The sequence below is a fragment of the Paractinoplanes bogorensis genome (genome assembly GCF_018829635.1).
GTDB classification, from domain to species: Bacteria; Actinomycetota; Actinomycetes; order Mycobacteriales; family Micromonosporaceae; genus Actinoplanes; species Actinoplanes bogorensis.
On the sequence record NZ_JAHKKG010000007.1, the window covers coordinates 1 to 55,587 of the forward strand.

56 protein-coding genes, 1 tRNA gene and 1 pseudogene are annotated in these 55,587 nt (G+C 70.0%); 30 read left to right on the forward strand and 28 right to left on the reverse strand.

Going from position 1 to position 55,587, the window contains the following annotated elements; genetic code table 11:
* The first annotated feature begins 337 nt into the window (after window positions 1–337).
* Window positions 338–1,489, forward strand: a complete 1,152-nt coding sequence (locus KOI35_RS22455) for a sensor histidine kinase (protein ID WP_215789636.1) — start codon at window positions 338–340, stop codon at window positions 1,487–1,489.
* Window positions 1,486–2,112 (forward strand): response regulator transcription factor, encoded by a 627-nt coding sequence (locus KOI35_RS22460; RefSeq protein WP_215789638.1) that lies wholly within the window; start codon window positions 1,486–1,488, stop codon window positions 2,110–2,112. The genes KOI35_RS22455 and KOI35_RS22460 overlap by 4 nt, the downstream gene beginning before the upstream one ends.
* A gap of 94 nt (window positions 2,113–2,206) precedes the next feature.
* On the opposite strand, the gene KOI35_RS22465 is transcribed toward KOI35_RS22460, so the two are convergent.
* Complete coding sequence (locus KOI35_RS22465; RefSeq protein WP_015624451.1) at window positions 2,207–2,329, reverse strand: ribosomal protein bL36; 123 nt, start codon at window positions 2,327–2,329, stop codon at window positions 2,207–2,209.
* A 100-nt stretch (window positions 2,330–2,429) separates the two neighbouring features.
* Between KOI35_RS22465 and KOI35_RS22470 the strand changes: the two genes are divergently transcribed.
* Window positions 2,430–4,073: a S8 family serine peptidase gene (locus tag KOI35_RS22470; protein ID WP_246613625.1), complete on the forward strand. Its 1,644-nt coding sequence runs from the start codon at window positions 2,430–2,432 to the stop codon at window positions 4,071–4,073.
* Between the two features lie 259 nt (window positions 4,074–4,332).
* On the opposite strand, the gene KOI35_RS22475 is transcribed toward KOI35_RS22470, so the two are convergent.
* Window positions 4,333–4,815: an NADPH-dependent FMN reductase gene (locus tag KOI35_RS22475; RefSeq protein WP_215789643.1), complete on the reverse strand. Its 483-nt coding sequence runs from the start codon at window positions 4,813–4,815 to the stop codon at window positions 4,333–4,335.
* A 134-nt stretch (window positions 4,816–4,949) separates the two neighbouring features.
* Between KOI35_RS22475 and KOI35_RS22480 the strand changes: the two genes are divergently transcribed.
* The 7 genes and pseudogenes from KOI35_RS22480 (at window position 4,950) to KOI35_RS22505 (ending at window position 11,135) form a co-directional block, all read left to right on the forward strand.
* Complete coding sequence (locus tag KOI35_RS22480; protein ID WP_215789646.1) at window positions 4,950–5,456, forward strand: winged helix-turn-helix domain-containing protein; 507 nt, start codon at window positions 4,950–4,952, stop codon at window positions 5,454–5,456.
* Entirely contained in the window at window positions 5,453–6,712 is a 1,260-nt protein-coding gene (locus KOI35_RS22485; protein ID WP_215789648.1) for an FAD/NAD(P)-binding protein, read from the forward strand. The genes KOI35_RS22480 and KOI35_RS22485 overlap by 4 nt, the downstream gene beginning before the upstream one ends.
* A gap of 158 nt (window positions 6,713–6,870) precedes the next feature.
* Window positions 6,871–7,902 (forward strand): S1 family peptidase, encoded by a 1,032-nt coding sequence (locus tag KOI35_RS22490; protein ID WP_308121123.1) that lies wholly within the window; start codon window positions 6,871–6,873, stop codon window positions 7,900–7,902.
* 438 nt (window positions 7,903–8,340) lie between these two features.
* Window positions 8,341–9,288, forward strand: a pseudogene (locus KOI35_RS49330) (GAF domain-containing protein); the annotation flags it as partial.
* 105 nt (window positions 9,289–9,393) lie between these two features.
* Window positions 9,394–9,795, forward strand: coding sequence for a methyl-accepting chemotaxis protein (locus KOI35_RS49335; protein WP_438870623.1), 402 nt, complete (start codon window positions 9,394–9,396; stop codon window positions 9,793–9,795).
* A 19-nt stretch (window positions 9,796–9,814) separates the two neighbouring features.
* Window positions 9,815–10,420, forward strand: coding sequence for a carbonic anhydrase (locus tag KOI35_RS22500; protein WP_215789651.1), 606 nt, complete (start codon window positions 9,815–9,817; stop codon window positions 10,418–10,420).
* A gap of 379 nt (window positions 10,421–10,799) precedes the next feature.
* Window positions 10,800–11,135, forward strand: coding sequence for a VOC family protein (locus KOI35_RS22505; RefSeq protein WP_215789652.1), 336 nt, complete (start codon window positions 10,800–10,802; stop codon window positions 11,133–11,135).
* Between the two features lie 148 nt (window positions 11,136–11,283).
* Here KOI35_RS22505 and KOI35_RS22510 read toward each other — a convergent pair whose 3' ends face one another.
* Entirely contained in the window at window positions 11,284–12,138 is an 855-nt protein-coding gene (locus KOI35_RS22510; protein ID WP_215789653.1) for a peptidoglycan-binding domain-containing protein, read from the reverse strand.
* A 272-nt stretch (window positions 12,139–12,410) separates the two neighbouring features.
* Here KOI35_RS22510 and KOI35_RS22515 point away from each other — a divergent pair, with 272 nt between their 5' ends.
* Together KOI35_RS22515 and KOI35_RS22520 are read left to right on the forward strand one after the other, a co-directional pair.
* Window positions 12,411–13,127 (forward strand): hypothetical protein, encoded by a 717-nt coding sequence (locus KOI35_RS22515; RefSeq protein ID WP_215789654.1) that lies wholly within the window; start codon window positions 12,411–12,413, stop codon window positions 13,125–13,127.
* Window positions 13,120–13,638, forward strand: coding sequence for a DinB family protein (locus KOI35_RS22520; protein ID WP_215789655.1), 519 nt, complete (start codon window positions 13,120–13,122; stop codon window positions 13,636–13,638). The genes KOI35_RS22515 and KOI35_RS22520 overlap by 8 nt, the downstream gene beginning before the upstream one ends.
* A 299-nt stretch (window positions 13,639–13,937) precedes the next feature.
* Here KOI35_RS22520 and KOI35_RS22525 read toward each other — a convergent pair whose 3' ends face one another.
* Window positions 13,938–14,999, reverse strand: a complete 1,062-nt coding sequence (locus KOI35_RS22525; RefSeq protein WP_215789657.1) for a methyl-accepting chemotaxis protein — start codon at window positions 14,997–14,999, stop codon at window positions 13,938–13,940.
* Between the two features lie 139 nt (window positions 15,000–15,138).
* Here KOI35_RS22525 and KOI35_RS22530 point away from each other — a divergent pair, with 139 nt between their 5' ends.
* Window positions 15,139–16,098, forward strand: coding sequence for a serine hydrolase (locus KOI35_RS22530; protein WP_246613626.1), 960 nt, complete (start codon window positions 15,139–15,141; stop codon window positions 16,096–16,098).
* A gap of 260 nt (window positions 16,099–16,358) precedes the next feature.
* Here KOI35_RS22530 and KOI35_RS22535 read toward each other — a convergent pair whose 3' ends face one another.
* Together KOI35_RS22535 and KOI35_RS22540 are read right to left on the reverse strand one after the other, a co-directional pair.
* On the reverse strand, window positions 16,359–16,952 hold the full coding sequence (locus KOI35_RS22535) for a DedA family protein (protein WP_246613627.1): 594 nt from the start codon (window positions 16,950–16,952) through the stop codon (window positions 16,359–16,361).
* A gap of 17 nt (window positions 16,953–16,969) precedes the next feature.
* Window positions 16,970–17,746 carry an MBL fold metallo-hydrolase gene (locus KOI35_RS22540; protein WP_215789660.1) on the reverse strand — a complete coding sequence of 259 codons (777 nt, stop codon included), beginning with the start codon at window positions 17,744–17,746 and terminating at the stop codon, window positions 16,970–16,972.
* Between the two features lie 64 nt (window positions 17,747–17,810).
* Between KOI35_RS22540 and KOI35_RS22545 the strand changes: the two genes are divergently transcribed.
* The 6 genes from KOI35_RS22545 (at window position 17,811) to KOI35_RS22570 (ending at window position 24,748) form a co-directional block, all read left to right on the forward strand.
* On the forward strand, window positions 17,811–18,776 hold the full coding sequence (locus KOI35_RS22545; RefSeq protein ID WP_215789661.1) for a diacylglycerol/lipid kinase family protein: 966 nt from the start codon (window positions 17,811–17,813) through the stop codon (window positions 18,774–18,776).
* On the forward strand, window positions 18,769–19,824 hold the full coding sequence (locus KOI35_RS22550) for a YihY/virulence factor BrkB family protein (protein WP_215789662.1): 1,056 nt from the start codon (window positions 18,769–18,771) through the stop codon (window positions 19,822–19,824). The genes KOI35_RS22545 and KOI35_RS22550 overlap by 8 nt, the downstream gene beginning before the upstream one ends.
* A gap of 9 nt (window positions 19,825–19,833) precedes the next feature.
* Window positions 19,834–21,303: a phosphatase PAP2 family protein gene (locus KOI35_RS22555; protein ID WP_215789663.1), complete on the forward strand. Its 1,470-nt coding sequence runs from the start codon at window positions 19,834–19,836 to the stop codon at window positions 21,301–21,303.
* Between the two features lie 5 nt (window positions 21,304–21,308).
* Window positions 21,309–22,097, forward strand: a complete 789-nt coding sequence (locus tag KOI35_RS22560) for an endonuclease/exonuclease/phosphatase family protein (RefSeq protein WP_215790799.1) — start codon at window positions 21,309–21,311, stop codon at window positions 22,095–22,097.
* A 61-nt stretch (window positions 22,098–22,158) separates the two neighbouring features.
* Complete coding sequence (locus KOI35_RS22565; protein ID WP_246613629.1) at window positions 22,159–24,261, forward strand: EAL domain-containing protein; 2,103 nt, start codon at window positions 22,159–22,161, stop codon at window positions 24,259–24,261.
* A gap of 16 nt (window positions 24,262–24,277) precedes the next feature.
* Complete coding sequence (locus tag KOI35_RS22570; RefSeq protein ID WP_215789664.1) at window positions 24,278–24,748, forward strand: hypothetical protein; 471 nt, start codon at window positions 24,278–24,280, stop codon at window positions 24,746–24,748.
* 196 nt (window positions 24,749–24,944) lie between these two features.
* Here KOI35_RS22570 and KOI35_RS22575 read toward each other — a convergent pair whose 3' ends face one another.
* Window positions 24,945–26,351: a glycoside hydrolase family protein gene (locus KOI35_RS22575; RefSeq protein ID WP_215789665.1), complete on the reverse strand. Its 1,407-nt coding sequence runs from the start codon at window positions 26,349–26,351 to the stop codon at window positions 24,945–24,947.
* Window positions 26,352–26,907: 556 nt separating this feature from the next.
* Here KOI35_RS22575 and KOI35_RS22580 point away from each other — a divergent pair.
* Window positions 26,908–28,566 carry a glycosyltransferase family 2 protein gene (locus KOI35_RS22580; RefSeq protein ID WP_215789666.1) on the forward strand — a complete coding sequence of 553 codons (1,659 nt, stop codon included), beginning with the start codon at window positions 26,908–26,910 and terminating at the stop codon, window positions 28,564–28,566.
* 130 nt (window positions 28,567–28,696) lie between these two features.
* The gene (locus tag KOI35_RS22585) at window positions 28,697–30,190 is read left to right on the forward strand and encodes a glycosyltransferase family 39 protein (RefSeq protein ID WP_215789669.1); all 1,494 of its coding nucleotides are present in this window, start codon (window positions 28,697–28,699) and stop codon (window positions 30,188–30,190) included.
* A 62-nt stretch (window positions 30,191–30,252) separates the two neighbouring features.
* On the opposite strand, the gene KOI35_RS22590 is transcribed toward KOI35_RS22585, so the two are convergent.
* Genes KOI35_RS22590 through KOI35_RS22605 form a run of 4 tightly spaced genes read right to left on the reverse strand, consistent with a single transcriptional unit; the run spans window position 30,253 to window position 33,730 of the window.
* Window positions 30,253–31,203, reverse strand: a complete 951-nt coding sequence (locus KOI35_RS22590) for a glycine betaine ABC transporter substrate-binding protein (RefSeq protein ID WP_215789671.1) — start codon at window positions 31,201–31,203, stop codon at window positions 30,253–30,255.
* A 9-nt stretch (window positions 31,204–31,212) separates the two neighbouring features.
* The gene (locus KOI35_RS22595; protein WP_215789674.1) at window positions 31,213–31,974 is read right to left on the reverse strand and encodes an ABC transporter permease; all 762 of its coding nucleotides are present in this window, start codon (window positions 31,972–31,974) and stop codon (window positions 31,213–31,215) included.
* Window positions 31,974–33,128: an ABC transporter ATP-binding protein gene (locus KOI35_RS22600; protein WP_438870619.1), complete on the reverse strand. Its 1,155-nt coding sequence runs from the start codon at window positions 33,126–33,128 to the stop codon at window positions 31,974–31,976. The genes KOI35_RS22595 and KOI35_RS22600 overlap by 1 nt, the downstream gene beginning before the upstream one ends.
* Window positions 33,125–33,730, reverse strand: coding sequence for an ABC transporter permease (locus KOI35_RS22605; protein WP_215789676.1), 606 nt, complete (start codon window positions 33,728–33,730; stop codon window positions 33,125–33,127). Before KOI35_RS22605 ends, KOI35_RS22600 begins: the two co-directional genes overlap by 4 nt.
* Window positions 33,731–34,278: 548 nt before the next feature.
* Here KOI35_RS22605 and KOI35_RS22610 point away from each other — a divergent pair.
* A complete protein-coding gene (locus KOI35_RS22610; protein WP_215789678.1) occupies window positions 34,279–34,950 on the forward strand; it encodes a DivIVA domain-containing protein in 672 nt (223 codons plus the stop codon).
* Here the strand turns inward: KOI35_RS22610 and msrA are convergent, their stop codons facing one another.
* The 4 genes from msrA to KOI35_RS22630 are packed head-to-tail and all read right to left on the reverse strand — an operon-like array spanning window position 34,951 to window position 39,184.
* Window positions 34,951–35,457: a peptide-methionine (S)-S-oxide reductase MsrA gene (msrA, locus tag KOI35_RS22615; RefSeq protein ID WP_215789681.1), complete on the reverse strand. Its 507-nt coding sequence runs from the start codon at window positions 35,455–35,457 to the stop codon at window positions 34,951–34,953.
* Between the two features lie 28 nt (window positions 35,458–35,485).
* Window positions 35,486–37,024: a PH domain-containing protein gene (locus tag KOI35_RS22620; RefSeq protein ID WP_215789692.1), complete on the reverse strand. Its 1,539-nt coding sequence runs from the start codon at window positions 37,022–37,024 to the stop codon at window positions 35,486–35,488.
* The gene (locus KOI35_RS22625; RefSeq protein ID WP_215789695.1) at window positions 37,021–37,554 is read right to left on the reverse strand and encodes a PH domain-containing protein; all 534 of its coding nucleotides are present in this window, start codon (window positions 37,552–37,554) and stop codon (window positions 37,021–37,023) included. The genes KOI35_RS22620 and KOI35_RS22625 overlap by 4 nt, the downstream gene beginning before the upstream one ends.
* A gap of 46 nt (window positions 37,555–37,600) precedes the next feature.
* A complete protein-coding gene (locus tag KOI35_RS22630) occupies window positions 37,601–39,184 on the reverse strand; it encodes a fibronectin type III domain-containing protein (protein WP_246613630.1) in 1,584 nt (527 codons plus the stop codon).
* A gap of 67 nt (window positions 39,185–39,251) precedes the next feature.
* Between KOI35_RS22630 and KOI35_RS22635 the strand changes: the two genes are divergently transcribed.
* Window positions 39,252–40,148, forward strand: coding sequence for a hypothetical protein (locus tag KOI35_RS22635; RefSeq protein ID WP_215789698.1), 897 nt, complete (start codon window positions 39,252–39,254; stop codon window positions 40,146–40,148).
* Here KOI35_RS22635 and KOI35_RS22640 read toward each other — a convergent pair.
* The 4 genes from KOI35_RS22640 to KOI35_RS22655 all read right to left on the reverse strand — a co-directional run bounded on the left by KOI35_RS22640 (window position 40,143) and on the right by KOI35_RS22655 (window position 42,438).
* Complete coding sequence (locus tag KOI35_RS22640) at window positions 40,143–40,322, reverse strand: DUF4236 domain-containing protein (protein WP_215789700.1); 180 nt, start codon at window positions 40,320–40,322, stop codon at window positions 40,143–40,145. The genes KOI35_RS22635 and KOI35_RS22640 overlap by 6 nt on opposite strands.
* 111 nt (window positions 40,323–40,433) lie before the next feature.
* Complete coding sequence (locus KOI35_RS22645) at window positions 40,434–40,889, reverse strand: RrF2 family transcriptional regulator (RefSeq protein ID WP_184956002.1); 456 nt, start codon at window positions 40,887–40,889, stop codon at window positions 40,434–40,436.
* A gap of 65 nt (window positions 40,890–40,954) precedes the next feature.
* Complete coding sequence (locus KOI35_RS22650; RefSeq protein ID WP_215789702.1) at window positions 40,955–41,809, reverse strand: helix-turn-helix domain-containing protein; 855 nt, start codon at window positions 41,807–41,809, stop codon at window positions 40,955–40,957.
* 197 nt (window positions 41,810–42,006) lie between these two features.
* Window positions 42,007–42,438 carry an SsgA family sporulation/cell division regulator gene (locus tag KOI35_RS22655; protein WP_020514863.1) on the reverse strand — a complete coding sequence of 144 codons (432 nt, stop codon included), beginning with the start codon at window positions 42,436–42,438 and terminating at the stop codon, window positions 42,007–42,009.
* 277 nt (window positions 42,439–42,715) lie between these two features.
* Between KOI35_RS22655 and KOI35_RS22660 the strand changes: the two genes are divergently transcribed.
* The 4 genes from KOI35_RS22660 to KOI35_RS22675 all read left to right on the forward strand — a co-directional run bounded on the left by KOI35_RS22660 (window position 42,716) and on the right by KOI35_RS22675 (window position 44,890).
* Window positions 42,716–43,117, forward strand: coding sequence for a TIGR02611 family protein (locus KOI35_RS22660; protein WP_215789704.1), 402 nt, complete (start codon window positions 42,716–42,718; stop codon window positions 43,115–43,117).
* A 50-nt stretch (window positions 43,118–43,167) separates the two neighbouring features.
* Window positions 43,168–43,239 (forward strand) — tRNA-Val (locus KOI35_RS22665).
* 610 nt (window positions 43,240–43,849) lie between these two features.
* Window positions 43,850–44,185 (forward strand): hypothetical protein, encoded by a 336-nt coding sequence (locus KOI35_RS22670; protein WP_215789706.1) that lies wholly within the window; start codon window positions 43,850–43,852, stop codon window positions 44,183–44,185.
* A gap of 174 nt (window positions 44,186–44,359) precedes the next feature.
* A complete protein-coding gene (locus KOI35_RS22675; protein ID WP_215789708.1) occupies window positions 44,360–44,890 on the forward strand; it encodes a GNAT family N-acetyltransferase in 531 nt (176 codons plus the stop codon).
* Here the strand turns inward: KOI35_RS22675 and KOI35_RS22680 are convergent.
* Complete coding sequence (locus KOI35_RS22680) at window positions 44,887–45,723, reverse strand: NERD domain-containing protein (RefSeq protein WP_215789711.1); 837 nt, start codon at window positions 45,721–45,723, stop codon at window positions 44,887–44,889. The two genes, KOI35_RS22675 and KOI35_RS22680, sit on opposite strands and share 4 nt — an antisense overlap.
* Before the next feature lie 151 nt (window positions 45,724–45,874).
* Between KOI35_RS22680 and KOI35_RS22685 the strand changes: the two genes are divergently transcribed.
* Window positions 45,875–46,843, forward strand: coding sequence for an NAD(P)-dependent oxidoreductase (locus tag KOI35_RS22685; protein WP_215789713.1), 969 nt, complete (start codon window positions 45,875–45,877; stop codon window positions 46,841–46,843).
* On the opposite strand, the gene KOI35_RS22690 is transcribed toward KOI35_RS22685, so the two are convergent.
* The gene (locus KOI35_RS22690) at window positions 46,763–47,113 is read right to left on the reverse strand and encodes a hypothetical protein (RefSeq protein WP_215789715.1); all 351 of its coding nucleotides are present in this window, start codon (window positions 47,111–47,113) and stop codon (window positions 46,763–46,765) included. The two genes, KOI35_RS22685 and KOI35_RS22690, sit on opposite strands and share 81 nt — an antisense overlap.
* A gap of 7 nt (window positions 47,114–47,120) precedes the next feature.
* Window positions 47,121–47,735, reverse strand: a complete 615-nt coding sequence (locus KOI35_RS22695) for a TetR/AcrR family transcriptional regulator (protein WP_215789717.1) — start codon at window positions 47,733–47,735, stop codon at window positions 47,121–47,123.
* A 90-nt stretch (window positions 47,736–47,825) separates the two neighbouring features.
* Here KOI35_RS22695 and KOI35_RS22700 point away from each other — a divergent pair, with 90 nt between their 5' ends.
* A complete protein-coding gene (locus KOI35_RS22700) occupies window positions 47,826–48,866 on the forward strand; it encodes a lysylphosphatidylglycerol synthase transmembrane domain-containing protein (protein ID WP_215789720.1) in 1,041 nt (346 codons plus the stop codon).
* Between the two features lie 57 nt (window positions 48,867–48,923).
* Complete coding sequence (locus KOI35_RS22705) at window positions 48,924–50,084, forward strand: Cmx/CmrA family chloramphenicol efflux MFS transporter (RefSeq protein WP_215789722.1); 1,161 nt, start codon at window positions 48,924–48,926, stop codon at window positions 50,082–50,084.
* On the opposite strand, the gene KOI35_RS22710 is transcribed toward KOI35_RS22705, so the two are convergent.
* From KOI35_RS22710 to KOI35_RS22735, 6 genes are all read right to left on the reverse strand, one after another.
* A complete protein-coding gene (locus KOI35_RS22710) occupies window positions 50,048–51,772 on the reverse strand; it encodes an ABC transporter ATP-binding protein (RefSeq protein ID WP_215789725.1) in 1,725 nt (574 codons plus the stop codon). The two genes, KOI35_RS22705 and KOI35_RS22710, sit on opposite strands and share 37 nt — an antisense overlap.
* The gene (locus KOI35_RS22715; protein WP_215789727.1) at window positions 51,772–52,530 is read right to left on the reverse strand and encodes a class I SAM-dependent methyltransferase; all 759 of its coding nucleotides are present in this window, start codon (window positions 52,528–52,530) and stop codon (window positions 51,772–51,774) included. Before KOI35_RS22715 ends, KOI35_RS22710 begins: the two co-directional genes overlap by 1 nt.
* A complete protein-coding gene (locus KOI35_RS22720; protein ID WP_215789730.1) occupies window positions 52,523–53,089 on the reverse strand; it encodes a hypothetical protein in 567 nt (188 codons plus the stop codon). Before KOI35_RS22720 ends, KOI35_RS22715 begins: the two co-directional genes overlap by 8 nt.
* Window positions 53,086–54,897 (reverse strand): alpha/beta fold hydrolase, encoded by a 1,812-nt coding sequence (locus KOI35_RS22725; protein WP_215789732.1) that lies wholly within the window; start codon window positions 54,895–54,897, stop codon window positions 53,086–53,088. The genes KOI35_RS22720 and KOI35_RS22725 overlap by 4 nt, the downstream gene beginning before the upstream one ends.
* Window positions 54,898–54,969: 72 nt before the next feature.
* Window positions 54,970–55,209, reverse strand: coding sequence for a hypothetical protein (locus tag KOI35_RS22730; RefSeq protein ID WP_215789734.1), 240 nt, complete (start codon window positions 55,207–55,209; stop codon window positions 54,970–54,972).
* Between the two features lie 20 nt (window positions 55,210–55,229).
* Window positions 55,230–55,454, reverse strand: a complete 225-nt coding sequence (locus KOI35_RS22735; RefSeq protein ID WP_215789736.1) for a hypothetical protein — start codon at window positions 55,452–55,454, stop codon at window positions 55,230–55,232.
* Window positions 55,455–55,587 lie beyond the last annotated feature (133 nt).

The window sequence follows — 55,587 nt, forward strand, 5'->3', positions numbered from 1 at the left end:
GGCCGCGCCCACGATCGCCCACGGGTCGCTGGCGGCTGCGCCCACGACGGTCGACGGCCGCGCCCACGATCGCCCACGGGTCGCTGGCGGCTGCGCCCACGACGGTCGACGGCCGCGCCCACGATCGTCGGCGAACTCGTCGCGGCAGTAGCACATTCGGCGCGCCGCAGCCCGGTTGTCCACAGCGCGGGCTTGTCCACAGCGAGACGCTCGGTGCCCCGCGCGCGGCCGCTGATCTTGGCAGAATCGACGGTGGCGGGGGCCCCCTTGGGAGGGTGGGAACTGTGTGGTGTCCACGTGTACAAGGGCTGACCTGGGAAGGCCTAGGCTGAGCGCCATGGGTTGGCTGGGACGGCTCTTCGACAAGCGGGACACCTGGGCCCGCCTGTTCCTGCTCGATCTCACCGGGCTCAGCTATCTGCTCTTCACCCCGGACGGGCACGCCGTCAGCTCTCCGACTCAATGGGTGCTGGCCGTCATCGCCTTTGTCGCGCTTCCTCTGCTCGGGCAGCGGCCGGCCGTCAACTTCGTGGTGCAGACCGGCCTGCTCGTCGCCGCCTGTCTGCTTGTCGACGACCCGACGATCAACCAGGTGGGCAGCAGCTGGGCCTTGGGCGAGCTCGTCGTGTGGGCGGCCCTGCCCCGCACCTACGTGGCCGGCGCCGCGCTGCTCACCGCGGTCTACGTGGCTCTGAAGGTCGTCCCGGACCAGTCCGGGTTCAAGGACGGGATCTTCAGCCTGATCTTCCCGGTCGGGCTTCCGTTGCTGTTCGGGCTGGTCGTGCGCACCTCGCGGGAGCTCAGCCGCCAGGCCGAGCAGCGGGTCGAGATGGAAAACCGGGCGGCCCGGGCCGATGAGCGCAGCGCCATCGCGCGGGAGTTGCACGACGTGGTCGCGCACCACGTGGCTTCCATGGTGTTGCGGGTCGGGGTGGCCCGGCACGTGCTCCCCGACCTGGATCCGCGGGTGGCCGAGGTGCTCGACGACGTGCACGGCACCGGCACGGCCGCGCTCGGCGATCTGCGGCGGCTGGTGGCCGTGCTGCGTGACGACGGCGAGGTGCGGGACGCGGCGCTCACCGCGATCGAGCCGGGCGCGCTGCCCGCCGCGTTGGGGGCGGCCGTCGACATCGCGCGGCGTGCCGGGCTGACCGTGGAGGCGGACATCGACGAGGCGGTCACGACCCTTGATTCCGTACGCGGTCTGGCCGTGCTCCGGCTCACCCAGGAGGCACTGACCAATGTGGCCAAGCACGCCGGCCCGTCCGCGCACGCCCGGCTGCGCGTCGCCGTCGAGGGCGGCAACGTGATCTGGGAGGTGTCGGACGACGGCGGCCCGGACACCACGGCCAAGCCGCCACCCGGCGGCGGGCACGGGCTGACCGGCATGCGGGAGCGGGTCGAGGTGCTCGGCGGCGAGCTGACCGCGGGACCGGCGGGCCGGGGCTGGCGGGTCGGCACGGTGCTGCCGGTGGGGGCCACCGCGTGATCCGGGTGCTTCTCGTCGACGACCAGCAGCTGATCCGGGCCGGGCTGCGCATGCTGTGTGACGCCGAACCCGACCTCGAGGTGGTGGGCGAGGCCGGCAACGGCAGGGAGGCGATCGACCAGGCGGCCCGGCTCGCACCTGACGTCATCGTGATGGATCTGCGGATGCCCGGCGTCGACGGGATCAGTGCCACCAGCCGGGTGCTGGCCGAGCGGCCGGCCACCCGGGTGCTGGTGCTGACCACGTTCGGCGACGACGACCACCTCTACCCGGCGCTGAACGCGGGGGCGTGCGGGTTCCTGCTCAAAGATGCGCCACCCGAGGAGTTGCTCGACGGCATCCGGCGGGCCGCCGCGGGGGACAGCCCGTTCAGCCGGGACGTGCTGCGCCGCCTGGTGACACGCGCCACAAACGCGGGCGTGCAGCGTTCGCGGCCGGTCGAGGGGCTCACGGCGCGCGAGCAGAGCGTGCTCGAGTTGGTGGGGGAGGGGCTGTCCAACACCGAGATCGCCGAGCGGCTGCACATCGGCGTCACCACGGTGAAAACGCACATCACGGCACTGATGACCAAGACCAACAGCCCCAACCGCGTACGGCTGGCCCTGCTCGCGCATCAACGATGACAGTGAAAAGCCGGAGCCCCGTGGCGGCGGGACTCCGGCTTTGTCTCTTCCACGTTATCGCGGTTCGCCCCCGGCGTCCCGTGATCGTGCTGTATCAGCCCTGACGGCCGTTCCAGCGCGGGTTCTTCCGGTTGATCACAACCATGCGGCCGCGACGACGGGTGACCACGCTGCCCGGCTTGCTCTTCAACGATCGAAGCGAGTTTCTCACCTTCATACCCAGCGGAACGCCGGGGGCAGGGCCGGTATTTCCGTGGTGCGAGCGGGGTCTTTTCCTCACCTGGACCAGGCCCGGCGCCGATCAGGCGGCCATGCGAATGCGCTCACTTGCCACCGCGGCGGCCGCCGCGGCCGTCGTCGTCATCTCGGGTACCGCCGCCCCGGCCCAGGCTGCCCTGCCCGAAGGCTCGGTCTTCGGCGTGGGCGCTCCCGGCGCGATCCCGGGCCGCTACATCGTGACGCTCAACCAGCCGCTGGCCGGCCAGGCGTCGGCGATGTCGGTCGACGGCGGATCGACCTATGTCGCCGACATGAGCGCCCAGCAGGCCCGCCGCCTGGCCGCCGACCCGGACGTGCGCTTCGTCGAGCAGGACCGCATCCTCACCATCCAGGGCACCCAGAAGAACCCGCCGTGGGGTCTCGACCGGATCGACCAGCGGCCGGTCAAGGCCTCGAAGTCGTTCACGCCGACCGACGACGGCAGCGCCGTGCACGCGTACGTGCTCGACACCGGCATCCGGATCAGCCACGTCGACTTCGGCGGGCGGGCCAGCTACGGCTACGACGCCATCTCGGGCAGCACCAACGCCAACGACTGCAACGGGCACGGCACGCACGTCGCCGGCACGATCGGCGGGACGATCTTCGGTGTGGCCAAGAAGGTGCAGTTGGTTGCCGTACGCGTCCTCGACTGCAAGGGCGAAGGCAGCCTGTCCCAGGTGATCAGCGGCGTGAACTGGGTGACCGCGCACGCCGTGAAGCCGGCCGTGGCCAACATGAGCATGGGCGGCTCGTTCAGCGCCTCGCTCAACGCCGCCGTCCAGCGCTCGATCAACTCCGGGGTCACCTACGTGGTGGCGGCCGGAAACGAGAACGTCAGCGCGGGCCGGATGAGCCCGGCCGGTCTGGCCGCCGCGATCACCGTGGGCGCCAGCGACTCGGCCGACAAGCGCGCGTCGTTCTCCAACTACGGCCCGGCCCTCGACCTGTTCGCGCCGGGCGTGAACATCCGCTCGGACTACTACGCGGGCGACTACACCACGGCCGTGGCCAGCGGCACCTCGATGGCCTCGCCGCACGTCGCCGGTGCGGCCGCCCTGGCCCTGGACGCGTCACCGTCCATGACCCCGGCCCAGGTGCGCAACTACCTGGTCAAGAACGCCACCGCCAGCAAGATCAAGGACCTCAAAGGCTCGCCCAACCGTCTGCTGTTCGTGCCCGCGCCGCCGGCCAAGCCGGTGATCGCGAGCTCCTCGCTGACCGTCACCGCCGGGACCGCGTACAGCGGGAAACTCACTTTGAAGACCTCGCGTCGCGGGAGCTGGAGTGTGGCGTCGGGCCGTCTGCCGTCGGGTCTGACCCTGTGGCCGAGCGGATCGATCACCGGCACGCCGGTCGGACCGGGCTCGGCCACGGTCACCGTGCGCTTCACCGACTACGTGCCGAACACGGTCAGCCGCGCCATCACCGTCACGGTCCGCAAGACCATGCCGGTGATCACGACCAGCTCGCTGCCGGACGCGCAGACCGGTGAGTACTACGAGCAGAGCCTGGCCGTCGCGGGTGGCCGCACCGGCACCTGGTCGCTGGACTCGGGTGCGCTGCCCGACGGGCTGTCGCTGAGCACGGACGGTCAGATCCAGGGCTGGCCGACCACCGCCGGTAGTGCGGGCTTCGCGGTCGCGTTCACCGACGGCTGGGGCACCCGCGCCGTCAAGAACCTGTGGATCAACGTCAACTGAGTCTTCCCGTACGGAATGAGTCGTCCCGCCCGGTCCAACCGGGCGGGACGACTCTGTTGCCAGGCAAGGACAGCAGCCGGCCCGGAAACGAGCCCGAACACGAGTCGAGCCGAGCGAGAAAGGCACCCCCGCCGGACAGGACTCGTCCCGTCCGGCGACCGGGGGCACGGCATCACCGAACGGGACGAGTCCCATCTCGGCGGGGCGGTGCCAAGATCGAACACGCGGAAACGTACGGGGAAGCCCTATCAGTGCCCTGTCACGAACCTGTGGATGAGCTGAACGAGGCCGCGTACTTCTCGGCAATCGCCGCCGAATCGGGCAGGTCGGCCTCGACCACCGGCAGCCCCTCGGCCACGTCGGCGCCCAACTCGGTCAGCAACTGTCGGAGCAGAAGCGAAGCCGCGGCCGCCTGGGGCGCGACCCCCGCCGTCACCACCGGCACCGCCCGCTTGCCGGCCAGGGCCTGCGCGGGCAACTGGTCGAGCAGCACCTTGAGCACCCCGGTATAGCTGCCCTTGTAGGTCGGCGTGGCCACCACCAGCACGTCCGCCTCCTTCAGGGCGGTCACGGCGGCCGCGGTGGCCTCGTCGCCCGGCGTGAGCAGGCCCGGGCCGAGCTCGCCGACCTCGATGAACCGCGGGTTCTCCAGGCCGGCCAGGGCTTTGCCGACGGCGGCGGCGAGGGTGGACGTGCGCGAACCGGGACGCGGGTTGCCGGACACGACGACGAATTGAGTCATGGCCAAAATCCTAGTTCGCCGGTGGGATATGGGCAATGTCGGCGAGATTCCCGCCACGACCCGCCGGTCGGGTCTTAACCTATCTCGCAGATAGGAGATATATTGATCGGGCCGTCACCGGAGGGAGAACCCCCATGTCCGCGCTCGCCGTAGCCCACCCGGCCGTCCCGCGCCGCCGCCTGCACCCCGTCCCCGATGTCTACGAATCGCCGGTCACCCTGACGATCAGCGTCTCGGGGGAGGGGGCCGGCCGGGACCGGGTCGTGGCCGCCCTGCGTGACCTGATGCGTGCGGCCGGACCGGCGGTCGAGGTCAACCTCACCGAGCCGGCCGCCGCGACGGGCGACGGGCTGCGCCTCGACCCGGGCGCGCGTACCGCCGTCCGGGACGGCCGGCCGCTCGACCTGAGCCGCCTCGAGTACGACCTGCTGCTGTTCCTGGCCCGGCACCCGCGCCAGGTGTTCAGCCGCAGTCAGCTGCTGGCCCAGGTGTGGGGTCACACGCACACCACCAACCGCACGGTCGACGTGCACATCAGCCGCCTGCGCACCAAGCTGGCCGACCCCGAGGTCGTGACCACCGTCTACGGGCTCGGCTACCGGCTGTCCGACGACGCCTGCGTCACGGTGGCCGAGCGGTGACGACGGTCGCCGTCGTGGGCGGGGGCTGTGCCGGCGTGCTGGCCACCCGCGAGCTGCTGCAGCACACCGACGACCGGGTCGTGCTGATCGAGCCGGACGAGCCGGGCGGTGGCCTGGCCTACGGGTCGGCCCGCCCGTGGCACCTGCTCAACTCGCGGGCCGGGGCGATGAGTGCCGTGGCCGACGATCCGGGTCACTTCGCGCGGTGGGCCGGCTGCTCACCCGATGACTTCCGCCCCCGTACGGAGTACGGCCACTACCTGCGCTCGGTCTTCGCGGCCCTGCCCGGCGACCGGCTGACCGTACGGCAGTCGCGGGCGGCCGGCCTGTCCGCGACCGGCGTGCTGCTCGCCGACGGCGGGGAGGTCCGGGCTGACCGGGTCGTGGTGGCCACCGGCAACCCGGCTCCGGCCCAGCCGGCGGCCCGGCCCGACCACCCCGACTACATCGCCGATCCGTGGACCAAGGGCGCGCTCGAGGCGATCCCGTCCGACGTGCCGGTGCTGCTGGTCGGGGCCGGCCTGACCGCGATCGACGTGGCGCTGACGCTCACCGCCGAGCGCGACCGGGACGCACCGATCACCGCGGTCAGCCGCCGGGGTCAGTTGCCGCTGACCCACACGGCGGTGGCCGCACCCCCGATCGGGCTCGCGCTCGACGACTGCACGACCCTGCGCGACATCGTGCGGGCGGTGCGGGCCGAGGCGGCACGGGCCGGGGACTGGCGGGCGGTGGTCGACGGGCTGCGGCCGTACCTGGACGAACTCTGGACCGCCTTCACCCCGGACGAGCAGGAGGCGTTCCTGCGTCACCTGGCCCGCCCCTGGGAGTGTCACCGGCACCGGATGGCGCCCTCGGTCGGCGCGCGGGTGGCCACCCTGCGCGAGGAGGGTCGCCTCGAGGTCCGCGCGGGCGGCGTCCGCTCGATCAGCGCCCCGCCCGCCGGTGGCCTGCTGGTCGAGCTCGAGGCCGGGGTGCAGTGGTTCGGGGCGGTGGTGAACTGCGCCGGCCCCGGTCGGCTGCCGGGCGCGGCCGGGTCGTTCGTCCGCAGCCTGCTCGACCGCGGCCAGGCCCGGGTCGGGCCGCACGGACTGGGACTCGACATCGACGCCGACGGGAGCCTGATCGGCGCCGACGGGCAGGTCCAGCACGGTCGCCGGCTGATCGGCCCGCTGCGCCGGGGCGCCCGCTGGGAGACCACGGCGGTGCCCGAGATCCGGGCCCAGGCGCATAACCTCGCCATCCCGGTTTGGTAATACGATTCGCGCTATGTGGGGTGTTTGAGCAGCTCAAGTCGGTTGTGAACGACTTGTGGCAACAATATCCGACTCTTGAACACGAATAGAGAAGTCTCAATACTTCCAGGGCAGGAGGTCCGCCGGTTCCGGCGTACCCCTCACCCCCTGGAGGAACCGTGCTCAACCGGAAGCTGCGCCGGCCGATCGTCGGCCTGGCCGCCTGCATGCTCGTCGGCACCGGACTCGCCGCGTCACCCGCGTCGGCCGCGCCGAGCGGCGACGCCTTCGCCCCCTCTGCCCTGGCCAGCAAGCTCGACGCCCAGTTCGGCGTCAACACCGCCGGGTCCTACATCGACTCGGCCGGCAAGGTCGTGGTCAACGTGACCGACGCCGCCACCGCCAAGTCGGTCAAGGCCTCCGGCGCCACCCCGCGCTTCGTCAGCCGCAGCGGAGCCGAGCTGGCCTCCGCCGACAACGCGCTCAAGTCCTCGCTGAAGACCCCCGGCACCGCCTTCGCCATCGACCCGGTCAGCAACCAGGTTGTGGTCTCGGTCGACAGCACGGTCACCGGTGCTTCGCTGGCCGCCGTCGAGGCCACCGTGGCCAAGCTCGGCGAGAACGCCCGCATCGAGAAGACCGCGGGCGAGCTCAGCGTCAAGATCAGCGGCGGCGACGCCATCTACGCCGGCGGCGGCCGCTGCTCGCTCGGCTTCAACGTGCGCAACAGCGCCGGCACCACCTACTTCCTCACCGCCGGCCACTGCACCAACATCGGCTCGACCTGGACCAACGGTTCGGCCACGCTGGGCACCCGCGCGGGCACCAGCTTCCCCGGCAACGACTACGGCATCGTCCGCTACACCAACACGACGATCACCAAGACCGGTGGCGTCGGCTCGGTGGACATCACCTCGGCCGGCACCCCGGCCGTCGGCGCCACGGTCTACCGCCGCGGTTCGACCACGGGTCTGCGCTCGGGCCGGGTGACCGCCCTGAACAGCACCGTGAACTACTCCGAGGGCTCGGTCTCCGGCCTCATCCGCACCACGGTCTGCGCCGAGCCCGGTGACAGCGGCGGCTCGCTCTACGCCGGTTCGACGGCCCTCGGCCTGACCTCGGGCGGCAGCGGCAACTGCTCCTCCGGCGGCACGACCTACTTCCAGCCGGTCGTCGAGCCGCTGAGCGTCTACGGCGTCAGCGTCTACTGATCGACGTTCCCCCGAGAGACCCCGCCGGCTTCGTTGCCCGGCGGGGTCTTTCTTTTCCGTACGACCTCACTTTCTTCCCCGTACGACCCACTTTCTTTCCCGTACGACCCCACGCCGTCTTCTTCTCGCACGACCTCACTTTCTTTTCCGTGCGGCCCACGCCCTTTCCGTACGACCTCACTTCCTTTTCCGTACGGCCGAACGCCCGCCCGCCTCTCCTCCTGCTCCGGTTTGCTCACCGTTTGGCAATCAGGCCTCCTCAACTGGGTCCGTCCGCGACCGAACTTCTCGGCACTCCGGGTGGCGAGGCGCCACTCTTCCCGACGAGAGGGAGTTGTGGTGCTTCGAAGCAGCAAGCGCGCGGCGGCCGAAAAGGTCGAGGCCGAACTGGCGGAGGCTCGCGCCGACGTCCAGGCGGTCACCGCCATCATGCGGGCGATGGAGAGCGCCGGCTCTCCCCAGCAGGCCATCGGCGACGCGCTCGAGATGGTGCGCAACCTGCTCGGCTGGGCCTACGGCTCGTACTGGCAGCTCGACCCTACGGCCAAGGTTCTGCGGTTCGCCCAGGAGAGCGGCAGCGTCAACGAGGACTTCCGGCGGGTTACCCTCGAGGCCTCGTTCGCCGAGGGCGTCGGCCTGTCCGGGCGCGCCTGGCGCAGCCGCGATCTGGTCTTCGTCACCAACATCGCGGACGTCAAGGACTGCGTACGGGCGCCGATCGCCGCCCGCTCCGGGGTGCACAGCGGCGTCTGCTTCCCGCTGATCGAGGACGACAAGGTCGTCGGCACCATGGACTTCTTCGCCACCGAGGAGCTGAGCCTCTCGGAGGAGCGCCTCTCGGTGCTGCGCGCGGTCGGCCAGCTGGTCTCGAACGCGCTGGCCCGCCTGCACGAGGCCGTCCGGCAGGAGAAGGCGGCCCAGGACGTCGACGCGGTGTCCACAGTGATCCGCGAACTGACCCAGTCGACCAGCCGCGACGCCGCCCTGCGGTCCGCGCTCGAGATCATCCGGTCCGACTTCGACTGGCAGTACGGCTCGTTCTGGCAGCTCGACGAGAGCGAGGGCGTGCTCCGGTTCGCCCTCGAGTCGGGCGACGCCGGAGCCGAGTTCCGCCGGGTCACCATGTCGGCCTCGTTCGCCAAGGGCGTCGGCCTCTCCGGCCGGGCCTGGGCCCGCGACGACCTGGTCTTCGTCGAAGACCTGGGCGAGCTGACCGACTGCGTCCGCCGCCCGGCCGCGCAGGCCGCCGGCGTCAAGTCCGGCGTGTGCCTGCCGATCAAGGTCGGCGGCAAGATCATCGGCACGATGGACTTCTTCGCCACCCGTACGCTGATCATGTACCCGGGCCGGGAGAGCGCGCTGCGCAACACGGCGTTCCTGGTCGGACAGGCCCTGGAGCGCTTCGCCTCGACCGAGCAGCTGCACAGCGCCGGCCGCGAACTGCTCGACTCGATCGGCGAGGTGCAGCGCAACGTCGACGCCGCGGCCGGCGTGGCCGCCCAGGGCGAGCAGCTCACCGTCGAGGCCAACCAGCAGGTCGCCGCGCTCGGCCAGGCCAGCGCCGAGATCAACCACGTGGTGCAGAGCATTCAGTCCATCGCGGCCCAGACCAAGCTGCTCGCGCTCAACGCGACCATCGAGGCGGCACGCGCGGGCGAGTCCGGCAAGGGCTTCGCGGTCGTCGCGGGCGAGGTCAAGGAACTGTCCAGCGAGACCGAGCGGGCCACCACCGAGGTCAGCGCCAAGGTCAACGCGATCCAGGCCCGGGTCGACGCCGTCACCGCGTCGCTCGCCGAGATCCACACCGCGGTCGAGGAGATCAACAACACCCAGCGCCTGATCAGCGGCGTCCTCACCGAGCAGGTCGCCACCACCGGCGCCATCCTCAACTGACGAAATCTGGAGCCCCCACATGACCTCCCCTTGGAATCGTCTCCTCGACGGCAACCGCCGCTGGACCGAGGACCGCAGCACGGCGGCCGGCGACCGCGGCGCCGCCCGGCGCGCCGAACTGAGCGAGTCGCAGGCACCGTTCGCGCTGGTGGTCGGTTGCGCCGACTCCCGCGTACCGGCCGAGATCCTGTTCGACCAGGGCCTCGGTGACCTCTTCGTGGTGCGCACGGCGGGCCACGTGGTCGACGCGGCCGCTCTCGGCTCGATCGAGTACGCGGTCGGCCACCTCGGCGTCTCCCTGATCGTGGTCCTCGGCCACGAGGGTTGCGGCGCGGTGGCCGCGGCGGCCGGCGTGGTCGACAACGCGGCGGTGCCGGCCGGCTACGTCCGCGACATCGCCGAGCGCATCGCCCCCGACGTGCTGCGCGCACGGGCCATGGGCGCCACCACCGCGAAGGAGCTCAGCGCGCAACACTCGCTCTACACGCTCGAGCTGCTGCGCGAACGCTCGGCCCTGGTCGACAACGCCCTGCGCACCGGCACCATCGACGCCGTAGCCGCCCAGTACTGCCTCACCACCGGCGCCGTGACCGAGATCCAGACCCCGGCCCTCGCCGCCGCCTGACCCCCACGACGGACGCCGGTTCCCCCACCGGCGTCCGTCGGTTCCACCCCTGCGGCGTGTGCTGGTTCCCCTACCGGCGTTCGTCGGTTTCACCCCTGCGGCGTGTGCTGGTTCCCCTACCGGCGTTCGTCGGTTTCACCCCTGCGGCGTGTGCTGGTTCCCCTGCCGGCGTTCGTCGGTTTCACCCCTGCGGCGTGTGCTGGTTCCCCTGCTGGTGCTCGTCGGTGCTACCCCGCGGCGTTCGTCGGTTCCCCGCCGGCGTTCGTTGGTTCTCCCCTCTGCGACGTTCGTCGGTGCCCCCTCCGACGTTTGTCGCCGTTCGACCCCCACCGTGTTGGGGAGGCCCACTGTCGATGGTGGGCCTCCCTACCATGGGGTCATGGACCTGTTCGCCGGAATCTCCGTCAGCGACTATTCCGCCTCGCTGGCCTGGTACACCCGGCTGCTCGGCTCGCCGCCGTCATTCGTGGCACACGAGACCGAGTGCGTGTGGGAACTGGCCGAACACCGTTTCGTCTTCATCGAGGAACAGCCCGACCACGCCGGCCACTCCCAGGTCACGATCTTCGTCGACGACCTGGACGGCTTCGTCGAGGCCGCCGCGTCCCGGGGCATCGAGCCGGCCAAGCGCGAGACCTACGACAACGGCGTACGCAAAGCCGACTACCGAGACCCCGACGGCAACGAGGTCAACTTCGGCGGCGCGCCCCTCTGACCGCGCCCGGCCGACACCTTTGCCGCACTCACCCCGCCCGTGCCCAGCGGCGCGCCGCCCTGACGCCGGCGCGAACTCGCTCGGCTCTGCGCTCCGCCGCTCTCACCCCGCCCGTGCCCAGCGGTGCGCCGCTCTGACTCCGCCTGGCTCAGCGGGTCATGACCAACTCGGCCTGACGCTGTGACTCGGTGAAGTAGCCCTCGCGCCGCCGCAGCGCCGCGCACTCGGAGGCCGGCGCCGGCGGCTCGACGCCCATGTAGAGGGCCACCGACGAGTCCTCGCTCAGCTTCGCGACGTCATAGTTGTAGTCGCGCAGCGTGCAGGCCAACTTGTCGTCAACCGCGTACTGCAGGAAGAGCTCGCGCCGATCGGTGGCACCACAGTTCCGTCCGCCGACCGTTCGCGTCGTCATCCAGTCGAGGTAGCCGGCCGCCACATAGATCGAGAACCCGGTGTCGTAGATCAGATGCTCGATGATCTGGTGGTCGCTGAGATCGGTCCGCCCGAACTTCTCCCGGAGCACCATGCGCGCCGTACCGGTCTGGATCTGCGCGATGCCGACCGAGGCGCCCCGGGTCTTGGCCAGCGCCTCCTCGGCCGCCGCGGTCGGCGCGCGCCGCACCGGGTCGAGGTAGTTCCCGCCCTCGTGGTGCAGGATCGCCGCCAGCAGCACCGGGTCGACCCCGACGTCGGCGGCCGCTTTCTCGATCGTGCCGCGCAACTCGAGCAGTTCTTTCTCCCGGCCGCCGAGCTCAGGTGCCTCGGCCGCGGGCGGCGACGAGCCGGCGGGCGGCGACGAGGCAGCGGCGGACAGCGCGTCCGCGGTCACCGCGCCGACCACGCCGTCCGCCCTGATCTGCTTGGCCTGCTGGAAGGCGATGACCGCGTTCAGGGTGTCCTGTCCGAAGATGCCGTCCACGTCGAGAACGAGACTCGTGTCGACCGCCTTGAGACGCTCCTGCAGGGTCACCACGCAGGGCCCGGCGAGCTTCACACCGAGCATGGGGCATCCGGGAAAGCTCCGCTCCTCGCCGGGAGCGGCCCACGCCGGAGCCGGCACGACAGCGGCCGAAACCAGGGCCGTGACGAGGACGGCGGTACGAATTCCGGAGAGCTTCACTGTGGCCTCCCAAGGATCGGCATTGTCAGCGACGTCTACTCCACGGGCCGCCGCTCCACCAGGTTCACCGACCGTCGCGAGCGTGTCGCGAAAGCTTGCGCCGTCCCGTGCGACGGCCGGTGCCTGCTTGCCGGCGCCGCCTAGGCTCGCCACCCATGCACAGGGACCGGTTCGACCAGCTCTTCGACAACGGCCGCACCGCGGTCCTCAGCGGACAGCACCAGCGCGACATTCCGCCGTACGACGGAAGTGAGCGCTGGGGGATCTCGGTGATCTTCCGCCCGGACGACGACGCAGTGGCCCGACTCGACGCGGTCACCCGGCAGGCGATGGCCGTCGCGGGCCCCGGACACTGGCCCACCGGCAATGAGCGGGCACTGCACATCACCGTACGGGCGCTGGAATCTCATCGGACCGGCGTCGCCCCCGATGATCCGGCTGTTGCCCGCTATGGCCGTGCTCTGCGGCGGGCCGCTCGGGAGGCCCGGCCCGCGCGCTTCGGGATCACCGGGCTGACGCTGACGCCTGGGGGAGTGATGGCCTGCCTGCGCCCGGACGACGATGCCGCCGACTCGTTCGCCGCCCGGATCGCCGACGAGCTCGGGGCCGACGCCGCCTATGAAGCGGGCTTCCACCGCGACATCTGGTATTCCACGCTGGTGCATTTCGCCGGTCCTCTCGCCGATCCGCCGGCGCTCGTCGACTTCGTGGCGGCCGCGCGGAGCCACCATCTTGGACCTGTCCGGTCCGACGCGGCCGAAGTTATCCACTGGCGCTACGACGGGCGGCAAACGGTCCCCGAAGTTATCCACAGGTCCACGATGGAGGGCGCGGGAAGGGTCGGGGAGCGGGCAGAATCGCGGCATGGCTGACCATCCGCAGCTGCATCCGTCCGAGCGGGCGCTGCTCGAGCAGTTCCTCGAGGAGCATCGCGCGTCGACGCTGTCCGCGCTCGACGGCTTGAGCGACGAGACGGCGGCCGCGCGCTTGCTGCCGGCGACCGGGATGACCATCGGCGGCATCGTGAAGCACCTCGCGCACATGGAGGACCTGTGGTTCACGCACAAGCTGCTCGGTGCCGCCTGGCCACCGCCGTGGGAGTCCACGGGCGGCGACGAGACGTGGGCCTGGGAGTCGGCGCGCCACGACCCGGTGCAGTCGCTGCGGGAGCTCTATCGATCGGCGTGCGAGCGCAGCCGGATCGCCGCAGCCCGCTTCGACGACCTCGACCATCGGGCGGCCCGGCCCTCGTTCGGCAAGGCACCGGTCAGCCTGCGCTGGATGCTCATGCAGATGATCCGCGAGACCGCCCAGCATCGCGGCCATCTCGACCTGATTCTCGACGTCGTGCGCGCGGGTCAGACCGAGCGCCGACCGACGTGAGGCCACGTCCCGCCGCGGCCCGGCGGCAAGCGGTGGGACCTCATAGTGGGCTGCCTGCTGCGGCAAGACAGAGCGACGGTGGGCTGCTGGACGCGGCAAGTCAGAGCGATGGTGGGCTGGTGGCCGTGGCAAGTCAGAGTGACACTGGGCTGCCGCCCGCGGCAGTGCAGAGCGACGGTGGGCTGTCGGCTGCGGCAGTGCAGAGCAATGGTGGGCTGCGGGCCGCGGCAAGTCAGAGCGATCGTGGGCTGGTGGCCGCGGCCGCGCACAGCTGCGCGGTGGACCCGGTGGCTCGGAGGTCAGCGGTGCGATTCCTCGGTGCGCTCCTCGCCCCGGCGGCGCAGGAGTTTGAGGCCGGGCAGGCCGGCGATGGCGAGGTGCAGGTCTTCGGTGACCTCGAGCAGTTTGTGCAGGTCGGGGCCGACCTGGTCGAGCTTGCCGAGCAGCGGCATCACGTCGTCGACCAGGTGCGACCGCAGCGCCGGGAGCTGGTCGATCATCCGGATCGCGGCCGTCACCTCTTCGGCCGACAGCTCGTCGACGAAGCGCTGGGCCAGCGGGGCACCCTTCAAGAGCGTTCCCGCGTACGCCTCCAACAACCGACTCGCCTCCCGAGCAGCCGCGTCGGCGCGTTCGACCACGCCCTCCGCCCGCGTGCTGACCTGGGTGGCCCGCTCGACGACGCCCTCGGCCGCGTCCGAGATGCCGACGGCCCGCAGCACCACCCCGTCCGCCTTGCCGCTGATCGTGTCGGCCCGCTCCACGATCTTCCCGGCGCGCCCACTGATCTCCTCACCGCTGCCCACGACGGCCCCGGCCCGCCCACTGATCTCTTCGGCCGTGCCCACCACAGCCCCGGCGCGCCCGCTGATGTCTTCGGCCGTGCTGACTACGGCTCCGGCGCGGCCGCTGATGTCTTCGGCGGTGACTACCACGGCGGCGGCTCGGGCGCTGATCTCCTCGGCGGTGACGACGACGCCGGTGGCGCTGGTGGTGATCTCTTCGGCCGAGGTGACGACCCCGGTGGCGCGGCCGGTGATGTCTTCCGCGCTCGCCACGATCGTCTCGGCTCGGGCGCTGATCGCGGCGGCCTGGTCGACCACGCCGGCGGCCGCGGCGGTGATCGTGCGGGCCTCGCCCACCGTTTCCTCGGCCGCGTCGACGATCACGCCCACCCGGCGGATCAGGCCCTCGGCCTCGTCGGCGAGCATCGTCACCCGGCTGACCAGCAACTCTGTCTGGCCGAGGACCCCGATCACCCGCACTGGCAGGGTGGCCACCGCGGCCGCTGTCTCGACCACCTGGCCGACGGTGGAACGGGCAAGTTCGGCGATCGCGGACGGGGACACCAGGAAACGCATGCCACCATCATGCGCCACCACGTCACGTCCGGCTGGCAGTCACCCGCGGTGAGTGGATGTAACCCGTACGTCGATATTCTTTGTCAATCTCATATGTGAACCAGGCTAGGACGCACATGAACCGGCGTGACACGGCACAATGCCAGGCGTGCGACGTACGCGGAATCTGGTCTTGGCCATCGCCACGGTGGGGGTCCTCGGGGGTGCGGGGTTGGTCGGCGTGAGCATGATGCGCGACTCCGGGGGCGCTCCGACCTTTCACGAGGCGGCCCAGGCGGCCCCCGTGCAAAACCAGGCACCGGCGCAGACCCAGGCACCGGTCCAGGGGCGGGTGAACGCCGCGCCGGTGCAGGCGAGCCCGAAGCCCAGCGCACCGACAAGAGCTCAGCAGGTCAAGGCGCTCGACGCCGCGCTGAAGAAGTACGCGGCGACGGCCCCCGAGTTCTCGGTCGCCGTGCTCGACCGGCGCACCGGGCAGCGCTATTCGTTCCGCGGCACTGAGAAGTACGAGACCGCCAGCGTGGTCAAGGTGCAGGTGCTCGCGTGTCTGCTGCTCAAGGCCCAGGATGCCCGCCGCGACCTCACCTCGACCGAGTTGTCGCTGGCCAAGCGCATGATCCGGCTCAGTGACAACGACGCCACGACGTCGCTGTTCGGCAAGCTCGGGCGGGCGGGCGGGGTCGGCGCCTGCAACAAGCGGCTCGGGCTCACCCAGACCAAGGTCAACAGCGCCTGGGGTTTGACCCGGACGACCGTGAACGACCAGGTCAAGCTGCTGTCCGAGCTGGTCGACACGTCGGGGCCGCTGGACGCCGACTCGCGCAAGCTGGCCTACACGCTGATGAGCACGGTCGACGACAGCCAGGACTGGGGCGTTCCGGCCGTGGCCAAGAAGGGCGAGAAGTTCACGGTCAAGAACGGGTGGCTGGCCCGCTCGACCGAGAACAACCGCTGGATCATCAACTCGGTCGGCCGCATCACCGGGCCGGGCACCGACGTCTCGATCGCCGTCCTCACGCACGACAACGCCACCATGTCCGGCGGCATCACCTCGGTGCAGAAGGTCGCCAAGCTGACCCGCCAGCACCTGAAGTACTAGAGGCGCCGCCAAAGAAGTACCAAGGCGCCGCCAAACCAGCCAGCACCTGAAGTACCAGAGGCGCCGCCAAAGAAGTGCCAAGGCGCCGGCAAGGACGGAAGCGCCGACCCCGCACGGGAGATCGACCCAGCCCGCCAGCACCTGAAGCACTAGACGCGCCGCCAAAGAAGTGCCAAGGCGCCGGCAAGGACGGAAGCGCCGACCCGCACGGGAGATCGACCCGGCACGGGGAGACAGCCCGCGCACGGGAACGGCCGGCCTCAGGCCTCCGACGGAGACTCGGTCGCGGTGCCGGAGGCGGTGCCCGCACCCGCTCGGGCCTCGCGCCGCTTGGTGACGAACGAGTAGATCTGGTTGACGACCAGGATGAGCAGGACGGCGGCGACCACGCCCTCCCACGGCTCGGGGAAGATCGAGCCCCCGGCCACGCCGATGCCCGCGTAGACGCTCGACCACAGTGCGCACGCGGGCGCGTTGGCGACCACGAAGGTGCGCCACGGCATGCCCAGGAAAGCGGCCGCCAGCAGCACCGGCACCCGGCCGCCGGGGATCAGGCGGGACACCAGCAGCACCGGGATCTGGCTCTTGGTCAGGCGTTCCTTGACCGAGACCAGGTGTTCCTCGTCGCGTAGCCAGCGCAGCCGCCGGGCCAGTTTCTCGCCGCCGAACCGGCACATCGCGTACATGGCCAGGTCGCCCACGTAAGCCCCGGCGGCCCCGGACGCGATCACGAACACGATGGTCACCGGATGGTGCTCGTGGAAGGCGAGGGCGGCCGACCCGCTCACCGCGGCGCCGGTGGGCACGATGGGGATGATGGCGCCGAACGCCACGACCCCGAACAGCCAGGCCATTACCCCGAGGGTGTACGTCACGCGGGCGGGCCGATCGTCAGCGTCTCGCCCGGCGCCAGCACCCTCACCTCGGAGTCGGGGGCGGCCCGCTCGGCCAGGCGCGCGAAGTTGACGCCGGGCTCGCGGAACATGTGCGAGCGCACGCGGCCCATGCCGAGCGGCCACAGCGTGCCGTAGTGCACCGGCACCGCCCACGACGCCTTCGCGCGGCGCAGTGCTTCCGCACCCGCCGAAGCGTCGAGGTGGCCGTGCGAGCCCAGCGTGGGACCCCAGCCGCCGACCGGGATCAGGGCCAGGTCGAGCGGGGCCAGGTCGCTCATCTCGTCGAACAGGCCGGTGTCGCCCGCATACCAGGTGCGGGCGGCGCCTTCGACGACGAAACCGATGGCCAGGGCGCGATCACGGGACCACGGGCCGCGTCCGCCGTCGTGCGCCGCGGGGACGGCTTTCACCCGTACGGAGGAAACGGTTGTCTCTTCGCCCGGAGCCAGCTCGATCGTGCGGGAGGCAGCCTCGTTGCCCAGGCAGCGCGCCACGAACGGGCCGGCGCCGCGCGGCACGATGAGCTGCGGGGTGCCGCCGAGCTTGCGCAGCGAGGCCACGTGGAAGTGGTCGGCGTGCAGGTGCGAGAGCAGCACCGCGTCGGGCACCCCGGGCAGGGTCGGCGTCGGGCCCGCCATGCGCTTGAGGTGGGCGATGCGGTCGGTCAGCACCGGGTCGGTGAGCAGGGTCGTGCCCGAGTCAGCCAGCCAGACCGTGCTGTGACCCCACCAGGTGACCGATGTCGCGCTCACGAGCTAACGGTACAGAGCCTCGGGGACGTTTCAGCTGTTACCTCGTCAGGGCAAACTGTGCCGCGTGACGGGACCCCGCAGCGCAGTCGTCGTGAACCCCACCAAAGTGGCCGATATGGATCTTCTCCGGCGCACCATCGCCGAGGGACTGGACAGTGTCGGCTGGCCTGAACCCTCCTGGTACGAGACCACCCCCGACGACCCCGGCGAGGGTCAGGCCAAGCAGGCGATGGAGGAGGGCGCCGAGCTCGTCTTCGCGTGCGGCGGCGACGGCACCGTCCGGGCCGTGGTGACCGCCCTGGCCGGCACCGACGTGACCATGGCCGTGCTGCCCGCCGGCACCGGCAACCTGCTGGCGGCCAACCTGGGCCTCGGCGCCGACGCCGCGACCGGGGTGCAGGTCGCGATCGACGGCGGCCGGCGCCGCATCGACGTGGGTGTCGTCGACGGCCAGTGCTTCGTGGTGATGGCCGGCATGGGCTTCGACGCCCAGATGCTCGAGGGCACCTCCGAGGTGGCCAAGAAGCGGATCGGCTGGATCGCCTATATCGGCGGGGCGGTCAAGGCGCTGCGCAACCGGCCGATGCACGCCCGGGTCATCCTGGACGGACGGCCGCCGATGCCGCGCCGCCCGCGCACGGTGATCGTCGGCAACGTCGGCCGCCTGCAGGGCGGGGTACGCCTGCTGACCGAGGCCGACCCGGCCGACGGGCAGCTCGACGTGGCCGTCCTCAGCCCCAACAACCTGGCCCACTGGGCCTCGCTGGCCTGGGGTGTGGTCCGCCGCCGCGAGCGGGTGCCGCTGATGGAGACGTACACCGCCTCCGACATCGAGATCCAGTCGCTGAGCTACCAGCCGCGGCAGCTCGACGGCGACCTCATCGACCCCGGCCGCCAGCTCAAGATCACCGTGAAGCCCAAGGCGCTGTTGCTCAGCGTCCCGCGGCCCGAGGGCGACCCCGATCTCGCCTACGATGTCAGCGTCGCCGCCGAGGCGGCCGAGGAGATCCGAGAGGCGGCCCGTGAGTAGTACCGAGCCGGTCCCCGAGACCACCGACATGCGCGGTGACGACCTCTCGGCGGACGACGCGGTACACGCGCTCTGGCACTACGGCCGGTGGCCGCTGCTGCGCGACGCGTTCATCCGGTTCCGCTACGGCGACGGGTTCAGTCACGCCCGCGCCTTCGCGTTTCAGCTGTGCCTGGCCATCGTCCCGTTCCTCATCGCGCTCGCCGGGCTGGCGGCCGACCTGGGGGCCGAGGACGGTGGCCGGGTGGTGGCCGACACGGTGCTGGCGCTCACCCCGGGGGCCAGCGATCCGCTGGTGCGTGACCTGCTGGAAGACAGCGAGAAGGCCGACGAGGCGGGCGAGCTCGCGCTGACCCTCGGTCTGATCACCGGCCTGATCGCCCTGACCAGTGCGATGGCCCAGATCGAACGCGGCGCCAACCGCATCTACGGCGTCGAGCGCGACCGGCCCGCGGTGTTCAAATACATCCGGGCCTCGCTGCTGGCCGTGTTCGCCGGCCTGCCCGCGCTGTTCGGCTTCCTGCTGCTGGTGGCCGGGCGACCGTTCGGCGATGCGGCCGCACGACATTGGCCGTGGTTCGCCGACGTCCGGGTGGCCTGGGACTTCGTCCGCTGGCCGCTCAGCCTGGTGCTGATCGTGTTCGCGGTCGGCGTGCTGTTCAAGTACTCGCCGCGCCGGCACCAGCCGGGCCTGTCGTGGCTGCTCTTCGGTGCCGTGATCTCGACCGTGCTGTGGTGGGTGGCCAGCCTGCTGCTGGCCGGTTACGTGCGGTTCGGCAGCAACTTCGGGGCCACGTACGGGCCGCTCACCGCGATCATGGCGCTGCTGCTCTGGGCCAACCTGACCGGCATCGCGCTCTTCCTCGGCATCGCGTTCGCGGCCCAGCTGGAGGCGGCCCGGGTCGGCGTGGCGCGTCCGGCCAAACGCGACACCTGGGACCCGAGCCGCAGCGTCCCCAAACCGGTCAGTGAGAGCCCCGGCCCACCCCGGCAGGGTGGAAAGACGCGGAAAAGTCGCGGGGGTGTACGCGCGAAGGGCTCCGGGTAAGCCCGTTATGTGACGGACGACAACCATGTGATCGAGCGCGCCGGATGGGCGCCGGTGCGGCATTTCGCCGAGCGCAGCCTTCTCGGCCTGCTGGCGGTGGTCGCCGCCGGGCTCGGGTTCGGCGCGCTGCTGCTGCTCGTACGCACCAACTGGAGCCCGCTGCGCCGCCTCGACCAGTCGATCGCCGAGGGCATGAACGGCCTGGTCGCGCCGCACGAGGGCGTGGTCAAGGTGATCACCACGATCACGTCGCTGGGCGGCCGGAACGTGCTGATCTCGGTGGTCGTCATGGCCGCGGCCTGGCTGCTGATCCGCCGCCGCCCCCGCCTGGCGATCTATCTGGCCGTGACCGGTCTGGGCGCCCTGGTGCTCGACCCGTCGCTCAAGGCCTTGGTCGGCCGGGTGCGCCCGGTGGTCGACGATCCGGTCGCGTTCGGCGGCGGCAACAGCTTCCCGAGCGGGCACACACTGGGCACGACCATCGTCTACGGCGCGCTGGCGCTGGTGCTGCTCTCGGCCACCCGCGGCCGGTGGAAGGGCTGGATCCTGACGGCCGCCGCGCTGATCATCGTGCTGGTCGGGCTGACCCGCATCGCGCTGAGCGTGCATTTCCTGTCCGACGTGCTGGCCGGCTGGCTGCTCGGGCTGGCCTGGATCAGCATCACCGCGTACGCCTTCCGGGTGTGGCGCCGCGAGACCGGGCACGTGACGCCCCCGGTCACCGACGGGCTCGAGCCGGAAGCAGCGGACGACCTCAAGCCTGCCCCCGCCGAAGGCCCGGTGCTGCCCCACCCGTGGGCCAAGGGTGCCGAGATCCTGGTCAGCTGGGTGTTCACGTTCGGGGTCCTCTATTTCCTCGGGTACGCGGTCACGAGGTGGAACCCGCCCTTCGACGATGCGGTGCCCCGTTGGCTCCAGACGTTCCGCACCGAGCGGCTCGATCACCTGAGCTGGCTCGCGTCGAAGGCCGGCGACACCCACGCCATCCTGTTGATCTGCCTGGTCGTCGGTCCGCTGGCGCTGGCCCTGTGGCGGCAGTGGCGGCCGATCGTGTTCCTCGTGCTGACCATGGCCGGCGAGATCACCCTGTTCCTGACCAGCGCCGCCGCCGTGGGCCGCCCGCGTCCGGCGGCCGAACAGCTGGACGGGCAGATGCCGACCTCGTCGTTCCCGTCCGGCCACATCGCCGCGACGATGTGCGTGTGGGTCGCCATTGCGGTTGTGGCGATGCCCCGCGTACGGCAATGGTGGCGGTGGATCTTCCCTGCGCTCGCCGTCGTCATGCCGTTGCTGGTGGCGACGTCCCGGATGTACCGCGGCATGCACCACCCGACCGACGTGCTCGGTGCGCTGCTGCTGACGGCCTGTTGGGTGGGTGCGCTCTATGTGATCGTGCGACCCGACGCCCACGCCGAGACGGTCTCCGAGGCGGCCCACGAAGCTCAGGAAGTAGCGCAGCGCAGGCCGGTGGCCGCGTGAGGTTCATGACCTGGAACATCAAGACCGGTGGGCGCGGGCGGCTCGAGGCGATCATCGCGGTGATCAACCGGGAGCGGCCCGACCTGCTCGCCCTGCAGGAGCTGCGCGGCTGGGAAAGCGGCGACGCCCGGATCCTCCGCCAGATCGCCGACGCCGTCGACATGGTGCCGCACCTGGCCCGCTCGTTCCTGGGCCAGCCGGTCGCCGTGTTCGTCCGGGCGCCGCTCGAGGTCACCGACCGCTCGGCCGTACGTTTCCGCCTGCACCACGCCGCCGCCGTCGTCACTGTCAGCACACCGATGGGTCCACTGCGTGTAGTGAGTACTCACTTAAATCCGTTCTCGCCTCCGCGTCGCCGGCGGGAGGCGGTCTGGCTGGCCCACCGCTACCAGCCCGGCGCCGTGCCCACGGTGATCGCCGGCGACCTGAACGGCCTCGACCCGGGCACCGACCACACCGAGACGCTGGCCCCGCAGCCCGGCTTCCTGCGGGCCCGGCACCTCGCCGCCGACGGCACGGCCGATACCCGGGCGGTCGGCGCCTTCCTCGACGCCGGCTACACCGACCTGTGGAAAGTGGCCGGTTCGGGCTCGCCGCTGACCGTGCCGACCACGCGCGGAGGCGGGCGCGAGTTCTCCCGGATGCGCCTCGACTACGTGCTGGCCGGCCCCTCGATCGCCGCGGGGGCCAAGGACATGGTCGTCGTGCGGGGAGAGGAGACGGAATTCGCGTCCGATCATTATCCCGTACGGGTGGAATTGCCGCCAATGATCGATTTGATGAAACGGTTCTGATCGCTATCATCAGCCACGCCGTACTCGGAGCATGCCCGTGCTCTACAACCGGAGGCGTTCGATGGCACATCAGCGCTTCGCGGTGATCGTGGGTGTCAACGACGCCCACTCCCGCCTGCGCTTCGCCGAACGGGACGCCGAGGCCATGTGCGAGCTGCTGCAGCTCGAAGGCTTCGACGCGCGGCTGTTCACGGGCTCCCGGGTCACGGCGAGTGACGTCAAGGCTGCGCTCCGCCAATTCGCGATGCGCGCCGACCGCACCGATCTGTTTGTTGTCTATTTCGCCGGGCGCGCTCTGACACCATCGTGGAGCCACGGTTCGGAGACCTATCTGGTCACCTCCGAACTGGACGAAACGATTCTCGGCGACAATCCCGACTCCGGGCTGCGGATGGCTTTCCTGGAAAGGGACGTGCTCGACTTCTTCCCCGGCTCGGCGGTGCTGATCGCCGACACGGTGGGCGGTGTCCGTCCGCAGGGGCGTCGTTACAGCGCGCTCGTCTCCGGGGCCGACGACGCGGCGGAACGCGAGACCGCGGTGATCGGGCACGGCGTGCTGACCGCGCACGTGCTGGCCACCCTCGCACGGCGGCCCGACCTCAGCTTTTCGGGACTGGCTTCGGCCGTACGGGAACATGGGTTGTCTCCGCAGGTGACCGGCCCGGATTCGGTGCTCCTGGGCGCCCTCGGCGAGCCCGGACCGGCCATCGTGCCGCTGGCCAACCCGCTCGACGTCGCGACCGATGACGTCCTCGACCTCATCCAGCGGCTCTCCTACCACGCCCGCATGCCTCGGCACGCCGCCCCGCGCTCGTCCGGCACACGCGCCGATGCGGGCAGTGCGGCGCCGTCCCGGGTCGAATACGTGCGCGCGGCGACCAAGGCCCACTCGACGGCCCTGCTCGAATACACCGCGGGCGGGTTCCAGCCGATCGACTCGAGCAAGCGGTTCGACCTCGAGGCGGTCCACCCGCTGCTGCGCTTCCCGCCCGGCGCCGACTGGTTCGGTCACGCCGTCCACGACGACCACCGCGCGGTGCTGTGTGTGCCGCTGCGCCACGCCGAGGGCCGGTCGCTGCTGCTGGCCGTGGTCGACCCGGCGCCCGGCCTGGCCACGCTCGGTCAGCCGCTGGCCAAGATCCTCGAGACGATTTGGCGTACGGACTTCGCCGCGTCCCCCGACGAGGCCGAGATCGAGGTGCTGACCGCCCTGCGTGACGCCTTCGGCCGGCTGCCGGTGCCCCTGTTCGAACACTGCTTCGAACTCTATCGGCGCGTGCTCGAGTCGTACTGCGTCGTCTTCCAGCCGGTCGTCACCCTCGGCAAGACCGCCCGGCGGGTCGAGGTGCACAGCTACGAGGCACTGGCCCGGCGCTCGGCCTCCGACTCGCGGGCCCCGGTGGCGATGCTGCGGCTGGCCGAGGTGTGGGGCGACCGGTTCGTGGTCGAACGCGACAAGGTGATCCTGCGGATGGCCCTGTACGCGTACGCCCGCGCCCACGCCGACGGCCCGTGGGACGAGCCCAAGCCGCTGTCGATCAACGTGGCGGTCCGCTCCCTGCTCAGCGACGACTACGTCGAGGTGCTGCGCACGGCCATCGCCGAACTCGGCATCGAGCCCGCGGCGATCACCCTGGAGATCTCGGAACAGGACCCGATCGAACCCCGCCGCGGCGAGCAGTGGTCGGAGGCCCCGCACGCCTACTTCCACAACCGTCTGGCCGCGATCGCCCGCGACGTCGGGGTGGCGTTCGCGGTGGACGACTTCGGTGAGGGCTACGCGTCGCTGTCCCGGATGGCCGAGCTGCCGCTGACCCAGATCAAGGTGGACCGGGCGATCCTGCACCACCCGCTCGCGGCGAAAGAGCTGTCCCTGGTGATGGACACGGCCCGCCACGCCAGCCACGCCCCGCGGGTGGTCATCGTCGAGGGCGTCGACGACGAGTCGCCGCTGACCCTGCGCGAGATCTACGAACAGCGGATCCGGCACGTCCAGGGCTACATCACCCAGCAGCCGGCCCGCCCCGACCTGGCCGAACTGTCACCCGAGATCTGCGAGTACATCGCCGCCCTGGTCCGCGGCGACCACGAGGGCCGGGGCACGCTGATCAGCCGTTCCGAAGAGATCCCGCTGCAACGGGACTCCCTGTCTCGCGGCGCCTGACCGCTACTGTCGACCCATGAGCACCGGCGGCACCGACGCGAGCCTGCTGCAGCTGGTGGTGGGCTTCTTCATCGTGGCCGCGGTCATCTCGCTGCTCACGGTCGTGCTCCGCCGTCGCCGCAACGCCCGCCAAGACCTGATGGGCACGCAGCTCCGAGAGATGGAGGCGCGGGCGGCGGCCACGCGCACCCGCCTGAACGACGTGGTCACTCAGATCGCCGAGACCCGCCCGGCCACGCCGGCTTTCGTCCCGCCGCCTCCCGTCGTGGCCTCCGAGCCCCAGTTTCCGGATGCCACGGCACCGTCGGGCGGCGAACACGACGCGATGGCCGACGCGTACGCCTGGCTCCGGATCGCCGCCATGGTGGAGGCCGGCCAACGCGAGCAGGCGGTCGAGCTGCTGAGCACCACGATGTCCATCTCACCCGACGAGGCCGAGCTCCTGGTCGACGGCCTGACCGACGCGGGCGGCGAACGCCGCGTGTAGTTGCTTGACCGCATTCTGTTACATGGGAGTCGCATCGTCCTCGAGAGAATGCGACGCAAGGCCGGTACACCTTCTATATGTAAGACGCGTCGAAAGAATGCGCCTCTGCCCCAGCTCTCACTCGGCAGAGTTGCACGCGATGCGTCTACGCAGGCTGTTCGGTCGGGACGCCGAGGGAGGAGGGGACGGTCCGGCACTAATCGGTGGCCGAGAGTGGTGTATAGACGACCAGCGAGACGGAATTCGGCCGGGCCGGGAAGCTCCGTCTCAAGTCGGCCCCGGCGGCGAAGACGAAGTCCTCGACCTTCTCCAAGCCGGCCCGATCGGGGTTCGCGTTGTAGTTGCTGTGCGTCGCGTCGATCAGGTAGCGCTCGAAACGAATGCGGCGGCCGGCCCAAGGCAGCACGCCCGGATCGAAGGTCACCGAATGCTCATCCGTTCGATCGAACGCTTGATAGTTGGTGACCATGGCGGCCAAGCCGCTTTCGTCGGCCGTGGCGAGTACGTTGATTCCGCGACCGTTGTACGGTGCGCTGTCCACTGCGGTATCCGTCAGCAGATTTCGCTTGAGCATCGTCTGCATGCGGACCATGCTGAAGTAGGGCAACACTGCCCCGTCGACGTCGTCCACGAACATCGACTTACGATCCCAGGTGTCGTGGTTGAATCCCCAGTGGAATTGCGCATCCATCCCGCCGAGCGTGTAGTACATGTCGATGGTCGCCATTCCGGCCGCTTGGATCTGCTGATCCAGGGCCGGCGGGTTGGGCCGGTTGTCGACGGTGGTGCCAGTTTTCGGGCCGGCGAACAGGCCGCTCTCTGTGACGTAGACGGGAATGTCGGTGGGCAGCCCGAGCCGACCCAGGAGGTCGCTGAGCATCGTCTTCTCCAGCGCGGCGTGCGGTGGGAAGACTGGCTGGCGGCAGGCATCGAGTTCTTTCTGCGCAAGGTTGTAGCTGTGGTAAGAGATGAAGTCGAGTCTCTTGCCGGGGGCCGGGTCCTCCGCGTACGCCTGCAGGAAGTCCTTGATCCATCCGCTGTCGCTGGTCTCGCAGTATCGAAAGCCGGATGCGGACGGGCCACCCACTTCGACCGGTATGCTCGGCGCCAACTCGGCGTTCACGCGATTGACCATTTCGTAGCCACGCCGGTACCAATGATAATAGTCCGTGGCCGTCATTTCCGTGTCGAGCTCGTTGTAGAATTCCACGTATCCGATCGACGGGTAACGCTCCTTGAAATGCTTCAGGCCTTCCTCGGTGCGCGTGAGACATTCGCCGGGATCGGCTTTTTCGAACAACTTGTCGCACGGCAGAATTACCAGCATGATGCGGTGAGAGTAGGCGGCGGCCTGATCCAGGAGGCGGTATTTGGATGCCCATCCGTCTTTGGTCAGGATCGCGTCCGGTGACAACCAGACACGTGTGATCTGCACACTCAGCGATGCGACGGATCGAAAATCTCCCGGCGGCAGGGCCGATTGCTGGTTCTGATACCACGCCGGATTGTTCAACAGTCGGCTCGGGCCGGTCGGGTCGATTGTCACCGTGGTGGTGGCCGGCGCCGGCGGGGTGGACCCGGGCGCGGTCGCGGCGATGACCACCAACGCGAGGATCAACGACGCCCGTATTAAATACTTCGCTTTGGATGGACGTCGGAGTCCGTTGGGGCGATGCATCGGGGTCCGCTGGTCCAAGGGATTCGAAGTCGTTGTCGCGCGCGGCCGCACGAGACGGGCCGGAGACTCGCGTGCCCATCTTCCCATCGATCTCCCCCCTATGGCGGCCGAAGCCGGTGATCCGGGCCCGCTCGTGACGCTCGACGACGACGGACAGGCATGGGCCGGCACTCCGGCCGGCATCACCGGCCGCATTACTTCATTCGAGCGAAAATCGTCCCGCGCACGAGTGGTGTCGCGCCTCCGCAGCGAGTGGCGTCAGCCGGAAAACGAACCGGAGTGCGGCATCCTACTGCCGTCTCCGCCGTAATTCTTTTCCGTCCAAGTTCGCAGCTTGAATTCCGACGACGGGAGTGCCGTTTTGATGATCGCCTCGCCTTGGCCGGCGCATTCATCGAAACGTCTCGTCCGTGCGAAACAATATTGAAAGATCACAATGAATCACGCTTCTGACCCGCATCACCCGCACCAACGACGCCCCTTGGCCGACCACGACACCAGTTTGCTGGACGTACCAGCCGGCACACCGTCGCAAGGCTCTGCACATTCCGAGACGATCTATCTTCCGCAACCGCCCAGCGAGGTCGAGAAGTTCGCCTATTTCGGCCGGCAGAATCGATGGCTGTTCGCGTTTCTCTTCCTGGCGTTCGCCGGAGTGCAGTACGGTCTCGCGCGGCTCGCACTCCACACCTGGTGGACGAACCTGCTGTATGTGCTCATGGCCATTCAGATCGCGGCCGTACTCATCAGTCTGCGGTCGTCCACGCGGCGGCGCCGCCTCGATCTGAACGAGCACCAGGACCTGGTGGCGAACTGGTCGCCACCGCACTACCCGTCGATCGACGTGTTCCTGCCGTCGGCCGGTGAGGATCTTCGCATCCTGGAGAACACGTACCGCCACGTTCAAGCGATGGTGTGGCCGGGGTGGAAGCGCGTCCTGGTCCTGGACGACTCCGATCGCGAGCAGGTCGAGGAACTGGCCGCACAGTACGGATTCGAGTATCTGGTCCGGCCGGACCGCGGACACCTCAAGAAAGCCGGCAACCTCGCCTATGGCTTCGCGCACTCCGACGGCGACCTGATCCACATCTTCGACGCCGACTTCGCTCCCCGGCCGGACATGAGCATGGAGATGGTGCCGTATTTCGACGACCCGCGCGTCGCCATCGTGCAGTCACCACAGTTCTTCGACGTCGTCACGCCCGGCTTCAACTGGCTGAAGCGTGCGGCCGGCGCGACCCAGGAACTGTTCTACCGCTGGGTGCAGCCGGCTCGCGACAGCGTGAACGCCGCCATCTGCGTCGGCACGAACGCGATCTACCGTCGAGCGGCGCTCGAGGCCAGCGGCGGGTTCGCTCAGATCGGTCATTCGGAGGACGTTCACACCGGCGTCAAGCTCACCAAGCATGGCTACTACGTGCGATATGTGCCGGTGAATCTCGCCAAAGGTGAGTGCCCGCAGGAGTTCGACCCGTTCGCCAACCAGCAGTACCGATGGTGCACCGGGTCGATGTCCCTCCTCGGTGACATGTCATTCCACCGTTCGAAGGCGATCAGCCGCGCGCAGAAGGCATGCTTCTGGACCGGTTTCCTCTACTACATCACGACCGCTTTGGCCGTGTTCACCAGCCCACTTCCCGGGTTGCTGATGGTCTGGTTCTTTCCCGAGTACGTCAAGCCCATGAACTACGTACCGCTGCTCGGCACCCTGGCGGTGTGGTCGGTCGTCATGCCACGCATCACCGACGAACGCTGGACACTCATTGTTGTCCGGCTGCAATTGCTGATCGGGTACTGCCACGCCGTCGCATTGTTCGACGTACTCCGTGGGCGGACCGCAGCCTGGGTGGCTACCGGAGCCGCGAAGAACACTCCGACCGGCCGCCGAGTGCTCCGCCTCGTGCGAGTGTGGTCCACCTTCACACTCACGGCTCTGTGGACCGGAATCGCCATCGGGCTGTACCGCTACGGTCTGGCGAACTTCTGGGCTTCGCTGCTGATGGGAATTCCCGGCCTCTACTTCACTGTGCCGTTGATGCTCGGCCCGCACGGCCTGCGCGCGCCGAAGCTTGTCCGGCGCCGAATCCAACGGCAGCGGGCCGAGACCTCCCTGCCCGTAGCGGTCGGTGACGATCGTTGAGGCGCCCCCGAACATCCTTGCCCACCGGCCGATGCAGACCAATGCACGAACTCGTTCGGGAGACCTCTCGATGAACTCAGACACCATCACTCAGCCCCTGACGGCAGCCACGACTCACGCACCTCGTTCCATGCCGCGCACCACGCTGACGGTCCAGAATCCGCCGCCGGCCGCCCGGGTCCTGTCCAGCGCCGTAGCCGCGATCCTGGTCGTCGCGGCTTCCCTGCCGGGGCTGAATCGTCAGCTCTGGCAGGACGAGTACGCCACCTGGTGGGCGGCGAATCTTCCCCTGTCCCAATTACGCACGCTCACCGACAACATCGACTTCGCGATCCTGCCCTACTACCTGCTCATGCATTTCTGGGTCGGCTTGTTCGGTGACTCACCGCAGGCCCTGCGAGCACCCTCCATCATCGCCATGGCGGTCGCGGCCATCCTCGTTTCCCAGCTGGCCACCAAACTGTTCGGCGGTGTCATCGGACTGACCGCCGGAGTTCTGTTCGCGATTCTGCCGGCCGTCGGCCGCTACACCCAGGAAGCCCGGCCCTACGCCATCGCCACCGCCGCGGCTGTCCTCGCGAGTCTCCTGCTGGTGCGTGCCGTGGAGAGGCCGACCTTCTGGCGATGGGCGGCATACGCTCCTACGCTGATCCTGCTGGGCGCCGCCCACCTGGTGGCGATGACTCTGCTCATCGCTCATCTGATCGCCGTCGTTCAAGCCGCTCGGCGCCGAGGTTCTCTTCGCCTCATCATCCAGTGGGCGATCACGGTCGCCGTCGCCGTCGCCCCGGTGGTGCCGATCGTCGTGATCAGCCAGCATCAATCCGCACAGATCGCCTGGAACGTGTTCTCCGAGGGCCAGCTCGTCGCCATGCCGGCGAACCTCTTCCGCTCCGGCATTCTCGCCTGCGTGATCCTCGCATTCGGGGCGATCACCGTGGCCGCTCCACGACCCGGCCGGGGCCGGCACCTACCCCTCCTGATCGTCTGGGCCGTCGTCCCGTTCCTGCTGACCCTCGCGACCACCTCTTGGCTGCACATGTTCCTGTCCCGGTACCTGCTGTTCACGGTGCCGGCCTTCGTGATCCTGGCCGCGGTCGGATTGTGCGACATGCTGCGTTCGGAGCACGGCACGATCACCCGCATCGGCGTTGCCGTTCTCGTGATCCCGGTCCTTGCCCTCTTCAGCCTGCACGATCAGCATTCCGTTCGGGCCAACCCGGTCAAGGGCCAGCCTGACTATCGCCAAGCGGCCGCCACGGTCACGAGCCTGCTCCGGCCGGGGGACGGAATCACCTACATCGGGCCGACCCAGCCGCGGACGGCCTTCAGTTACCAGATGCGCCGGCAGTCGGCACGGCCCCGCGACCTCTTCCTGCAGAACCCGCCTCCGGTTGCCGGCGGTTGGTTCTCGGGCCGGGAGTGCGACTACGAGTCTCGCTGCCTCGGCGCCACCCGTCGGCTCTGGGTTGTCTCCACTATCGACAGCGGTGACCCCTACCAGGCCATGCGTCCCGCACGCGCGAGACTTCTCCAAGCGCACTTCCGTGTCGCCCGGAAGCAACAGCTGACAAACGTGTGGGTCTTCCTGTTGACCCGGAGCCGAGCGACGGTAGTCGCGTAGGAAAGTTCGAGGTCCGACGGTGACCCGCGTACTCGCAGGTCACCGTCGGTGCCGGTGGTTGCTCAGCCGAGGAGGTTCTGGTCCTCGAGCCACTTCTTGGCGACCGTCTCGGGGCGTTGGCCGTCGACTGAGACCTGCTTGTTGAGTTCGGTCATGGCGTCCTGGGAGAGGGCGGCCGAGATCGGGTCGAAGATCTTCTTCAGGTCTTCGGCGTGGGCGTCGTAGTACTCCGAGCGGAACACCGGCGACGCGTTGTAGAGGGGGAAGAACTTCTTGTCGTCCTCGAGGACGACCAGGTCGAGGGCCTTGATCCGGCCGTCGGTGGTGAAGACCTCGCCGAAGTTGCACGGGTCCTGCTTGTCCGTCGACGTGTAGACGATGCCGGTGTCGAGGACCGTCACGTTCGGGCCGGGCAGTTGGAAGCCGTACTTCTTCTGCAGACCGGGCAGGCCGTCGTCGCGGGTGGAGAACTCGCTCTCGACGCACATGGTGGCGTCGCCCGGCTTGGACGCGGCCAGGGTGCCCAGGTCACTCACGGTCTTGGGGCTGCCCAGCTTGGCCGCCGCCTTGGAGCTGTAGGCGATCCCGTACGTGTTGTTGAACTTCGCCGCGTCCATCCAGACCAGCTTGTTCTCCTTGAGGTCGCGCTCGGCCACCTTCTGCCACTGCTCGGCGGAGTCGGTGATCGGCGTCGTCTCCTTGAAGAAGCTGATCCACGCCGTGCCGGTGTACTCCCAGTACACGTCGACGTTGCCCGAGGTCAGCGCGGCCCGCGCGGCGTTGGTGCCGCCCAGGTTGGTCTGGTCGGTGACCTTGGCGCCGCCGTGCTCGAGGGCCAGCTTGGTGATCTGGCCGAGCACCAGCTGCTCGTCGAAGTCCTTGGAGCCGACGATGACCGAGGTGCCCGCGAGGGGTCCGTCCGAGTTGCTGCCGCCGTCGCCGCCGCAGGCCGCGGAGGCAAGCAGCAGGCTGAGAGCGGTGGCGGTGACCGTGATCTTTTTACCGAAATTCATAGTTCCCTTTCAGAGGCCACGGGGGGTGAGGAGTTCCTCCACCACGCCGGCCAGGTAGTCGACCAGCAGCGCGAGGCCCGAGGCCATCACCGCGCCGACGATCAGGACCGGTGTGCGGTCCAGCTGGATGCCTTGGAAGATGACGTATCCGAGCGCCTGGACACCGAAAAAGGTGGACAGCGTCGCGGTGCCGATGTTGATGATCAGGGCCGTGCGGACGCCGGCCAGGATCACCGGGACGGCCAGCGGCAGCTCGACGCGGGTCAGGGTCTGCCAGGCGGACATGCCCATGCCGCGCGCGGACTTCACCAGCGTCTGGTCGACCTGCTGCAGACCGACCATGGTGTTGCGCAGGATCGGCAGCGCCGAGTACGCCACCAGGCCGAACACGATCGACTTGAAGCCGACCCCGGCCAGCAGCACGACCAGGGTGATCAGGCCCAGTGACGGGATGGCCTGGCCGAGGTTGCCCAGAATCAGCACGACCGGTGCGACGAAGCGGGCGCCGCGCCGGGTGGCCAGGATGCCCAGCGGCACCGCGATGGCGATCACGACGAGGGTCGACAGCCCGGCCAGTTGCAGGTGCTCGATCACCCGGTCGGTGAGCCCGGGTGCGTTGAGGACGCGTCGCTCGATGGTGTCGAGCTCCTGCGTGGACACGTACGCGTAAAGGGAAATCCCGACGACGGCCAGTAAGAGCGGCATGCCGAGCCAGCGCAGCACCCGGCGGCGGCTGTGCTCGACCGGCGCCGCCATCACGTCGACGGCCATCAGCTCGGCACCTTCGCGGCTCGGTAGAAGTCCCGCTCGGACCGGGCCGCCACCATGACCGTCTCGAAGTCGAGCAGGCCCTGGAACGCTCCGCTGCGGTCTATGACGACGGCGACCCCCGAGTTGGAGGTGAGCATCGCGTTGAGCGCCTCGGACAGCGTCGAGGTCGACTCGACCACAGCGCCCACCGGCTCACCCGCTTTGAACAAGTCAGTCGAAGAGAGGTCGCCGGCATCGACCCAGCGCTGCGGCCGGCCGTCCGCGTCGAGCAGCAGCAGCGCGGCCCGCTCGGACGCCCGCAGGCGCTCGCGAGCCTGTTCGGCATCGCCGTCGATCCGCGCCGTCACACACCCCGTGTCCAGCTCGACCGAGCTCACCTGGCTCAGGTGCAGCCGCTTGAGCGACGCCCCGGCCCCGATGAAGTCGGCCACGTACGGGCTGGCCGGACTGGCCAGGATGTTGGCCGGGGTGTCGTACTGGGCGATCTGTGAGCGCTCGCCGAGGATGGCGATCCGGTCGCCCAGCTTGATCGCCTCGTCGATGTCGTGCGTGACGAAGACGATCGTCTTCTGCACCTGCTGCTGCAGGCGGAGGAACTCGTTCTGCAGGCGGTCGCGGGTGATCGGGTCGATCGCGCCGAACGGCTCGTCCATGAGCATGACGGGCGGGTCGGCGGCCATCGCGCGGGCTACGCCGATGCGCTGACGCTGCCCGCCGGACAGCTGCTTGGGGTAGCGCCCACGGAACTCCGACGGGTCCATCCCGACCATGTCGAGCAGCTCGTCGACGCGGTCGCCGATCTTCTTCTTGTCCCAGCCGAGCAGCTTGGGCACGGTGGCGATGTTCTCGGCCACGGTGAAGTGCGGGAACAGGCCGATCTGCTGGATCACGTAGCCGATGCGGCGGCGCAGCGAGTCCGGGTCGGCCCGGGTGACGTCGTCGCCGTCGAGATAGATGCGCCCCGACGTCGGCTCGATCAGCCGGTTGATCAGCTCCATCGTGGTCGTCTTGCCGCAGCCGGACGGGCCGACCAGGACGATGATCTCGCCGCGGGGCATGTCCATCGACACCCGGTCGACCGCCGGGTGGGGCTGGCCACGGTAGGTCTTCGTCAGCTCGTCGAGCCGGATCATCGGTGTGGCCTGCGAAGTCATCTGATTCCCCTGGCGGTGGTGAGGCGGCGCAACGCGATGAAGAAGGCGTCGAAGAGCAGCGCCACCACGACGATCCCGAGCGTGCCGCCGAGAACAAGATTGAGAGCGAACGGGCTGCCCAGCGAGCGCAGCCCGCGGAAGATCTCGTTGCCCAGGCCGGGCCCGTTGACCAGGGCGGCGATGGCCGCGATGCCGACCACGACCTGGGTCGAGACGCGCACCCCGGTCAGCACGACAGGCCAGGCCAGTGGCAGTTCGATGCGCAGGAAGCGGCGCCACGACCCCATGCCCATGCCGCGGGCCGCTCGCAGCACGCTCTGGTCGACCGACCCGAGGCCGACGACGGTGTTGCGGACGATCGGCAGCAGTGCGTACAGCACCAGCGCGACCACGGCGGGCGGTGTGCCCAGGCCCAGCAGCGGGATGAACATCGCGAAGAGCGCCAGGGAGGGGATCGTCAGCAGCGTGGCGGACACGGCGAGGATCGGCGGGCGCAGCCGCGGGGAGCGATGGGCCAGCACCCCGAGGGCGCAGCCGAGGACGAGGGCGATGCCGACCGAGATGCCGACGACCACGATGTGGTCAAGGGCCTCTTGCGACAATGGTTCTGCGTTATCCACTAGATATTCGTAAAAATCCATAGGCTTTCTTCGGGTCGGGAACACATTAATGGCGCACGACCTCAGCCGTGCGCCAGCGATTCAGTAATCGACCTCGACGATAAGGCCGGTCGGGTAAGCGCACCAACCGTAGGCCAAGATCCAGTCAATCTCCATGACATTCCCGTGACAGTTCCATGGTGATTTGACAATGACTAAACTGGATGCTTAGATGCCGCCCCGCCCTAGTCAGAGGCTTTTCCCGTACGCTCGTGGCGGCCAACTCATGCCAATTGCATAGGAGTTGACGGGTCGGCGATCGGGCCCCGTCCGTACATTCAGGACGCCATTCTGGTCCATGCCGGCGAACCCTGTCGAGGCACCGTTCCGGGAGGTCAGAGCGGCGAATCAGGGGTGCGGTTCATCGCGCGCTCGAGGCGCTGGCGTAGAGTGAGCGCGGTTCACTTCACTGCGTGACGCAGGCCGCGATCGTTAACCCGGCGAGCCCGCGAGCCCGCGAGCCGTCCGCGACCGCGGAGAAGAGGAGCACAGTGCAGCTCACACCGGCCGACATCCACAACATCGTCTTCGGCAAGCCCCCGATCGGCAAGCGGGGCTACGACGAGGAGGAGGTCGACGCCCTCCTCGACGAGGCCGGCCAGGAGATGATCCGGCTGCTGGAGGAAAACGCGTCCCTGCGCCGCCAGGCCGACACCGCTCCGGCCGATGACCGGGGCCTCCGCGACGACCGTGGCGTCCGCGACGAGCTGGCCGCGGCCGGCGCCGAGCTCGACCGGGCCCGCCGGGCCTGCGACGTCGCCGAGCGCACCGCCGAACAGACCCGCGACCAGCTGAACGAGGCCCGCCGCAGCGCCGCCCCCAAGGCACCGACCCCGGGCATGGACGTCGAACGTGTCCTGGCGATGGCCCAGCGCACCGCCGACGATCACATGCGCGACGCCCAGGAGCAGTCGTCGTCGCTGCTGTCCGAGGCCCGCGAGCGCTCCGACCGGGTGATGCGCGAGGCCCGGACGAACGCGTCCGCCGTCGAGGACAAGGCCCGCCGGCATCACGACGAGTCGCTGGCCGACATCCAGACCGGGCGGCGCCGCGTCGTCGAGGAGATCGAGGGCCTCGAACTCATGGCCGGGCAATATCGCGACGCGCTGGTCGGCCATATCGCCCGGCAGGAACAGTTGCTGGCCGGTTCGCCCGACGAGTGATCAGGCGGTGGCCCGGCGCGGAAGCTTCCAGTCGGGCCGCGGGAAGTGGCAGGTGTAGCCGTCCGGGATGCGCTCCAGATAGTCCTGGTGCTCCGGCTCGGCCTCCCAGAACGGTCCGGCCGCGGTCACCTCGGTGACCACCCGGCCCGGCCACAGCCCCGACGCCTCGACGTCGGCGATCGTGTCCTCGGCGACGCGCTTCTGCTCGTCGGTCTCATAGAAGATCGCCGACCGGTAGCTGGTGCCGATGTCGTTGCCCTGCCGGTTCAGCGTCGTCGGGTCGTGGATCTGGAAGAAGAACTCGAGCAGATCCCGGTACGACGTCACGGCCGGATCGAAGGTGATCTCGATCGCCTCGGCGTGCCCGTCGTGGTTGTAGTACGTCGCGTTCTCGACCCGGCCACCGGTGTAACCGACCCGCGTCGAGATCACCCCGGGCCGCCGGCGGATCAGATCCTGCATCCCCCAGAAACAGCCGCCGGCCAGAATCGCCTTCTCGGTCGCCATGTCCGCACACCCCTTCGTCGAGTCGCCCTCAAGCTTCGCCCGCCGCAGTCGATTCGGCCACTGTCTCGTCCGTCACCGGCCGGCTGTCCGGCAATGGAGCCAGGAAGGGAGTCAGCAGCCCGGGCACCGCGGCGTCGGCTGCGGCCAGACCGGTCTCGGCTCCCACGTCACGGATGGCATAGGCCCCGGCCCCGGCCGCGGTGGTCGCCCACACGGTGGCCAGGCCGGCCCGGCGCTGGAAGGCCGACTGGCGGACGGTCCAGCCGATGATCCCGCGACGCTGCAGGGCGACCGTGGAACGGCGTATCGTGCCGCTCCGGGTGACCAGATAGCCGCCGACGCGGCCGTGCCCGAGGCTGCGGTACGCGTCCACAGCCAGCACCAGCGCGATCGGCAGGGCCAGGGCGGCGGTGATCCAGGCGACGTGCAGCAGCACCTCGGTCAGCAGCACCCCGAGCACGATCAGCGGAAGCTCACCGGCCAGCACGGTCGCCAGGGCCCAGCGCACCCGGCGGCCACGCGCCGCGATCGGGTGCGGTGACAGCACCACCGCCGCGGTCGGCGAGACCTCTTCCCGCAGCACGTCGGCGGCCACCCGGTCGGCCAACGCCCGGGGCACGGCCGGCAGCAGCGTGCGCTGGTCGGCCTTGTTGTCCTCGACCGTTGTGGGCAGTCCGGTAGCCACGGCGTCGACCCGGGCCGCGCCGGCCAGCCGGGTCCCGAGCGCCTCGACGACGTCGACCCCGCGCAACCGTTCCTCCTCGACCGAGATCGACCGGGTGGTGAACAGGCCGCGGCGGACCCGCAGGGTGCCGCCCGCCTCCCGGTCGAGCCGGTAGGCCCACCACATCTCGATCCAGAACCCGAGCGCGCCGATCGTGCCGATCAGCAGCGTCACCGCGACCAGGACGGCGATGGCCCCGATCAGGCCCAGCCCGGCCAGCAGGTCGATCGCCCAGCCGACGAGCCCCTCGACCCGGCCGAACCAGTCGGCCACGTTGAACAGGCCACCGACCGCGGCCGCCCCGAGCGCAGGCGCCAGGAAGGAGAGCGGGGCGTACCGGATCCAGCCCAGGTCGAACGTGGCGAGCCGGCCGTCGGCCGGGACACTGGTGGAGACGCGCGCGAGCAGGACGCGGCGCAGCTCGTCCCCGGTGGCGCGGGCGACCGGGCGGAGCTGGACGGTACCGCCCTTGCTGTGCTCGCCGGTGCCGATCCGCACCGTGACAACGCCGAAGACGCGCTGGAGGGGATCGGCGGTGACGTCGACCGTACGGATCCGGTCGCGCTGCAGCGAGCGGCGGTTGCGGATCAGCACGCCCGAGCGGACCTCGACGCGCTCGGCGCCGACCTGGTAGCGGGTGAAGCGCCAGTCGAGCCAGGCCGCGCCCGCGCCGGCCGCGATCACCACCACCGCACCCGGCAGTACCCAGGCCAGCGCGACCCCGACCGAGATGCCGGACAGCCCGATGGCCGACGGCACCCCGGCCAGGAAGGCGACACCGACCATCGTCACCGCGGCGACGGGCACGGCCCGCTTGTCGAGCCGGCGCCAGTCGCCGTTCACGTCGCGTCGCCCGGTATCGCCTGCGTGGTCACGGTGAGCCGCTCGGCGATCTCTTCGGCGACGTCGCGCGCCAGCCCGGGCATGGTCACCGCGCCCTTGGCCGACGCCGTCGTCACCACCACGGTGGCCAGGCCGAACCGTTGCTCGAGCGGCCCCCGGCGGGTGTCGACGGTCTGGATCCGCGAGAGCGGCGCCACCCGCCACTCCTGCCAGAACCGGCCGGTGCGGGTGTAGACGGCGGTGTCGGTGACCTCCCACCGATGCACCCGGAACCACCAGCGCGGCAGAGCCAGCACCGCAGCCAGGCCGGCGAACGCGATGACCACGGCCGGGGTGAACAGCCAGAACCGGGCCGGCGTGATGAGCAGCCCGAGCACCACCAGAACGACGACCGGCACGGCGAAACCGATCAGAAGATTGACCGTCCACCAGCCGACGGCCCGGCGGTCGACCGGGTTGGTGGGCGGGCGAAGGAGAACCGCCCCCGGCTGGACCGGAGCGGCGGACGTGGCGACAGGTTCACCGGCCATGTGAAGCATCCCCCGATGCCTGGAACGAACCTGCGGACGGCGAGGCTCAGCGCTTGGTGCAGACCGGAACCGAGCGGGCGATGTTGCTGCTCGAATAGGCCACCGAGATCGTGAAGCAGTAGTTCAGCGACTCGTTGAGCCCGTAGACCACGTAGTCGTTGCTGCCCGCGGCGAGCTGCTGGAACGGCTTCTGGGGCTGGCCTGCGCGCCCGCCCGAGACCAGCACCGGGCCCTCGGAGTTCTTCGGGTAGGTCCATTGCAGCACGACGCTGTCGTTGTTGTCCTTCAGCTTCACGTTGGTCGGGGCGCCGGGCGCGGCCGTGGGCGCCCGTGTGGTGGCGGACGCGGTCGGTGCCGCCGCGGAGGGGGCCGCCGTGGTCGGTGCGGCGGCGGGTGGCGGGCCCTCGGCGCCGTCGGCGTTGGGGAGGGTCAGGGCCACCACGGCGACCGCGGCGGCGACCCCGGCGACCAGCACAGCGGCCAGGAGGAACGGCTGGCGGCGGCGCGGCGTGGGATCGGTCGCGGGCTCACCGCGTACGGGAAGACGCCTCTCGGTGTTGGGTGGCAGGGTGAATGTCGAGGCCGGCGCCGAACCGACCGGCTGCGGACGACCGTCGGGACCGTAATCGGGGGCGCGGCGGCCCGGCATCGGCGGCGGCGTGTCGGCCCGCACGTGGCGTCCCTGCAGGTCGTCGGGCGACTGGTGCACGTCGGCGAGGTAGAGCGGCTGCTGATAGACCGTGCCGTTGGGGTCGGTCGCACGGTTGTCGGGCGGCGGCTGGCTCGGATCGGCGGACGGTTCCGGATCAGGCACCGTGGGACGACGCGGGAACGGCAGCGTCCGTACGCCCGGAGCCCCGACCGTGGTCACACCAGGCGCCTCGGCCGGACCGTCGGACTGCTCGACCCGCCCGCACACATGCTTGCCCGACGGCGCCGCCCGGACCAGCGCGGCCACCTGGGCGACGAGCGGATGATCGGCCGGCAGGTAGCGTGCGCACAGCTCCTGGGCCTTGGCCAGATGGTCGTGCGACTCCGCGTCGCGGCCGCACTCGCGTTCCATCGCGCCCAGACGGGCCAGCATCTTGATGCCCGCGGGGTTGGCGTCGCCGTAACGGCGGCTGTGCCGATGCCAGGCCGCGGTCAACCGGGACCGCGCGGCCGTGCAGTGGCCCGCCGCGTGCTCAGCCGTGGCCAGGTCGGCCTCGGCCGCCAGCACGCGGGGCGACTCGGCGCCCTCGAGCTCGGTGAGGTCTCCGACGAGACGACGGTAGACCTGGGCGGCGCGTCCGTAGTGGCCGGCACGCTGCAGCACCGCGGCGTGGGTGGCGGCGGCCGCGATCGTCCGGTCGTGGTGCGGCCCGTGCAGGCGTTCCTCGGCGGCGTGGGCGTAACCGGCCCAGAGCCGGGCACCGTTGAGGTCGCCCAGGGCGATCAGGATGCGGGCGTGCAGGGCGGCCGCGAAGGCCAGATCGGCGGTGGCCCGGAGCGGGTCGGTGGCGTCGGCCGGCTCGAGCACGTGGGCCAGCACACGACGGGCGCCCGCGAGGTCGCCGGCAGACGAGAGCGTCTGGGCGCGCGCGGTGAGCTCGGCGAGCGGTGGAGGGGCCACGTCTCCCATAGTGCTCATGCGACCACTGTAGGTACAAGTGCAAAGTTGCGAACGCCTCGTGACCCGGACACTGTAGAACTCGTATATGTCCTACTCAGCGATCGCGACCGTCAAGCGGGAACTTCTCGTCCGTTACCTCGAGGCTTGGGCGCCGGCCGCCCTGCACCGGGCCCGCCGGGTGATCTACGCCCACGGTTACGCGGACGCCGACGGGGGCGCCGCGGTCGAGGCGGCGATGCGGGTGCTGGCCGAGCAGTCCGATCTCGTACGCGGTCGCGAGCTGACCATGGTGGCCACCGGCGACGATCTGGGGGCGATCGCGCCCCGGCTGGCGGCGATCCAGGCGGAGTCGGGGGCGGGGGCCGGGCTGGCCGTGCACACGATCTCCGGCGGGACGGACGGGCGGCTGCCGGTCGGACTCAAGGCGATCGGTGCTGCCCGCGTACCGGTGCTGGGGTTTCTCGACGCCTCTTCGTCGTCGGTTGCTCCCGCCACGGTGTCCGCGCTGACCGCGGGCAAACCGGCCGACGTGTTACTGGTGCTGCCGCCGGGGGCTTCCAGCGATTCCTTCCGTACGGGATGGCCTCTGTTCTCGCAGGTGGAGTTGGCCGTCTCGGACGAACCGGGTGAGCTGCTGGTCTTCGGCACGACGGCCGGGAAGAGCCTCGAGGGCTTCAAGGAGGCACTGTGGTCGGTCGACGAGTTCGCCGGGGTCCGCTATCGGGACCCGGGTGACCCGGACCGGCATCTGATCGACATCTCTCTCACGCCGCACCCAGGGCCGCTGCGGCGCGAGATCCTCGCTTTTCTACACCGCGTGGGGTCGGCTTCCGTGACCGAGCTGCGGACCTTCGCGCTGACCGAGACGGTCTATCGGGCCGCGGACGCCACGCGGGTGCTGCACACGCTGATCGACGCGGGGACGGTCACCCGCGAGCCGTCACACGGACGGCTCGGCGGGGACGTCGTCATCACTTTATGAGCGGCTCTTGTCCTGCTTCCAGCTGAACGGGCCGGGCAGGTCGAAGCGGTGCGCCTTGGCGCGCGAGTTCCAGGACCAGCGGCCGATCTTGAGACTCCACGACGAGTAGCCGTTCTCGGTGAAGTTCAGGATCAACGGGCCGATCTTCTTGCGCTTGCGGAAAACGAGGCCCATCGGTACGTCCCTCCAAGGTTCGTTCGGATGGACGTTCGATTCCCTATTGGAGAAATCGGCAAACGTGCTTGCTCTTTACCGGGCTTCTTTACCTGGGCTGCCGCGCGCTCTTTACCTGGGCTGCCACGCGTCGGGGCGGGTGGTCAGCTTGCGGACGTGGGCCGGCATCCGGCCGCTGATCAGCTCGGCCAGGTTGACCTCGTCGACCACCTCACGCACGGCGGCGCGGACCGCGACCCAGAGATTGGGCAGATTTTCCGCGGCGCCGGTGTAACGAGTCTCTTCCGGACGGAGGCCGCGGACCCCGGCCAGCGGACCGTCGACCGCGCGCAGGATCTGGCCGATCGTCACATCGCGAGGGGACTGTGACAATGTGTAGCCACCCTCGGCGCCCCGCTGCGCGCGCACCACCCCGGCCCGCCGCAGATCGGCGAGCACCGCCTCGAGGAACTTGCGAGGCATTTCCTGGTCCTGGGCGATGGCTTGGGCGGACATCAATGCCGGGTAGGCCCTGGCCAAGCTCAGGGCGGCCCGGACCGCGTAGTCGCCGCGCGCGGAGATCTGCACCCATTCATCATGCCCCCTCGACGCGAAAGACTCGCACATACCCCACGGTTTTATGGGAATTACGCTCAGTCAGATGATCGTCGCTGTGCGGGAATGACCCCGCGGGGCTCGCCCGAGGCCTCCGACCGGAACTGGCCCGGGCTCATCCCGGCCTCCCGGTGGAAGAAGCGACCGAAGTTCGTCGGCTCAGGAAAACCCAGGTGACGGCCCACCTCGGCGACCGAGAGGTCGGTGCAGGCGAGCAGCCGGCGGGCCTCGAGCGAGACCCGGTCGTCGACCACCTGCTTGGCGGTGCGGCCGGTGACGGACAGGCAGGCCCGGGTGAGCGTACGCACCGAGCAGCCGAGCTCTTCGGCATAGTCTTCGACGCGACGGCTGTGCGGGTGACCGGCCTCGAGCAGGCTCCGGAACCGCGCATAGGTCCGGCTCTCGGGCCCGGCCGGCTCGCCCTCGCTGAGCAGCGAGAGCCGCAGCAGCAGGACATGCAGCTGGTGACGCAGCAGGTCACCGGCCACCGGCCCGGGCGGGTGGCGCTCGCAGTCGACCGCCAGCTGGGTGAACTCGCTGATCACGGCGTCTTCGTCCTCGCCGCGCAGCTGCCAGCGATTTTGCCAGGGGTTTCCGCCCTCCTGCGGCTGCAACCGGGGCTCGAAGGTCACCACCGAGGCGATCAGGCCGTTGCGCCCTACACGAAGCGCCTGACCCGGCTGGATCCACAGCAGGGTGCCGGGCCGGCAGGAATGGCCGAAGAAGTCGACCTCGACCGTGCCGTGGCCGGCCGTGGCCAGCAGCAGCACGTGATAGGGCAGGCGGACCGGCGGCTGGGCCGAGGTGGCGTCGAGAGCACAGCAGCCGACGCCCGCCCAGCCGGGCGGTCGGAACGTGATGGCGGTCTCGGACCGCGCCGCTGTAATGGACATCGCGCCACGACGGTAACCGGCCATGACCAGCGATGCACGAGGCAAAACGCGCCACGGGCCCGGGTGTCGGCTTTCCGCTCGATCGAGCGGTATTTCTGCGACGAATGTCTGGTTATTTGTATATCGGGCGGTTTATGCAAAAGGCGACCCGTACGGACCGGCAGTGTCCGTACGGGTCGCCTGTCGCATTTAGCGAACTATCGGCCGGCCAGCAACCGATTGACGGCCGCATCGACGTCCAGATGTTCCGATTCCCGTCCCCGGGGCACCACCACATAGGTGCGACGGAGGAATCGGACAAGGACGCTGCGAGGCACCTCGAACAGTGCATTACCGTCAGGTGATGACAGCGCGAGGGCAACGAAGTCGCCCCGAGGCGTGGCCCACGGCCACACCCGGACGTCTCCGATACCCGCCGGCTCGTCGAGCCCGGTCACGAGCAGTTCCCGCGCAAAGGACCAGCTCACGGCTTCCCCACCGGCTGATTCTGCGTGGAACAACACGTGTACCGCATAAGGGTCGGCTGGGTCGTAACGCAGGCTGGCGCGCACGGGCAGAGCCGTGGCATCAGGCGCTACGAGCCGCAGCGAGGTTTCGACCTCGACGGTCGTTGGACGAATGGTACTCATGGACGAACTCCCCCCGGCACCGCTGCGAGGCTGGTGAACCCCGCGTTTCCCATACTCAGGTGATCCCTGTCGTTACGCTCCGCCATACGCTGATCTCACCCAGTAGTGGGAAGACGGTTCCGAAAACCCTTTCGCACAAGACGTAAAGCGATATCTTGTACTGTTCTGCCCCAAGTACTCGGTTCCGCCCGGCGTCGGGTGGTCCAGCAGTTGACTTACTCCGGTAACGTCCATTTCTCCCGGGTGGTGACGGGGCTCCGGAACACTGGGGGATGAAATGACTACGAAACCCGACCAAGATCGGGCCCCTACGGGTGTGCTGGACAAGATCCGCGCCAACCCCACAGGCCGGCTCGCACTCAAGATCTCCATCGCCGCGCTCGGCGCCATCGTCGTCGCCGCGGGCATCGTGATGATCCCGCTACCCGGCCCCGGGTGGGCGGTCGTCATCGCCGGCCTGGCGATCTGGGCCATCGAATTCGCGTGGGCCAAACACCTGCTCGAGTTCACCAAGAAACACGTGCTGTCCTGGACGCACTGGATCGGCCGCCAGTCATGGCCGGTAAAAGGGCTGGTCGGGCTGGCCACGTTCCTGTTCGTCAGCGCCATCGTCTACCTGTCGGTGCGCGTCAGCTTCGGCATCGACCTGATCGACAAGGCGCGGGAGTGGCTGAGCTGACCCCTGTTAGCCGCCAAGGGCAGCGGTCTAGTACAGTCAGTCCTCGTTGAGGGCGATTAGCTCAGCGGGAGAGCGCTCCGTTCACACCGGAGAGGTCACTGGTTCGATCCCAGTATCGCCCACGAGTCGGGGGCTGTCGTGTGTCTGCGGAGAGCGCAGACCTGGCCGCCTCGTTCCTTCCGGCGCGACTTCGTCGCGCCAGGCGGGGGCTTCGCCACCCGCACCCCCTCTGCCGCGCTCACCCTTCGGGTATTGCTGAGCTGGAAGTGGCTTCGCCACGCGCATCCCGTGTGCCGCGCTCGCCCTTCGGGTATTGCTGAGCTGGAAGTGGCTTCGCCACCCGCGCCCGTGTGCCGCGCTCACCCTTCGGGCTTCGTTGGCGGCTACCCATGCGGGGTACGGAGAGTATTTGCGTGGCGTCGTTGAGTAATGTTGGGTGCGCTTTGGTCGATGTTTGTGGCCGTGACTCATGACTCGTACGGCAACTTTCAGCAGCCTCAGCACTCGGCCTTTCCTCAGCCTCAGCACTCGGCCTTTCCTCAGCCTCAGCCTTATCAGCAGGTTTCGCCGGGCGGGATGATGCCTGGGCCGCTGCCTGGGCGGCGGGGGCGTCGGGGTCTCGTTGTCGGGCTTGTGGTTGCCGGCGTTCTCGCGGTTGGGGCGGCCGCTGTGGGGACTACGGCGGTTGTCCTCAGCGGACGCCAAACCGGCTCGGCGGTGGCGGCGATACCGGTGCTGGCACCCAAGACGCTGACGGTCAGCGGCACCATGGCGCTTCATGATGATGACCTGCTGTCGTACGACGGGGGCTGCGCCGGCAACGGTGGATACGACGACATCAGCGACGGCGCCTCCGTCACAGTCACCGACGCCGGCGGTGAGATCGTCGGGCTGGGAAGCCTGACCGGCTCGACGATGGTCAGCGGCACCGAGTGCGACTTCTCGTTTACGGTCACCGGTGTTCCGGCCGGCAAGGGCTTCTACGGGGTCGAGGTCTCGCACCGGGGCTCGGTCAAGTACGCGGAGGCCGACCTTGCGTCTCCGGTGGGTGTCACTCTCGGAAGCTGAAGGCCACGGCGGTGGGCCTTTCAGCGGTCCAGGGGCGGCCTCGTCGTGTCGGGTGCCGATACCCAGCTCGCGCCGGAGCTTCGCCACCCGCTGCCGCGCCCATCCTTCGGGTCATGCTGCGATCGTCTGTTTCGGGCAGAACTCTGATGGCTCGCGTCGGCCAGAATGGCGGTCGTGACGATCATTCTGCCCGCCGCCGGGTCGGGGACCGGCCTGCTGCTGCGTCCGTGGCGGCCCGCGGACATGCCGGCACTGGTTGTGGCCCATCAGGATCCGGCGCTGGGCCGTCACCTGCGCACCTCGCTGGCCGACGAAGGCGAGGCACGCCAGTGGCTCGACGTGCAGGACGCCGGTTGGGCCGCGGCCACGCGGTTCAGCTTCGCCGTGGTGGCCGACGTGGACGACCACTCGCCGCTCGCGCACGTCGCAGTGACGGTAGGAGACGCCGGCACAGCCGAGGTCGGCTACTGGACTGCCGCGCACGCGCGTGGGCAAGGCGTGGCCGCGCGCGCCCTGGAAACCGTGTCGCGCTGGGCGTTGGCCACTCAGGAGATCATGCGCCTGGACCTGTTCCACTCGGTCGACAACCCGGCGTCCTGCCGGGTGGCGCTCAAGAGTGGCTACCCGCTGCGCGATCTGCTCCCGGCCGCCCCGCCCGACTACCCGAGGAGCGGCCACCGACACGTACGGCAGGATGGTTCTTAGTCGCCGCGCCGCGGGCGGTTGCGCCGCTGCTCGTGGAAACGGTGGTCGCGACAGATCAGGGCGACGATCTGCTGGCATTCGCCGGCGGTCAGCGGCGAGGCGTACCGTCCGATCGCGTCGAGCAACTGCGCCGGGTGGGTGCCGATCATCGTGACGGTCAGGTGCTCGCATCGGCCGAACTGGGCCTGTTCGTGCATGAGCATCACCGCGGTACGGATGCGAGTCGGGTGCCCGTTGCGGGCAAGCCACGCCGCCAGATCATCGGCCACATCGTTCACCTGCCGGGCCCAGGTCCGACCGCCACCGTCAACTGCCCAACCGGCCTCCACGACGTTGCCGCGAGCGCTGAGCTTCTCGTACCACCACTGCTCACCCACCGCATGCACCCGCACCCGGCGCCGCTTCACCTCGACCGCCCACACACCGAGCGGACCGACCAGCACCGAATCGGTCTCGCCACGCCGGTTCCGATAACCGCGCAGCATCGTCCAGGAATCGTCGAGCCCGGACAGACCCAGAACCAGATCCAGCTCACCCTGCACGCCCGCCGCCTGCTGCCGCACCCGCTGGTCGAGCTGTTCACGACCGGCGACGGCCTGCTGCACTCCCTGCCAAGCGTTCTCCGTCTGGGCGAGGGCCTGCTGCTCGGTCGGAGTGGAGAAGGCGAACAGGCGCCTCCAGAACGACTTCGCCCGACGGCTGGACTCCAGATCCTGCTGAGCCCGCTGATAGGAGCGCTGCCGGGCGACAACGTTCGTGTCGGCGGCCCGTAGCTGCCGACCGGTCTGCGCCAACTGCTGTCCGCCGTGGTCGGAGAGCACCTCAACCCGCATATCGATCGCATTCTCTCGAGGACGATGCGACTTCCATGTAACAGAATGCGGTCAAGCAGTTACGCACGGCGCTCGCTGGCGGACTTCGGACACGCCGGGGTGGCTCCCCAAGTCGCCGCCTGGGTGGATGGTTGGCGGTATGCCGGAAACGATGAGCGGCTCGGCGCGGGTGGGATTTGTCGGGCTTGGCGTGATGGGTCAGCCGATGGCGTTGAACCTCGCCCGGGCCGGCACCCCGCTCGTGGTCTGGAACCGAACCCCCGCACGCGCCGATCCACTGCGCGAGCTGGGCGCGATCGTCGCCGAGACCGTCGATGACGTGTTCGCGCGGGCCGATGTGGTGCTGATCATGCTGCTCGACGAGAGCGTCACCGACCGGGTGCTGGGCCGCGGCACCGCCGAATTCGGTCGGCGGGTGCAGGGACATCTGGTTGTCTCCGCCGGGTCGGTGTCACCCGGCTTCTCCCGGGCCCTGGCGGCGGACGTACGCGCGGCCGGCGGACGATTCGTCGAGTCGCCGGTTTCCGGATCGCGGGGGCCGGCGGAAGCGGGAACCCTGGTCGCGCTTGTCGGCGGTGAGCCCGATGATGTCGAGCGGGCCCGTCCGCTCATCGCCCGGATGAGCAAGCACATGGTGATGTGCGGGCCGGTCGGCAGCGGACTGCTGATGAAGCTGACCGTGAACCATTATCTCAACGTCATGCTGGCCGCGCTGGCCGAGGCCGTTCACTTCGCTGACAGTCATGGCCTCGACCGCGCCCTCGTGCAGGACGCGATCATGCACGGCCCGATGGCCGGGGAACTCGCCGGCGTCAAGCTTCAGCAGCTCGTCGACCACGACTTCGAGACGCGCGCCGAGATCCGCGACGCCTACGCCAGCACCCGGCTCATCGCCACTTCCGCGCGCGCCGCCGGGATCGCGTCGCCGCTGCTCGACGTGGCCGGCGACCTCTATCGCGAAGCCGTCGCGGCGTCGGCCACGCGGCGCGACATGATCTCTGTGATCGAAGCCATCGACCAGCGCAGCCGGCAACTGCACCTACTCGTCGGCGAGGCCGGCGAGGCCGGCGAGGTCGGAGAAGCCGGCGAGGTCGGCCAGGTCGATGAGCGGGAAGTCTGACGCGTCGACGGCGGCCTCGAACGCGGTCGTCCAGCGATGCCAGTCGGCGGCGGGCAGTTCGCCGTAGACGTGCAGGCCGGATGGCTCGATGGAGGCGACCAGCCACCCGTCCGGGCTGCCTTCCGGCCCGAACCACGCGCCCGCCAGGTCGGCCGAGCTGCCGGGCAGCGACCGGTAGATCTCGGCCAAGTGCTGCCACTGCTCGGTCGTCATGTCGTAGTGGATGCCGTAGACACGGTCGACATCGCCGTTGTCGTAGAACTGGACCACGCTGGTGTCAGCTCGTGGGTGTGGGGAACAGGGCGTTCAGGCCGGCGATGTAGGCGGCCGGCGTGGTCCCGTTGATCAGCAGGTGCTGCAGGACGAAACCCTGGACCAGGCCCAGCATGGCGGCGCCGACGTGGTCGGGGTCGGCGTCGTCCGGGAGCAGGCCGGCCTGTTGGCGGCGCCGGGCGACCTCGGCGCAGTGGCCCCGCAGCCGCAGGTAGACCGCGTCGGCCCGGGTGGCCAGGGCGGGACTCCGCAGCGCCTCGGCCCACACCTGGACGCCGATGCGGGTGAAGTCGACGCCGGTTTCCGGTTCGTTCATGAGCCGGGCGGTGATCGCCTCGATCAGCACGGAGACGGCGTGGGCGGGGGAGGGGGCCGCGTTGTCGGCCAGCAGTTCGGCGAACACCTCGTCGGCGGCCGACAGGGCGGTCTCGGCCACGGCGGCGACCAGGTCTTCCTTGCTGGGGAAGTACCGGTACACCGCCCCGGCCGACAGGCCCGCCTCGCCGATGATGTCGGCCATCGAGGTGGCGTGGAAGCCGTTGGCGGCGAAGAGCCGGGCGGCGGCGCCCAGGATCTCGGCCCGGCGGTCGGCCCGGTACTGCTCGGAGACGCGTGGCATGGGCCGATGCTAAAAGCGAACGTTCGTTCTTGACAAACCGCGACACGATGTTCACTCTAAAACGAACGTCCGTTCTCTTAAGGGGTAGCTGTGCGAGCCAGGGTTGCCGTGGCCGGGCTGATCGCCCTGTTCGCGGTGGAACTCGTGCTCGGCTGGCCGGCCCTGGCGTCCGCGGTCTCGCACCTGCGGGCACCCCGTCCCGGCTGGCTCGCCGCCGCGGTCGTCGCCGAAGTGATCGCCATGGCCGCGTACGGGCGCATGCAGCAGTTCCTGCTCCGATCGGCCGGTCTGCGGGTGCCCGCCTACCGCAATGTCGCCGTCGCCTACGCCGCCCACTCCCTCAACGAGACCCTGCCCGGCGGCCCCGCGTTCTCCACCCGGTTCAACTACCAGCAGATGCGGCGCTTCGGGGCGACACCCGCGGTGGCGGCGTGGTGCATCGCGCTCTCCGGCATCCTGTCGACCGCGGCCCTGGCCCTGGTGACCGCCTTCGGGGCGCTCACGTCGAGGCAGGATCCGCAGTGGTACGGCCTGGCCGGGCTGATCGCGGCGGTCGGCCTGGTTGTGCTCGGCGTCCGGCTGGTGACCCGGCGGCCCGACCTGGTGCACCCGCCGGTCCGGTGGCTGCTGGCCGGGCTCAACCGGTGCCGCCGCCGCCCGGCCGCGGACGGCTTCGACCGGGTGCGCGGCTTCCTCGAGCAGCTCGGCGCGGCCCGTCTCACGGCCGGTCACGGCGCCGCGGCGGCCGCCTTCGCCATCCTCAACTGGGCCCTCGACGCCGTCTGCCTCTGGATGTGCCTGCGCGCGGTCACCGATCAGCCGACCGGCGCCGGCCAGGTGCTGCTGGCGTTCTGCGCGGGCATGGCCGCCGGGACCATCACGATCGTCCCGGGTGGACTCGGCATCATCGACAGCGCCCTGATCCTGGGCCTGGTGGGCGGTGGCGTCGACACCCCGACCGCGATCGCCGCGGTGGTGCTCTACCGCATCGTGAGCTTCGGGTTCATCATCGGCGCCGGGTGGATCACGTGGTTCCTGATCCGGCGCCGGTGTAGCGTTCCGGCCATGGTGACTCCCGAGTCGGACACGTCGGGGGCTTTCGGTCACGCCGTCAGCCCCTACGACCGCTGAGTCCTCCGCGCGGGTGCCAGTCGGGCGTCGGCCGGGGGCCGGCCTCGGAGTCCAACGATGCCTTTCTCGCTGTTTGTCCTCGCCCTGGCCGTGTTCGCCATGGGCACCTCGGAGTTCATGCTCGCCGGTCTGCTGCCGGACATCGCCGCCGATCTGGGCGTGTCGGTGGGTGCGGCCGGTTCCCTCAATTCCGCGTACGCCCTCGGCATGCTCGCCGGCGCACCCCTGATGGCGGCCCTCGCCCGGAGCTGGCCCGGCCGCCGCAGCCTGCTCGGATTCGTCCTGACGTTCGTGGCCGCGCACGTCGCCGGGGCGGTGACCACGAGCTTCCCGGTGCTGCTGGTGACCCGGGTGGTCGCGGCCGTGGCCAACGCCGGCTTCCTGGCCGTGGCCCTGACCGTCGCCGTGGGCCTGGTCGCCGCCGAACGCAAGGGGCGCGCGCTGGCCGTGCTGCTGTCCGGCACCACCGTGGCCACCATCGCCGGAGTGCCGGCCGGATCGGTGATCGGCACGTTGTCCGGCTGGCGGGCCACCTTCTGGTCGATCGCCGCGCTCGGTCTTCTCGCCGTGGCGGGACTCACCCGCGCGATGCCTGCGCCGGGCGGGTCGCGGCCTGATCTGCGTACGGAAATCGGTCTGCTCGGAAAGCCGCGCCTGCTGCTGGTCATGGTGCTGGGAGCGTTGGTCAACGCGGGCACGTTCGGCGCCTTCACGTTCCTGGCCCCGGTCGTGACCGGCACGGCGGGGCTGGGCGAGTGGTGGGTCGCCGTCGTGCTGATGCTCTTCGGGGCCGGCTCGCTGGTCGGCGTCACGGTCGCCGGGCGCCTGTCCGACCGGCGGCCGGGAACGGTCGTCGCCGTCGGCGGCCCGCTGCTGGCCGGCGGCTGGGTGGCCCTGGCGCTGCTGGCCGGGCACCCGGTCGCGCTGCTGATCCTGGTGTTCACGCAGGGGACGCTGTCGTTTGCGCTGGGCAGCACGCTGATCACGCGGGTGCTGTACGAGGCCGCCGCCGCGCCGACGATGGCCGGTTCCTATGCGACGGCGGCCCTCAACGTCGGTGCGGCGGCGGGCCCGCTGATCGCCGCGGGTGCGCTCGGCGCCGGGAACGCCGGTCCGTTCTGGGTCGGCGCGGGCCTGGTGACGGCGGCCCTGATCGTGGCCGCCCTCCGTCCGCGCGCCCTTCAGGCCAGGGTCTGCTCGGCGGCCAGCGTGGCGTAGAGGGAGTCCGTGCGGACCAGGTCGGGGTGGGAGCCGGCGGAACGGGCGGTTCCGTTGTCCAGGACCACGATCTGGTCGGCGGCCAGCACAGTGGACAGCCGGTGGGCCACCACGATGACGGTGGTCCGGCGGGAGATCTCCTGGATCACCTCGCGGAGCGCGGCCTCGTTGGTGGCGTCCAGCTGTGAGGTCACCTCGTCGAGCAGGAGCAGCCGGGGCTGGCGGAGCAGGGCGCGGGCCACCGCGATCCGCTGGCGTTCGCCGCCGGAGAGGGACAGGCCCCGGTGCCGGACCGGCGCGTCCAGGTCGCCGCCGAGACGGTCGAGCAGGGGTTCGAGCCGGGTCGTCCGCAGCACCTCGTGGATCTGCTCGTCGGAGACGCCCGGTGCGGCGTACGTGATGTTCTCCCGCAGGGTTCCGGCCAGCACCGAGACGTCCTGTTCGACGTAGCCGATCGCGGCCCGCAAGTCGCGCAGCGGCCAGTCGGTCAGCGGCCGCCCGTCGACCAGGATGCGGCCGTGCTGCGGCTCGTGGAAGCGCTCGATCAGGGCGAGCACCGTGGTCTTGCCCGAGCCGGACGGGCCGACCAGCGCGGTCAGCCCACCCGCGGGCACGGTAAGCGTGAGGTCGCTCAGGGCCGGCTCGTCCCGGTCCGGATAGCGGAAGCCGACCCCCTCGAACACGACCGTCGCGGGCGGACCGCTGGCCATCTCTCCTCTATCGAAAAGGAGAGGCTCGGTCGGCAGCGCGTCGATCTCGGCGATCCGGGTCAGGGCGGCCCGCCCGACCTGCAGGTAGGTGCCGGCGCCGATGAGCTGCATCACCGGCTGGCTCAGGTAGGCCACGTACAGCAGGAACGCGACCAGCGCCGAGACCGGCATCGCCCCGCCGGCCACCCGGGCGCCGCCGACCCCGAGGACGACCAGGAACGCGATCTGGATGGCCAGGCCGGCGCTGGTTCCGGCGACCGAGCCCCAACGGGCCAGGCTCACCCCTTGCCGGTACGCCGTCACGGCCGCCCCGTCGATCCGGGCCACCTCGGCCACCTCGGCTCCGGAGGCCTTCATGGTGGTGAAGGCGCCCAGCGCCCGCTCCAGGGCGGCGCCGATCTCGCCGACCGATTCCTGCGAGCGCAGCGCCGCGTCCCGGATGCGCGGCATCAGCAACTTCATGATCAGCACCAGCAGCAGCCCGACGACCACGGTCACCACGAGCAGGGTGAGGTCGACGATCGCCATCAGCACCAGCGCGCCGAGCAGCATGACGGCACCGGTGAACAGGTCGATCAGCGACTGGCTGGCGACCTGCCGCAGCAGCATGGTGTCGCCGGCCACCCGGGCCAGCAGGTCACCCGGAGCCTGCCGCTGCAGGGCGGGCACGGTGAGCCGGAGCAGGTGCCGGACCAGGCCGCGCCGCCCGTCCAGGGTGACCGCCTCGGCGGTGCGCAGGATCAGATAGTTGCCCAGGCCGAGCAGCACCGCGGCGACCAGGACGAGTCCGGTCAGCCAGGCCAGCGGCCGGCCCACGCCCAGCCCGTCGGTGAGGTGGTCGATCAGCGCCTTGGCCGCCAGCGGCTGGGCCAGTCCGAGCACGCTCGAGGCGAGCAGCAGCGTGGCCGCGGCCAGGAACGGTCCGCGGTGCGGCCGGACGTACCCGACGATCATGCGCATCCAGTGGCGGTCGCTCATCACTCGCCCCGATGGCGGTAGACGCTGACGTACATCGGTTCCACACCGGTGAACTCGTTGCCGAACCAGTCGCTGTGCCGCGCCGCGAGGATCAGACCCGCATTTTCCGCGTACGCGTCGACCTCCTCGGCGGTCGTCAACCGGCTCACCTCCGACGCGATCCGGGAGCGGCCGTCCTCGATCCACAGATGCGTCAGCTGCCAGATCCGGTTGGCCACGTCGATCGTCGAGTAGGACAGCAGCCCGGTGTCGCGGCCCGGGTAGGGGATCAGGTACGAGTCCCGGGCCCGGCCCTGGTTGATCACGTGCACCGCGAAGTCCGGGTTGTGCGTCTCGACCACGAGGGTGCCGCCGGGGTCCAGCCGAGCCGCGGCGGCCGTGATCGTCTGCTGCTGCTCGGCCGGGTCCAGCAGCATCGACAAGGTGCCGCAGATGCAATAGACCAGCCCGTACGAACGGTGGTCGGCCCAGTCGCGGATGTCGCCGTCGACCGGGGTGACCGGGCGCGGCTGGTCCTTCAGCGCGGCCCGGAGCACGTCGAGCATCTCGGGAGAGGAGTCGACGCCGACGATCTCGCCGACCCGGTCGGCCAGCGGCAGCGCGATCCGCCCGGTGCCGACGCCGAGTTCCAGAGTGGATCGACCGTCGCCGGGGTGCAGGTCGGCGAGGTAGGCGACCGCCGGTTCCGCGGCCGGCCCGCCGGGGAAGATCCGGTCGTAGAAGTCGGCGAACTGACGGCCGTAACCGAGGTCAGTCATGGACAGCGTCCTCCAGCGGTACGAACGGGGACACCAGCAGATAATCCGGCTTGTTCGATTCGTCGTAGCCGGTGCTGCGGGCGATCACGAACTGGAACCCCCGGGGCCGCTCGGACCCGGGATATTGCGCCCGTACGGCGTGCTCGACGACGTCGCGCATCACCTCGTACGGCGTGGTGGCGGTGATGTCGACCCCGGGCCGGCCGAGGTAGGCGATCAGGTCGGCGCAGATGTCGAAGATCGCCTTGTCCTGCCGGCGCTCCGGGAACCAGACCATCTGCCGCCACCGCCGTTGCGGGATGACGATCGTCTCGGACCACCGGGTCTGCTCGCCGTCCGCGGTCAGCACCCGGTGCAGCAGGTGGAAATCGTGCTGGGCCGGCTCGGGGGCGAAGAACCGCCAGTTGCCGATCAGCAGCCCGGGCACGTCGTACTTGCGGAACCGGTCGAAGACCTGCTGCGGGTGCTGGCTGAGCACCGTCACCCCGAACCACCCGACCAGGCCGGCGGTGATCGCGGTGGTCAGGGGGCGCAGGTCGGCGCCGACCCGGCGGCTCACCGGTCCACCCCGGTGACGTCGTCGACGAAGGCCGTCAGGATCTTGGCCACCTCGGCCGCCCGGGCCTCGTCGGTGAGGATGCCGTCGTGGTCGGCGCCCTCGATCACGTGCCGCTCGGCCCGGGGCGCCGAAGCGGCGAACTCGTCGTGCAGGTCGGCCTGGACGGCGTCGGCGCGCGCGGTGGTGCCGGCCGTCACCACCACCAGCGGAGCGTCGATCCGGGGCAGTCCGACCGACTCGTCCTCGAAGCGCTCCCGCACCACCTTCCACTCCCGCCGGGCGGCCGACCACAGCTCAGGGTCGCGATATTGAGCGAGGGCAAGCGGCCGTACGGGCTCGGGCAGCCGATCCACCCAGGCCGCGCGGGGCAGCAGCGACCCGAGCCCGGCCCGCAGCGATCCCGGCATGATGGACAGGATGCTGGTCAGCACCCGGCCGCCCTCGGCTTGGCGCAGCGAACGACGCAGCTCGGCGGGGTGACTGGAGTCGATCAGGGCGACCCCGCTGACCTGACGACCCAGCCGCTCGGCGGCGAGCAGGGCCAGATAGCCGCCGAGCGAGTGGCCGACCAGGATCACCGGGCGCTCGCCGGCCACGTGCCGGGCCAGGTCGACGAGATCGTCCACCATGGCCTCGAAGCGGTATTCGCCGGAACCCCGGTAGCGGCTGGACCCGTAACCGGCCCGCTGATAGGTCACCGTCGTGAAGCGCGTGCCCAGCGCCCCGCCGATCCGTTCCCAGTGCTCCCCGGTGGCGGCCAGCCCGCTCTCCAGCAGCACCACCGGTCCGCCGTTGTCGGCGCCGGGGTAGCGGTAGGAGAGGACGTTGCCCGCGGCCGTGGTGAAGGTGCGCTCGTCGCCGCGGCCCCGCTCGATCATCCGGCGCCGGCGGATCCGGGCCACCTGCCCGGCGGCGAACAGGACGAGCCCGGCCGCGGCGGCCACTGCGGGCAGCGTGTCGTCGCGGCGGACCCCGTTCGCGTCGGCGGTCCGCTCCCGGGGGCGGGTGGTGTAGGTGATCGCCGGGTAGGTCGACGTGAACGCCCAGAAGAACCGGCCCAGCCCCATCACCCGTGCGTTGACCAGATGGAACGTGCCCGCCGTGGCCAGCAGATAGGGCGCGGGACGGCCCCGGGCGGCGTACGCGAGCGGGAAGGCGCACTCCATGGCCAGCACCCCGTGGGCGGCGAGCCGGGTCAGCCGGGGATAGCGGCTGAGCAGCTGCCAGACCTGCGGATCGCCGTAGGTGAAGGTGCGGGTGATGCCGGGCAGGGCACGCCCGCTGCGCCAGGTGTCGCTGGGCAGTTTGGCCCAGCCGGAGACCGTGTAGGACAGCACCGACTGCAGTGAGATGAACCAGAGTGCGGCGTCGACGATCGCGGGGCGGCGGTGACCGGCCCGGGCGATCGTGGTGAGCGCCTGCACGAGGAACGAGACCTGGTCGGCGCCGTCGCTGCCGTAGAGGTGCTGGGCGTGCAGCGCGGCCTGGCTGCCGGTGAGCACGGCGTTGGCGGCGACCCGCTGCCGGTGGGTGAGCGGCATCCAGAGCGCGACCGCGGCCAGCGCCCGGCTCGCGTGCAGGGCCGTGACCATCCGGTCGCCGCTGGTCAGGTCGAGCACCCGGGTCAGGCGCGGGGCGTGCTCGGCGAACGTACGCCGGTTCACGGCCCAGTTGTTCGCACCGCCCTGCCGCCGGTCCCGGCCACGGGTCAGGTATTCCAGACTGGCCAACAGGTGCGTGACCGAGCTGATCCGTTCGGTCCAGTTCAGCACGGCGGAGCGGTCGAGGGCGCGGAGGGGGTTGGGCATGGTCGCGGCTCTTCCTGGAGAAGTTTGGGGGCCGGTGTGCCAGGTCCCGGCACACCGGCCCGGTACGCCCGGCTAGAGCTGGCTGTTCTCGGCCGGGGGACGGGGACCACCGAAATTGCGTCCGGCGGCGTAACCGGCGGCGAAGAGTCCGGCGACCGAACCGACCGCGGCGACGCCGGCCGCCACCGCGACGAACGTCGCCGGAGTGGCCAGGACGGGCATGCCCCCGACCTGGTCACACGCCTCGTCGGCGTCGATCCGGACGGTGGCCAGAACGGGATCCGCGTTCACCCTGGTGGCGATGACGGACATGGGGCACCTCCTGATCGGCTTTACTTCGGAACCGGGTGCGTGCCCTCGGCCATGTTGCGGGCGATTCCCACCATGTAGCCGGCGTGGAACGCCGCGGCACCGACGGCGACGCCGAGCGCCACCGCCGTCGGAGTGGCGAGCACCGGGGTGAGCCCGGCCAGCCCCCGTACGGTCCGGTCCTGCTCGCTGAGTGAGCCGAACGCGTCCGCCGAGACGTCGTTGATGTGATCGATAAGTGCGGTCATCTATTTCACCTCCCGCAAACTTTTTAGCGGCTGTGAGTCTCGGGGCACAAGAGATTCACGTCAGCTAAATTCTGGAGCCGCTACGATGGCCGGGTAGATCAGCTCGGCCGGCCGGGAGTAGTGGAGGAGGGCG

Bases quoted from the DNA above. Each gene is read 5' to 3' on its own strand.
- KOI35_RS22515 (WP_215789654.1), top strand. From the start codon at position 12,411: ATGCACAGGGACCGGTTCGACCAGCTCTTCGACAACGGCCGCACCGCG.
- KOI35_RS22640 (WP_215789700.1), bottom strand. From the start codon at position 40,322: ATGGGCCTCGTTTTCCGCAAGCGCAAGAAGATCGGCCCGTTGATCCTG.
- KOI35_RS22510 (WP_215789653.1), bottom strand. From the start codon at position 12,138: ATGCTCGGTGTGAAGCTCGCCGGGCCCTGCGTGGTGACCCTGCAGGAG.
- msrA (WP_215789681.1), bottom strand. From the start codon at position 35,457: ATGGCGACCGAGAAGGCGATTCTGGCCGGCGGCTGTTTCTGGGGGATG.
- KOI35_RS22735 (WP_215789736.1), bottom strand. From the start codon at position 55,454: ATGACCGCACTTATCGATCACATCAACGACGTCTCGGCGGACGCGTTC.
- KOI35_RS22525 (WP_215789657.1), bottom strand. From the start codon at position 14,999: ATGCGTTTCCTGGTGTCCCCGTCCGCGATCGCCGAACTTGCCCGTTCC.
- KOI35_RS22570 (WP_215789664.1), top strand. From the start codon at position 24,278: ATGAGCACCGGCGGCACCGACGCGAGCCTGCTGCAGCTGGTGGTGGGC.
- KOI35_RS22635 (WP_215789698.1), top strand. From the start codon at position 39,252: ATGTCCTACTCAGCGATCGCGACCGTCAAGCGGGAACTTCTCGTCCGT.
- KOI35_RS22685 (WP_215789713.1), top strand. From the start codon at position 45,875: ATGAGCGGCTCGGCGCGGGTGGGATTTGTCGGGCTTGGCGTGATGGGT.
- KOI35_RS22535 (WP_246613627.1), bottom strand. From the start codon at position 16,952: ATGGCCTGGCTGTTCGGGGTCGTGGCGTTCGGCGCCATCATCCCCATC.
- KOI35_RS22725 (WP_215789732.1), bottom strand. From the start codon at position 54,897: ATGCCCAACCCCCTCCGCGCCCTCGACCGCTCCGCCGTGCTGAACTGG.
- KOI35_RS22715 (WP_215789727.1), bottom strand. From the start codon at position 52,530: ATGACTGACCTCGGTTACGGCCGTCAGTTCGCCGACTTCTACGACCGG.
- KOI35_RS22480 (WP_215789646.1), top strand. From the start codon at position 4,950: ATGTCCGCGCTCGCCGTAGCCCACCCGGCCGTCCCGCGCCGCCGCCTG.
- KOI35_RS22705 (WP_215789722.1), top strand. From the start codon at position 48,924: ATGCCTTTCTCGCTGTTTGTCCTCGCCCTGGCCGTGTTCGCCATGGGC.
- KOI35_RS22585 (WP_215789669.1), top strand. From the start codon at position 28,697: ATGCCGCGCACCACGCTGACGGTCCAGAATCCGCCGCCGGCCGCCCGG.
- KOI35_RS22660 (WP_215789704.1), top strand. From the start codon at position 42,716: ATGACTACGAAACCCGACCAAGATCGGGCCCCTACGGGTGTGCTGGAC.
- KOI35_RS22655 (WP_020514863.1), bottom strand. From the start codon at position 42,438: ATGAGTACCATTCGTCCAACGACCGTCGAGGTCGAAACCTCGCTGCGG.
- KOI35_RS22530 (WP_246613626.1), top strand. From the start codon at position 15,139: ATGCCAGGCGTGCGACGTACGCGGAATCTGGTCTTGGCCATCGCCACG.
- KOI35_RS22600 (WP_438870619.1), bottom strand. From the start codon at position 33,128: ATGACTTCGCAGGCCACACCGATGATCCGGCTCGACGAGCTGACGAAG.
- KOI35_RS22710 (WP_215789725.1), bottom strand. From the start codon at position 51,772: ATGAGCGACCGCCACTGGATGCGCATGATCGTCGGGTACGTCCGGCCG.
- KOI35_RS22500 (WP_215789651.1), top strand. From the start codon at position 9,815: ATGACCTCCCCTTGGAATCGTCTCCTCGACGGCAACCGCCGCTGGACC.
- KOI35_RS22470 (WP_246613625.1), top strand. From the start codon at position 2,430: ATGCGCTCACTTGCCACCGCGGCGGCCGCCGCGGCCGTCGTCGTCATC.
- KOI35_RS22455 (WP_215789636.1), top strand. From the start codon at position 338: ATGGGTTGGCTGGGACGGCTCTTCGACAAGCGGGACACCTGGGCCCGC.
- KOI35_RS22505 (WP_215789652.1), top strand. From the start codon at position 10,800: ATGGACCTGTTCGCCGGAATCTCCGTCAGCGACTATTCCGCCTCGCTG.
- KOI35_RS22595 (WP_215789674.1), bottom strand. From the start codon at position 31,974: ATGGCCGTCGACGTGATGGCGGCGCCGGTCGAGCACAGCCGCCGCCGG.
- KOI35_RS22520 (WP_215789655.1), top strand. From the start codon at position 13,120: ATGGCTGACCATCCGCAGCTGCATCCGTCCGAGCGGGCGCTGCTCGAG.
- KOI35_RS22565 (WP_246613629.1), top strand. From the start codon at position 22,159: ATGGCACATCAGCGCTTCGCGGTGATCGTGGGTGTCAACGACGCCCAC.
- KOI35_RS22680 (WP_215789711.1), bottom strand. From the start codon at position 45,723: ATGCGGGTTGAGGTGCTCTCCGACCACGGCGGACAGCAGTTGGCGCAG.
- KOI35_RS22650 (WP_215789702.1), bottom strand. From the start codon at position 41,809: ATGTCCATTACAGCGGCGCGGTCCGAGACCGCCATCACGTTCCGACCG.
- KOI35_RS22730 (WP_215789734.1), bottom strand. From the start codon at position 55,209: ATGTCCGTCATCGCCACCAGGGTGAACGCGGATCCCGTTCTGGCCACC.
- KOI35_RS22630 (WP_246613630.1), bottom strand. From the start codon at position 39,184: ATGAGCACTATGGGAGACGTGGCCCCTCCACCGCTCGCCGAGCTCACC.
- KOI35_RS22695 (WP_215789717.1), bottom strand. From the start codon at position 47,735: ATGCCACGCGTCTCCGAGCAGTACCGGGCCGACCGCCGGGCCGAGATC.
- KOI35_RS22465 (WP_015624451.1), bottom strand. From the start codon at position 2,329: ATGAAGGTGAGAAACTCGCTTCGATCGTTGAAGAGCAAGCCGGGCAGC.
- KOI35_RS22475 (WP_215789643.1), bottom strand. From the start codon at position 4,815: ATGACTCAATTCGTCGTCGTGTCCGGCAACCCGCGTCCCGGTTCGCGC.
- KOI35_RS22625 (WP_215789695.1), bottom strand. From the start codon at position 37,554: ATGGCCGGTGAACCTGTCGCCACGTCCGCCGCTCCGGTCCAGCCGGGG.
- KOI35_RS22590 (WP_215789671.1), bottom strand. From the start codon at position 31,203: ATGAATTTCGGTAAAAAGATCACGGTCACCGCCACCGCTCTCAGCCTG.
- KOI35_RS22560 (WP_215790799.1), top strand. From the start codon at position 21,309: ATGACCTGGAACATCAAGACCGGTGGGCGCGGGCGGCTCGAGGCGATC.